Raw genomic sequence first — 55,289 nt, forward strand, 5'->3', positions numbered from 1 at the left:
AAGTCAAAGGGTTATATCGCTCGTGCCGAAGGAGCCGCGCAGAACCAGGTTTCGGCCCCGCAGGATAATTTCAAGCTGGAGTCGGTGTGAGCGACACTTCCGATCAGACGATCGCCGCCGCCCGCGCCGCTTATGAGCGCATCACGGGCGCGCGCTACGACGCCACCTATCTCACCCGTCGTCGCCGCAGCGCTGGCGCGAAGCGGCTCGGCAAGCGGTTGACCCGGATCGCGATCGCCGACGCAGCGATCCTGAGCGGCGCGTTCGTGATCGGCCTTATCGTTCCGCTCGGCATCATGGGCGCGACAGCGGTGATGGCGCTGTTGCTCGCGGTGACGGCGATGCTGGCGGTATGGCCGGCCGATGCACCGATCGCACCTGAACGGCTACGCCAGACGGATATCCGCGCGCTCCCGACGCAAACTGCGCGTTGGCTGGATTCTCAAAGGCCCGGCCTTCCCGCGCCCGCGGTATTGGTTACGGACAGGATCGGCGTGCGGCTGGATACGCTGGGCGCGCAGCTGGCCGCGCTCCATGAAGAGACACCAGCGACCGCCGAAATCCGCCGGCTGGTAGGCGAACAATTGCCCGAATTCGTTCGCGACTACCAGCGCGTTCCCCGTGCGCTTCGTGCTACACCGCGCAACGGGAAGACGCCCGATCGCCAGTTAATTGACGGATTGGAGTTGATCGAGCGCGAGATCGGGCAAATGTCGGAGGAGCTGGCGCAGGGCGATCTCGATACGCTCGCGACCCGCGGCCGTTATCTGGAAATCAAGTATCGCGGAGAGGAATCCTAAGCCGACTCGCTTAACATCGTCACATATTTTCGTTAGCTAGCGCGCATGAACGAGCGTGTGCTGAGCTTCCAGGGTATCCACAACTTCCGCGATTATGGTGGCTATCACACGCCGTCCGGAAAGATTCGGGCCGGCTTATTGTGGCGATCGGGCCAGCATGGCGATGCGACCGCGGACGATCTCGATGGTGTGGCGTCGCTTCGGATCGCCACTATCATCGATCTGCGTGGGGATAGCGAGCGTCGCGTCGCGCCATGCCGCCGACATGGCGCGTTCGACGGTACTGTCCTGTTCGCGCCTGGCGAGACCGCTGGAAGCAAGCTTGCTCCTCATCAGCAGGCCGCGAAGGGGGTCGCAACAGCAGAAGAGGCTCGTGCAGCGATGCAGGAGCTTTACGTCTCGATGCCATATCGCGACGTACTGATCCGCACGCTGACCCTTTATTTTAAGGCGCTGGCCACGCGAGATGGCGCGAGCCTGCTCCACTGCCTGGCCGGAAAGGATCGCACGGGACTGGCGGCTGCATTGCTCCACAGCCTGCTCGGCGTGGGTGAGGACGATATCATGGCGGATTATCTGCTCACGAACACCGCCGGCAATCCCGAGCGCCGCATTGCCAGCGCCGCAGCGTCTATGCGCGCAAACTATGGTCAACAGATGACTGACGAGGCGATCATCGCGCTAATGTCGGTAGAGGCCGATTATCTCCACACCGCATTCGCCTCGATTCGGGAGCGGCACGGAAACATCCAAAACTATGCGGAGCAAGTGCTGGAGGTGGATGGCGCCCGGCGCGAAGCTATCGCGGCGCGCCTGATCGGCTGACGTCAGCCGAAAGCTATACCCCACAGCAGGACCGCGTTCAGCAGCACGATCAGGCCCGCCACTGACCAGGCAAGGGCGGCAAGCCAGCGCGGTGCGATATGTGCGCCCATGACAGTCGCGCTGCCGGTGAAGGCAACCAGCGGCACCACCGCGAACGGCAATTGCATGCTTAGAACCACCTGGCTCAATAGCAGCAACCGCGTCGCGCCTTCATCGCCCATCGTCATCACGACCGCGATCGCCGGCAAGAGCGCCAGTCCGCGTGTCACCAGCCGCCGCGCCCATGCCGGCAGCCGCAGGTGAAGAAACCCTTCCATTACAATCTGGCCCGCCAGCGTTCCGGTGACAGTGGAATTCTGCCCGCTCGCCAACAGCGCGATGGCGAATACCGTGCTCGCTGCCCCCACGCCAAGCATCGGCGCGAGCAACCGGTGCGCGTCTGCGATTTCCGCTACGTCGGTGCGCCCGGCGACATGAAAGGTGGCCGCCGCCAGGATCAGGATGGCGGCATTTATGAAGAAGGCTAGCCCTAGCGAAACCGTCGAGTCCACCGTCGCCAAGCGGATCGCCTCGCGCCTGTCGCGCTCGCTCTGCCCGAACGCCCGCGTCTGCACGATGGCGGAATGGAGGTACAGGTTGTGGGGCATCACTGTCGCGCCCAGGATGCCGATCGCAATATACAGCATCGCGGGATTGCGGACGATTTCCGCAGTTGGCACCACGCCCCCCGCAGCCGCGCGCCAGTCCGGCCCCGCCCAGATAAGTTCCAGGGTGAAACAGCCGGCGATGATGATGAGCAATGCGGCGATAACCGCTTCCAACCGCCGGAATCCAAAACGCTGCAGCGCCAGGATTAGGAAAACGTCGAGCGCGGTCACGCACACGCCGGCGACCAGCGGCAGGCCAAACAGCAATTGCAGTGCGATCGCCGTACCCAGCACCTCGGCGAGATCGCACGCGATGATCGCGATCTCGCATAGCAGCCACAGCGCCAGCGCAACACCGCGAGGGTAATGCGCGCGGCAGGCCTGGGCGAGATCCATTCCCGCCCCGATACCCAACCGAGCGGCCAGCGCCTGAAGCACAATCGCCATCAGGTTCGACAGAAGCACGACGGAGAGCAGCGCGTAGCCAAAAGCAGAGCCACCCGCGATATCGGTCGCCCAGTTGCCCGGGTCCATGTAGCCGACCGCCACCAGCCAGCCCGGGCCAGTGAAGGCAAGCAGCTTACGCACGAAGCCTGCACCATGCGGCACGGTGATCGTGCCATGGCTTTCCGGCAGCGAGCGCCTGACGTCGATAGGGAGCCGGTTCATCCGCGCATCCATGCGGGAGGGTACGATGTGGTTCAACCGCGATTTGGCTATCGGAGGAGCGCACTTAAAAGCGGCCAGCCCGCGCGCTGCCCAAAGGCAGGTTTCCCTGATAGCGCGCCGTCTTCTCCCTTATTGTCGCTACGCAGCATACGGCGGACGGATCGGGCATCATCGCGCGCGCGCCACGTGTCGCACCGATGTGCGGCAAGCTCGCCACGATCGTCAGGCCGAGTACGCAAAGCCACGAGCGGGATATCAAGTATCCCGATCCTGCTCTGCGGTCGCGTCCGATGCGCAGCATCCAGATTCTTTACCGGCTTACAGATAACGGCAAGGAGTGGCGTGGCCAGATTTGTGATCCGCGTCGGGGCAAGACATTCAAGTCGACCGGCAGCCGCAACCCGATGGCTCGCTCAACGTGCAGGGTTGCGTCGCAATGTTCTGCCAGACGCAGGTTTGGAAACCCGCGCCCTCACCGGTCAGACGGGAGCGGCGTCCTTCCCAGCGCCGTAATGATGCCAGGTGAAGATTGCAGCCGCACCGCGATACGGTCGCCAAGCCTCCGCCAACTCTCGCGTCAATTTCTCGCTAGGCCGAGTCTCATGGCCAAGGATCCGCCCTACTTCGATCTGCACGGCGAGATCGCCTGCCGGCCAGATATCGGGTCGCCCTTCAGCGAACAGCAGATAGATTTCGGCGGACCAGCGCCCGATCCCTTTCACACGAATGAGGTCTGCAATCGCCTCTTCATCGTCCGCCGGAAGGTTGGCGAGATCGAGACGGCAACTCAGCACCTCTTCCGCCAGGCTGCGGGCATAGCCCGATTTCTGTCGCGAGAAACCACAGGCGCGCAAATCCTCATCGCTGGCACGCGCGATGATTTTCGGATCTGTCGGATCACCGATCTGCGCCTCGAGCTTGCGCCACACCGCGTCCGCTGCCTTCACGCTCACCTGCTGCCCCACGATCGTCCGCAGCAAGGTGGCGTAACCGGGTGCGCGAATCCGCGGCTCCGGGTAGCCGACGCGGGCAAGAGCAGCGGCAAATCTCGGCTCGATCGAGCCAAGCGCGTCGATCGCTGAATGCAGCGCTTCCTTGTTCAGCCCCATTGCAGGCGCGCGCGAACGAAGGCATGGGTCGGGGAGAAATTCACGGAGAGCATGATGCCGAAGCTTATCGTCGTTACGCGGAATGGGGAAGAACGCGAGTTGGACGGCGATGCAGGCCTGTCTGTGATGGAAGTTATCCGCGACGGCGGCATCGATGAGATCCTAGCGCTGTGCGGCGGTTGCTGTAGCTGCGCCACCTGCCACGTACATGTCGACCCGGAATTTGCGGCCAAACTGCCGCCTATGAGTGAGGATGAGAACGACCTGCTCGATTCTTCCAGTGACCGGAACGAAACCTCGCGCCTGTCATGTCAGATCCCGTTCACCGATGCACTTGATGGACTGAAGATCCGCATCGCCGAAGAAGACTAAGCGGCGAAGCCGCGATAGTGCAGAAGCTTCAAAGGCGCGACTTCGCCGTATCGCGCCTTTGAAATTATCCCCGCACCGTCACCGCATAAAGCGCGATCGCGGCGGCATTGGACACGTTCAAGCTTTCCACTTTGGGGGAGATCGGCAGCTTTGCAAGCTGGTCGCAATGCGCCTCGGTATTCTGGCGCATCCCCTCGCCCTCCGCACCAAGTACGATCGCGATGCGCGCCTCGCCCATAGCTTGAGCCAGCGTCTGCGGGGCACGGCCGGTCAAGCCGATACGCCAAAAACCTGCTTCGGCAATCTCATCCAGTGCGCGAGCAAGGTTGACCACCCTCACCCATGGTACGGTTTCCAATGCCCCTGAGGCGGAGCGAGCCAGAACGCCGGATTCGGGCGGCGCGTGACGATCCTGCGTGATGATTCCAAGCGCATCGAACGCTGCGGCCGAGCGCATGATGGCACCAACATTGTGCGGATCAGTGACCTGATCGAGCACCACCAAAGGTCGGCGATCATCCTTCCCCCGCTCTAAGAGATCGCCCAGCCATATTTCCTCCAGCGGGTCGACCTCGGCTACCAGCCCTTGATGCGGTGCATCATTGGGCACCATCCGCCCGAGATCGGCGACATCAGCATAGACGACCGGCAACACCGGCGGCAGATCAAGCGCCGCAAGCGCTTCACGCGTTCCCCAGATCTTGCGCACCACGCGCTCCGGGTTCGCCAATGCAGCTATCACGGCGTGCCTGCCCCAGAATCGCGGGCGACCGCCGGAGGGCTGGGAAGGGCGGTGTCCGCGACGGGTCATCAATTGTTGTCCGGGTAAGCAAATGGATCGGTAACGACCGGCTTGGTCGGCAACGGTGAGCGCGGCAAGGGCTTTTCGGCATTGGCCGCGTTCAGCAGAAACGAGGCGAGGATCGTCGCCCCTTGTCGCATGTCGTCCGCCTTCAGATGGTCGTAGGTGTCGGCAGATGAATGGTGGGTGCGCGTCTCATAGTCCAGTGGATCCTGGATGAACTGAAAACCGGGCGCACCAACAGCCTGCATGAAGACGTGATCTGTGCCGTCGGTCGGCGCGACCGCCACCTGCGTCATCCCCATCGAGCGGAAGGGCGCCATCCAGTCGGCGAAGATTCGCGCCGCCGCTGGGTTGTTCTCGGCATAGATGCCGCGCAACTTTCCGGAACCGTTGTCGATATTGAAATAGCCGGCGAGCGCGTCGTAGCCCGGCTGCTTGTTGATCGGCCAGCGCTTCGGCCATTCATAGTAACGGCGTTCTCCCGTCAGCGGCGGATCGTTCGGCCCGCCGCGCGTGGCGAGGTTCTTTTCCACCCACGCCAGGCTGCCAAGCAGCGCCTGCTCTTCCCCGCTCCACAGCGCGAAGCGGATAGTGCGCTTTGGGCGCACGCCAATGGTGGAGAGTATTCGCGCAGCCTCCATTATCATCGCGGAGCCCGCGCCATTGTCTGTCGCTCCGTCCCCGGCGACCCAGCTGTCGAGATGCGCCCCGGCCATAACATAACCAGCCTTGGGATCGGTGCCGGGAATCTCTGCGAAAATGTTGTACGCTTTGACGTCGCTGTCGTCATAGTGCGTCACGCTGTCGATTTCGAGCGTCGGCGCGGCCGCGATCTTCGCAAGTCGCGCGAGTCGTCGATAATCCTCGGCAGCGATCTGCACGCCCGGCAGCGACGGCGATTTACCCGCCTCGAACATATAGCCCTCGCCGTGCAACAGCAGGCCATCGCGATACGAGATGGTGGCATATGCGAGAGCACCCTCTTCTTTCAGAAAGGCGTCGCGCTGCTTCTCGAAGTCGGAACGCTCCAGCGTCCGCTTGTCGGCTTCCGGGTCGTATTTAGCCTGCTCGAATTCGTCGAGCTTCGCCAGCTCATCACCAGTATAGCGATGGAATGGCGCCGTCGTACTCTCCGATCCGGCGCCGGGCTGGGAAACCAGCACAATCTTGCCACTGAGCTTTCCCCTGTATTGCGCGAAATCGCGTGCGCGCTGCATTGGCGCGACGAAAATCGGGGCACTGATCGTGCCCTTCGTCGGTGGAGTCCAGGCAATCGGGATCGCTGTAAGCTGGATCGGACGAGGCGAAACCATCCGCACACTGGATTTCTCGATCCACCAACCGCGGCCGAAAAGATATCCTTCCTTGTGAACGTTCTTCAGACCCCATTCGCGATACTTCTTCTGTGTCCATTCCTCCGCCGTACGCATAGCGGGCGAGTTTGTGAGGCGCGGGCCGATCACGTCACTCAGATGTTGAGCCGTCAGCATCACCTGAGAATGGCTTATGCCTTCGTCAATGATCCTGGCGATGTCTGCGTTATCGTGGGCTTGGACTGGCGTAGCGATAATAGCGGTCGCGGCGAGCAACAGATGGCGCATGTGCGGTACCCCTTCCCTGCGGGAATTATTTTGTTGCGCGCCCTATGCCGCGCGTCGGTCATGAAAACCAGTGCGTTGACAGCGACCGCCGGCTTCGGCATTGGGCGCCCTCGCTTTGATGAAGCGGCCCCATTGGAAGGGTGGCCGAGTGGTTAAAGGCAGCAGACTGTAAATCTGCCCGCGTGAGCGTACACTGGTTCGAATCCAGTCCCTTCCACCAAGGCCGCAACCGGCGGCCTTTCGCAAACGGCAGATCGGCACAAACCCGGCACGATCGAGGCCCGCAGCCTTCTGCGACGGTTCGAGAGGGGCTTTGCCGTTCCCGGACGGCGCCTTGGGTTTCAAGACATCCGAAACGCCCGACGCGCAATATCTACAGCGTTTGCGTTAGATGTTCATCGGCCACTGCCGACCATCAAAGCAAAAGCCCCGCCACCCGGATCGGGCAGCGGGGCTTTCGATGGTGGGCGTGGCAAGGATTGAACTTGCGACCCCTGCGATGTCAACACAGTGCTCTACCACTGAGCTACACGCCCACGGGAGTGGGGCCTTTAGCGAGGAGATTCCGACCACGCAAGCGGCGCAGCGCGATTTAGTTCAGGCCGCTCACATTATCGGCTTCGAACATGCGATCGACTTCGAGCACGAGATCTCGCAGGTGAAACGGCTTCGACAAAACACGCGCCTGCGGCATCGCCCTGCCGGCCTTCAGCGTCACCGCCGCGAAGCCGGTGATGAACATGACGCGCATGTCCGGCGCGATATCGGCCGCTTTCTGCGCCAGCTCGATCCCATCCATTTCCGGCATCACGATATCCGTGAGCAGCAGATCGAATCGCTCCGCCTCGATCAGCGGAATCGCCGCCGTGCCACGATCGACCGCCGATACCGCATAGCCCGAACGCTCAAGCGCGCGGGTAAGATATTCGCGCATCACCTGATCGTCCTCGGCCAGTAGTATCCTGATCATGGTGGGTTGTCGGTCCTCGTATCTGGCCGTGCCTCGTCGGGGCTGCCAATATGCCGCAACACATTAAGAAAATCCATCCGCCCGCGCCCCGTTGCGACCAGTCGCGCTGTGCCATAGGCTGATGCAAGAATGACGCGATCCTTCGATATTGTCGGCCCGGAAATACCGGAAAGCCCAGTGGTAATCTCGGTGCCCCACGCGGGGCGCGATTATCCGCTCTCCCTGCGTGCGAACCTGCGCGTGCCGAGCGAACTCCTGGCCACTTTGGAGGACCGCCATGTCGATGCGATCGCGCTGGCGGCGAGCGCGGGCGAAACGCTGCTGATCCAGCGGCTGGGACGAGCCTGGATCGATCTCAACCGCGCAGAGCATGAGCGTGATCCGGGCGTCGATGAGGGTGCGCCGCCGGGAGCACCCAGCACGAAGGTGCGTGGCGGGCTTGGAATCGTACCGCGGCGCACGGCGCGGGCAGGCGAATTGTGGCGACGACGTTTTCCAGGCGAGGAGATTGCAGCGCGCATTCTCGCCGATCACCGGCCGTATCACGCGGCGCTGCGCGAGACGCTGAGACTGGCACGGGACCGGTTCGGCTGCGCAGTATTGCTCGATCTTCATTCGATGCCGCCGATCCTGCAAGGCAACGCGCGGATCGTCACGGGCGATCGCTTCGGTCGCTCCAGCAGCGTGCGCTTCGTCCGCCGCGTGGAATCGGTCGTGAGCACGGAAGGTCTGCGGTACAGTCGCAATGTCCCCTACGCCGGTGGCCACATCCTGGAACGGCATGGCAACCCGGCCACGCATATTCATGCCATTCAGCTCGAACTCGATCGGTCGCTGTATCTTGACAGCACGTTCGACAAGCCTGGCGCCAATTTCGACGCGATCGTCCGACTGGTGCGCGGAATTATAGACGCACTGACCGACGAAGCATGCGATTCCGCGCCGGCACTCGCCGCCGAGTAACCCACAAAAAAAACCACCTCGCGAATACACGCGAGGTGGCCAAGGTTCAGGGAGGAGACACGCCTGAGCGTGTCATACAGCGCCGTGAAAGGGGGGAACACTGCGCTGTACGGCTACAACATATGATGGGTGGATTTGGTTTCAAGAGCAATTAGCTCAACCGATCGCTTTTATCATCCAGACCGTGGCAGCATCCGCGCGACGAGGTTGTCGCGAAGGAGAAACTGATGGCGCAGCGCGGCGGCGATATGCACCACCACCAGCCCGAGCATCAGCCATCCCAGCACCCCATGCGCGTCGCCGCCGAGATTGGCGGTGACACGCGAAACCGGGAGAAACGGGATGTCGAACGCGCCGAACCAGTCCAGCGGCCGCCTGTGCTCCGGCGAGGAAACCATCGCCCAGCCGGATAGCGGCAGGAGCAACAGCACCGCATAGAAAAGGCCGTGCACAAGTTGCGCGGCGGCTCGTTCCCATCCCGCCAGTTCAGGCGGCAGCGGCGGCGCGCGATGCGCCAGCCGCCAGCCGAGCCGCAGCAGCGTGAGCACAAGCACGGTGATGCCGATCGACTTGTGACCGGGCATCCACGCGCGCAGCATCGGCACGGAATCATGCCCGATGCCGATGAGCAGATTGACGATGACGAAAAACGCGATGAGCCAGTGAAGCGCGATCGCCACACCGGAATAGCGAGCGCCAACAAACGGTCTGGTCATCGCGTCGTCATCTCCATTCAGACAATCAGATTGGGCTGCGGCACGAGACCGAGATTGACCTGACGGACGAAGATATCCCGCATCAGGGCCAGCGAGAAGAGGTGGGCGTAGATAAGCGGCAGCATGCCCGATTTGGACATCTTGCGAAGCTGGTCACCGCGCAGATCCGCAAGCTTCTCTTCGTTGACCATCTGGAAGCCGCGATAGACGAACGGCTGCTCGTAGCCGTCATGCTGGATGGAAACCTCGCCCTCCATCAGCAGGTCCATCTCGCGAAGTTCCTGCACGAAGCCGCCGGTGCGCGCGCCCGCCTGCTCGAAAGATTCGTTGAACGACAGGATGTTGCGGGTGAATTCGCTCGGCTGCGTGCCATCGAACAGCGCCTCGCCTTCATCGAATGCGCCGATCGTATCAGCGGTCGGATCGAAGCAGAGCGACAATTCGTCCGCGTCGGGGCGCAGACGCGCGAGCATGAAGGGATAGCGGCGGATATAGGCCGGGACGTAGAAATTGTCCTCGGTCAGCTTCCCTTCCGCATCGATGAAGACGTTCACGCCCTCGTTCAGGCCCATCAGCGCGATCGGCACGGCATCGTCGCCCGCGGTGAAGACGATCGGCATGAAGCGCTGGACCAGCGGAAACTCCTCGACCGTTACCGGGATCGCATGCTGATGCTGCAGGAACGGCGCGGCATTGGCGGGCCGGAGGCGATAATTGGCGTGCAGATCGCTCGAAAGCGGCTCCAGGCCGTTGTAGAAAAGCGGAAGCTGCTGCGGCGCACTGGCCATCATTCTCTCCAGTATCGAAATCAGTATCAGGCCGACACGGCCCGGATCGAGCGGCCCTATTCGCCCTGCCCGCGCGGCGCAAGCGCGACGAGCTTGCCGGGGTTCATGATCCCGTACGGGTCGATCGCGTGCTTGATCGCCCGCAACGCGGCCATGCGCGCGGGCGAGGACAGCCGCTCAAGCTCGGCAAGCTTCATTTGCCCGATGCCGTGCTCAGCCGAGATCGAGCCGCCCGCCGCCACGACCAGATCGCCGACGAAGCGCGTCACCACCGGCGCCTCTTCGGCAAACCAGCGCGCGGCATCGGCACCGGCCGGCGCGCGCACGTGGAAATGAACGTTGCCGTCACCCAGATGCCCGAAACCCGAGGCGTGGGTGCCGGGGAAGCGCGCCTCGCATGCCGCCGCCGCCTCGATCATGAAGCGCGGCATCGCCTCCACCGGCACCGAGATATCGTGCTGCGCGGCAGGGCCGGTTGCGCGCTCCGCGTCGGAAATCGATTCGCGGATGCGCCAGAAGGCGTCGGCCTGCGCTTCGCTCGCCGCGATCGACGCATCGGCGATGACGCCATCGGCAAGCGCGGCCGCCAGCACGCGCTCAACGATCGCGGCGGGCGGCTCCGCCTGCGAATCGGCCGCCGTCACCTCGACCAGCGCGTGCCACGGATGCGCGCTTTCCAGCGGCGAGCGCGTGCCGGGGATATGGCGCAGCACCGCGCCAAGCAATTCACCGGGCAACAGTTCAAAGCTTTCCACATCGTTGCTCGCGCGCTGGAAACGACGCAGCAGCGCCAGCGCGGCGGCCGGGTCCGCCAGCCCCACCCAGGCGACCGCGCGCGCCGCGACCGCCGGCACCAGCCGCAGCGTCGCCGCGGTCACGACACCCAGCGTCCCCTCGCCCCCGATCAGCAACTGCGTGAGATCATAGCCGCGATTGTCCTTCTTGAGCGCGTCCAGCCCGTCATGGATCTGACCATCGGGGAGCACCACCTCGATCCCTGCGACCAGCCCGCGCATCGTGCCGAAACGGAGCACCTGCGTGCCGCCCGCATTGGTCGAAACCAGTCCGCCGACCGTTGCCGACCCCTTCGCGCCGAGCGACAGCGGGAAACGCTGCCCGCGCTCCAGCGCCGCAGCGTGAAGATCGGACAGGATCACCCCCGCCTCCGCGACGACCAGCCCCGCGGCCGCATCGAGCCGGCGGAGCGCGTTCATCCGCCGCGTCGAGAGGATCGCCGCGCTGCCGTCTGCCGGCGGCGTCGCGCCCCCGACCATCGAGGTATTCCCTCCCTGCGGCACGAGGGGAACCCGCAGCGCGGCGGCAGCCGCGACGATCGTCGAGACCTCCAGCGTGCTGGCGGGCTGGAACATCACCGGCGCATGGCCATGCCAGCGCCCGCGCCAATCCGTCTCCAGCGGCGCGATGGCGGCAGCATCGGTGATGATCGCGCGGGCCGGGATTTGCCCCGCCAGCGTTTCGAGCAGAGCGGTCTGGGCTGGTGTCATGTCGCATTTATCGCACGCAATTCATGTATCGTTCAAATCCCATCGCTCACGTCCAGCCTGTTTGCCCATGTCAAAGCGCGCCCTGCCCCTGCTCCCGATCCTCGCCGCGATGCCGCTGCTCGTATCCGCGCGCGCGCCGGACGCGGATGACATGGCGGGAACGCAATGGGCGCAGGTCATCATCCGCGAACGGATGATCATCCGCATTCCGCGCGTGGATTCATCGCCCGAGCCCCCCCGTCCGCTATACCGTCCAGCGCCGCCGCCGCCCGCCAGATGGCGCGAGCAATCCGCGCCCAAATGTGTTCCGGCGGACTCGATTGTCGCTGCGAGGATGAACGAGGGCGACGTCGATCTCGAAACGATCGACGGGCGGAGACTGCGCGCCAAGCTCGACGACGCCTGCCCGACGCTGAAGTTCTATACCGGCTTCTATCTGAAGCGGACGGGAGACGGAATGATCTGTGCGAAACGCGATGCCTTGCGCTCGCGATCGGGGGCGCGTTGCGAAATCGCGTACTTCAGGGCGCTCGTGCCCCGTCGCTAGCCCGGCGCATTGCCCGCTGCGTTGCACAAAAACTTGACTTTTCCGGCGCAATCGCGTTCCGCCAGCATCAGGGTGACCCATGGGTGCACCCATTGCTCTTTCTCGGAATTGCCATGAGCTTCGCCGATCTCGGCCTGTCAGATGAACTGCTCCGCGCCGTAGCCGATACCGGCTACAACGAACCGACTCCGATCCAGGCGTCGGCGATACCGTCCGTACTGATGATGCGCGATATCATCGGCATCGCGCAGACGGGAACGGGCAAGACAGCCTCGTTCGTGCTTCCGATGATCGACATCCTCGCCCAGGGACGGAGCCGCGCGCGGATGCCGCGCAGCCTGATCCTGGAACCAACGCGCGAACTTGCCGCGCAGGTCGCGGAGAATTTCGAGACCTACGGCAAATATCACAAGCTCTCGATGGCGCTTCTGATCGGCGGCGTGCAGATGGGCGATCAGGTGAAGGCGCTGGAAAAAGGCGTCGACGTGCTGATCGCAACGCCGGGCCGCCTGATGGACCTGTTCGAGCGCGGCAAAATCCTGCTCACCGGGTGCAGCATGCTCGTCATCGACGAGGCGGACCGGATGCTCGACATGGGCTTCATTCCCGATATCGAGACGATCTGCACAAAGCTTCCCGCCACGCGCCAGACGCTGCTCTTTTCCGCGACGATGCCGCCACCGATCAAGAAGCTGGCGGATCGCTTCCTGACCAACCCGAAAACGATCGAGGTCGCGCGGCCCGCATCGACCAACATCAACATCGCCCAATGGGTGGTGCCGGTGAAAGGCTCCGCCTTCGACAAGCGGGATACGCTGCGCCGCCTGCTGCGGACCGAGGAAGTGCGCACCGCGATCATCTTCTGCAACCGCAAGACGACCGTGCGGGAGCTCAACAAGAGCCTTCAGAAGCACGGCTTCGCCTCCAGCGAGATCCACGGTGACATGGAGCAGTCGGCGCGGATCGCGGAGCTGGAGCGTTTCAAGCTGGGCGACGTGAACATCCTCGTCGCCTCCGACGTCGCCGCGCGCGGGCTGGATATCAAGGGCGTGAGCCACGTCTTCAATTTCGATGCGCCGTGGCACCCCGACGATTACGTCCATCGCATCGGGCGCACCGGCCGGGCGGGCGCAACAGGCATCGCCTACACCTTCGTCGGCGCGGACGATGCCGAGAATATCGAGAATATCGAAAAGCTCACCGGTCAGAAGATCCCCCGCGTCGCCGCCCCTGCAAAAGATGCGGAAGAGCAGCATATCGCCACTGCCGACGACAAGCCGCGCGCACGCCGCCGCAATCGCGGCCAGCGCGCCGGCGAGCAGACGGCGCAGCGCACGGCCGGCAGCGTGGGAGCGCGCGCGCAGGAGGCAGAAGCCCCGCGCAGCGACAGCCGCGACGCCGAACATGCGTCACAACCGCCGCGTCGTCGGCACGAGCAGCGCGATCATGCGACTGACGAGGGATGGAACGGGCCGGTTCCCAGCTTCCTCAGCATATCGATAACCAGCTGATCGGGGTCGCGCCGGGCAACCATGCCAATCGAGGCGCATGACGTGACGACCGGCGCGCCGCAATCGCCGTGCACGCTGGTGTGCACGATGGACCGGAAAACCGGGCAGTGCCTCGGCTGCTTCCGCACGATCGACGAGATCGCGCGCTGGTCCACGATGGGTGACGCGGAAAAGCGCGCGGTTCTGGCGCTTGTAGCGCAACGTGGGGCGGCTGCCGCACTAGCATCCGGCGGAACCTCGCCCTAAGTCATCGGCGATGCTTACTTCAGACCAGGCGCGCGATCGCGCACAGGATATCGTGGCCCGGGCGATGCGCGCCGGCGCCGATGCAGCCGATGCGGTGTTCGCCGCCGACGCCTCCAGCGATGTTTCGGTTCGTCTCGGCGAACTGGAGGACGTCGGCCGTTCGGAAAGCGAGGATCTGGGATTGCGGGTGTTCGTCGGGCAACGCTCGGCGAGCGTTTCCACCTCCGATCTTTCCTCCGCGGCAATGGACGCGCTGGTCGAACGCGCGGTGGCGATGGCGCGTGAGGCGCCGGAGGATCGCTGGTCCGGCCTCGCCCCGGAAGCGCGGCTGATGCGCGGCACGCCGCCCGCGCTCGATCTGGAGGACAAGAGCGAGGTTTCGCCAGCGGAGCTGCGCGAGATCGCCGCCGCCGCCGAAGACGCCGCCCGCGCCGTTCCCGGTGTCACCAACAGCGAGGGCGGCGGGGCCAGCGCCTCGCGGAGCGTGATCGCGCTTGCCACCAGCCACGGATTTTCGGGCGGATACGGCACGACCGGCTTCAGCACCTCCGCCAGCGTGATCGCGGGCGAAGGCGGCGGAATGCAGCGCGATTACGCCTTCCACTCCACGCGCCATCGCAATCGGCTGGATTCGCCGGAAACGATCGGCCGCGAAGCGGGCGAACGCGCCGTCGCGCGGCTCGATCCCGGCAAGGTGGAAAGCGGCGCCATGCCGGTGGTGTTCGCTCCGCGCGTGGGGATGAGCCTGCTCGGCCATCTGACCGGCGCGATATCGGGCCAGTCGATCGCCCGGCGGACGAGCTTCCTGCTCGACGCGCTGGGCACCAAAGTGTTCGCCGATGGAATCCGCATCTGCGACGATCCGCATCGTCCGCACGGTTTGCGCTCGCGCCCCTTCGACGGAGAAGGTCTGCCGGTATCGCCGGTGGCGCTGGTCGAGGACGGGGTGCTGGAAACGTGGCTGCTCGAAACCGCTTCCGCCCGTCAGCTCGGGCTGGAGCCGACCGGGCATGCCGCCCGCGGTGTCAGCGGCGCCCCGGGCGTTTCGACCAGCAACCTCTATATGGAAAACGGCCACATCCCGGTCGAAACCCTGATCGGCGATATCGCGCGCGGCGTGTACGTCATCGAACTGATCGGCCAGGGCGTGAACGGCGTAACCGGCGATTACAGCCGTGGCGCGGCGGGTTTCCTGATCGAGGATGGCGCGATCACGCGGCCGGTGGCCGAATTCACGGTGGCGGGCAACCTGCGGGAGATGTTCCGCCAGCTGACCCCGGCCAACGACCTGGAATTTCGTTACGGCACGAACGCGCCAACACTACGCATTGACGGGATGACCGTCGCCGGTGGCTGACCCGCGCCTTGCCGACGCGGTCGCGGGCATCGCCCGGGAGGCCGGCGCGATGGCGCTTGCCCGTTGGCGCACCGATTTCGCGCGGTGGGAGAAAGTGCCGGGCAGCCCGGTATGCGAGGTGGATCTCGATATCGACGCCATGCTCCGCGCCCGCCTGATGGCATTGCTGCCCGATGCGGGGTGGCTGTCGGAAGAAACCGCCGACAATCCCGAACGGCTCTCGCGCAGCCGCGTATGGGTGGTCGATCCGATCGACGGCACCCGAGACTATATCCGCGGAAGGCCCGGCTGGGCCGTGTCGATCGCGCTGGTGGAGATGGGGGAAGCGACGCTTGCCGTGCTCGATGCGCCGGCGCGGGGCGAAGTGTGGCGCGCAGCCACCGGAGCGGGCGCCACGCTGAACGGCGCGGGCGTTCGCGCCGGAAATCGCATGATCTTCCCCGGCGCGCGCGTTCCCACCGATGTGCTGCCCAACGTAGACAGCGATCTGGTGACGGTGGAAAAACCCAATTCGATCGCGCTGCGCATGGCAATGGTTGCGGATGATCGCGCGGATCTGGTGGTGACGCTGCGCTGGGGCAACGAATGGGATATCGCCGCAGCCGCGCTGATCGCGTCGGAGGCCGGGGCCACCACCAGTGACGCATTCGGCGCGCCGCTCACCTTCAACAAGCCCGATCCGCGCGCCTTCGGCATGGTGGTTTCAACCCCGGGCATACACGCCGCCGCCGTGGCGCGGCTGGGCGATCGCGCCCGGGCGATCGCGGCGGAGGGGCACTGACCCCCCTCCCCGCTTCACTTCTGGCAGGCGACCACCGTGGCGATCACACCCAGCGTTTCTTTCGGATCGCGCACGCGCACCGTATCCAGCCCGAGTTCCTTCGCCGGATAGTCGTTGCCGCCCGGGAAGATCGCATCGCCGACGAACATCATCGCATCCAGCGGGATGCCGCTCTCGTCGCGCAGTTTCTTGAGGCCATAAGCCTTGTCCACGCCCTCGCGCGTGATGTCGATCGAGGTGGCGCCGCCCATGTTGATCGCCAGCCCTGGCAGGCGCTGGCGCAGATCAGCCTGGATCACCTTGCGCTTGGCGAAATCGGGATCCCATTTCTCCTTCGCCTCGAGCGGCGCCTGCTGGCCTAGCGCGGAAAAGGTGATCTGGCTGCCACGATCCTCGATCCGCTCGCCCCACGTCTGCTCCGGCACGAAGCCGGTCGCTTCCAGGCTGGCGGTGAACGCATCGACAATCTTCTTCTTCTCCTCATCGGAGAAAAGCTCGGCATAGACGACGCCCCACTGGCCGTCGCGAAACGTGTAGAGCTTTGTGCCGGTGGTCGGCATCAACCACAGCCTGGCACGGTCGGCATGCGCGGGCAGGCGCGAGGCGACCTGCTTGTCGAACTGCGGCCAATCCCCGCCGGAAATCACCGCGACGTTCGCCACGCCGAGCAGCTCCGCCAGCGCCTCCGCCATATCCGGCTGGATCGCCTGTTTGCTTTCTGCGAGCGTGCCATCAAGATCGAACGCCACGAGTTGCTTCACATCATTCTCCCAAGGATGAATTTGTCGATCGCATGCGCGACGCCATCGGCGTCGTTCGCGGTTGTCACATCGTCCGCCTGCGCCTTCACCGCATCGGTGGCATTGCCCATCGCGATCGAGCGGCCAGCGCGCGCGAACATCGCGAGGTCGTTGGCCTGATCGCCGATCGCCACCGTGTGGGAAAGCGACACCCCGATCGCCTGCGTCAGCGCGGTGATGCCGTTGCCCTTGTTGCCGGCCCCGGCGGTGATATCGAGATAATAGGTCTGCGACTGGACGATCGTGGCGGCGGCGGCCAACGGCTCCACCTTGTTGGCCAGATCCTTCAGCAGCGCCGCGTCGTCACTGACGAAGGTGATCTTGTCCGCGCGGTCGAGCAAGTCGCTGAAGTCTGCACGAACAATCGGCTGCTGGTTCGACGCCAGCCGCTCGTGCTCGACGTGAAGGCCCTGATCGGTGGAAGCATACCAACGGTTGTCCGCGAACACCCAGCGATCGACAGCGGCTTCGGCGGCAGCAGCGAAAGCACCGCGCGCGACCTCGATCGGCACCATATGATGTTCGCTGATCGTGCCATCGCGCCGGAAAACGATTCCGCCGTTGAAAGCACCCATCGGGACGTCAAGTTCCAGTCGCTCGGCGATCGGCATCATGCCGGACATCGGGCGCGCGCTGATGATCGTGAATTCAACCCCCGCCGCACGCAGGCGCTTCACCGCCGCAGCCGTGGCGTCGGTCAACTTCTTCTGCTTGTCGACCAGGGTTCCATCGACATCGCAGACCACCAGCATCATTGCGGAATCTCGACGTGGCCGCCGAAGCCGTAGCGCATCGCGGAAAGCAGCTTGTCGCCATACATCGCGTCGATCCGGCTGCGATAGCGCGCAAACAGCGCCGTCGTCAGCACCGCGACCGGGGTGGATTGCTCCATCGCCGCATCGATCGTCCACCGTCCCTCGCCGGAATCCGCGACATGCCCGGAGAATTGCGAGAGCTTGGGGTCTTTCGCCAGCGCCGCAGCGGTGAGATCGAGAAGCCAAGACGACACGACCGAACCACGCCGCCACACCTCGGCGATGTCCGCCATGTTGAAATCGAACTTCTCGTCGTCGGGCAGCTTCGGCGCGTTCCGGCCGTAGAGCACGTCGAAGCCCTCGGCATAAGCCTGCATCAGGCCATATTCGATGCCGTTGTGGACCATCTTCACGAAATGGCCCGCGCCAACCGGGCCGGCGTGAATATAACCCTTTTCGGCGCGGGGATCCTCATCCGGATGAGCCTCGCGATCAGGTGTACGCGGAACTGTGCCGAGTCCCGGCGCGAGCGTATCGAAAATCGGATCAAGCGTATCGACGGCATCCTTGTCGCCGCCGATCATCATGCAGAAGCCGCGCTCCAGCCCCCAGACCCCGCCGGAGGTGCCGACATCGACATAGTGCACGCCCTTGTCGGACAGCGACTTGGCACGGCGGATATCATCCTTCCAGAATGTGTTGCCGCCGTCGATGATGATCGTGCCCGACGCCGCCTTCGCGCCGATCGCGGCGATGGTCTGCTCGGTCGGATCGCCGGCCGGCAGCATAACCCACCAGATCGCCGGATCGGCAAGCTTGCCGCTCATGTCATCGAGCGACTCAGCCGCGATCGCGCCCTCGCCGGCCAGCTCCTTGACCGCATCGGCGCTGCGATCCCACACGACGCATTCGTGCCCGCCGCGCATCAGTCGCCGCGCGATGTTGCCGCCCATCCGGCCGAGGCCGACGATGCCGATTTTCATAGGTGATCCTTCTTCCCACTCCGCCCCGGCTCAATCGCCGGGCGCGGATATCGTTCCGACAGGAAAACCCCTTCAGGCGGCGGCTGGATGCTTTGCCGCGATCGCGCCGAGGAGATCGTCGAACGAGTGGACGAAGGCATGAACGCCCTCCTCCACCAGCGTCGAGGTCACTCCGGCAAGATCAAGCCCGAGCCGCTCCGCATCAGCGAGCACCTTGCGCGCGCCATCCACGTCCTGCGTCAGCGTCTCGGCAACGTTGCCGTGATCGCGGAAGGCGTCGAGCGTCTTCGGCGGCACGGTGTTTACCGTATCTGCGCCGATCAGCGTATCGATATAGAGCGTATCGGGGTAATCCGGGTTCTTGGTGCCAGTTGATGCCCACAGCAGCCGCTGCGGCATCGCGCCCTTGGCGGCCAGCTTCTGCCAGCGGTCCGACGCGATGAACTCCCGATACCATGCATAGGCCGCCTTGGCATTGGCAATGGCAACCTTGCCCTTCAGCGCCTTGGCCTCATCGGCGCCGACCCCGGCATCGATCTTGTCATCGATTCTGCTGTCGATCCGGCTCACGAAGAAGCTCGCGACGCTCGCGATGCGGTCAATCGGATGGCCGTTCGCGACGCGCAGCTCCAGCCCCTCGACGAACGCGAGCGCGACCGACTTGTACGCTTCGATCGAAAACAGCAGTGTGACGTTGACGTTGATTCCCGCCGAAATCGTCGCTGCGATCGCGGGCACTCCTTCCGGCGTTCCGGGAATCTTTATCATCAGGTTCGGCCGATCGACGGCTTTCCACAGCCGCGCCGCCTCCGCGATCGTGCCATCGGTGTCCTCCGCCAGCTTGGGCGACACTTCAAGGCTGACGTAGCCATCCTTGGCGTTGAGACGATCGTAGACCGGGCGCAGCGTATCGGCTGCGTTCCGGATATCCTCGATCGCGAGGTGCTCGTAACGCGCCATCGCGGAGGCGTCCGGGTTTGCCTCGTCGAAAGCCGCGAGGCTGGCGTCATATGCGGTGCCGTGACCCATCGCCTTCTCGAAGATCGACGGATTGGAGGTGACGCCGGTGATGCCGTCCTCCGCAACCAGCTTCTTCAGCCCGCCCTCGTCGAGGAACTTGCGATCGACGAAGTCCAGCCACACCGCCTGACCATGGCTCTCAAGCTCGTTAAGGCGTCCCATCGCTTCACACTCCATCCGCAAATATACGACCGATATCTGTTTCCGCCCGCTACGGCACAAGGCCGCGGCGGTACGATCAGCCCCGCAACACTTCCTTCGCCACCTTCGCCACATTGGCGATGGTGAACCCGAACTTGTCCTGGAGCTGGGCCGCCGGCGCCGATGCGCCATAGCCGTGCATGGTGACGGTGCGGCCCCGCGCGCCGACATAGCGATCCCAGCCCATTTCCGCGCCCATCTCGACCGCGACACGCGCGGTCACCGCCGCCGGCAGCACGCTTTCCTTATAGGCGGCATCCTGCCGCTCGAAACGGAACCACGACGGCATGGAAACGACGCGGGCGGATATTCCTTCCGCCTTCAGCTGTTCGTACGCACCGATCGCAAGCGAGACTTCGGACCCGCTGGCAATCAGGATAACCTGCGGATCGGCGCTGTCGGCGAGAACATATGCGCCTTTATCCACGCCAGCGGCGCTGGCGTATTTGCCGCGGTCCAGCGTCGGCAGCGCCTGGCGGGAAAGGATCAGCGCTGCGGGATGCTGGCCGTCGCGCACGATTGCGCGCCATGCCTCGGCCACCTCGTTCGCGTCGGCCGGGCGAATCGTGTCGATCCCCGGCGTGGCGCGCATGATCGCGAGCTGCTCGATCGGCTGGTGCGTCGGCCCATCCTCGCCCACGCCGATCGAATCGTGCGTGTAAATCCACGTGCTGCCGATTTCCATCAGCGCGGACAGCCGCACCGGCGGCCGCATGTAATCGAGGAATACGAAAAACGTGCTGCCGTAACCGCGCAGGCCCGACAACGTCATGCCATTCACCACGGCGCCCATGCCGTGTTCACGTACGCCGAAGTGAAAGTTCGCGCCGCCGTAGTTGCTCCCCTCGAACGAGGGCGCGCCCTTGATATCGGTCTTGGTTGAGGGGGCGAGATCGGCCGAGCCGCCGATCAGCCACGGCACGCGCTTCGCGATCGCGTTGAGCACCTTGCCGCCGGCGTCGCGGCTGGCGATCCCCTTCTCGTCGGCGTCGAAGGTCGGGATATCTGCGTCCCAGCCATCGGGCAGCTTGCCCGCGAAGATCAGTTCCAGTTCGCGATAAAGATCCGGCTCGACCTCCTCATATTTCGCGAGCGTCGCCTGCCATTCCTCACGCAAGGGCCGGCCGCGCGCCGTCATCGCCTGCTCGAACGCTTCCTGCACCCCATCGGGGACGTAGAAATCCCTGGCCGGCCAGCCATACGCCTGCTTGGTCTTGGCGACATTCTCCGCGCCCAGCGGCTCGCCATGCGCCTTCTCGCTGCCCGCGCGGGGCGATCCCCAGCCGATCACCGAATGGACGACGATGAAGGTCGGGCGATCGTTGGTGGCGCGGAATGTTTCGAATGCCGCGGTCAGCGCCGGGATGTCGTTGGCGTCGTCCACATGAATGACGTTCCAGCCATATGCCTGGAAACGTTTGCCAACATCCTCGTCAAACGCGAGATCAGTGCCGCCCTCGATCGAGATGTGATTGGAATCGTAGATCCAGCACAGGTTGGACAGCTTCAGATGACCGGCAAGGCTAGCCGCCTCGGCGGAAACGCCCTCCATCATGTCGCCGTCGCCGCACAGCGCGTAAACGTCATGGTCGAAAAGCGTGAAGCCGGGCTTGTTGTAGCGCGCCGCCAGCCAGCGCTCCGCGATCGCCATGCCTACCGAGTTGCCGCATCCCTGGCCCAGCGGACCGGTCGTCGTTTCGACACCGGTGGTGTGACGATATTCGGGGTGGCCGGGCGTTTTTGACCCAAGCTGCCGGAACGCCTCGATATCGGCGAGACTGACGGCGGGCTGGCCGGTCGGCTTGCCGTTCCGATCCAGTTCCCTGACCCCCGCGAGGTGAAGCAACGAATAGAGCAGCATCGATGCATGGCCCACCGACAGCACGAAGCGGTCGCGGTTCGGCCAGTCGGGCGTGGCTGGATCGTAACGCAGGAATTTCGTCCACAGCGCCCAGCCGACCGGCGCCAGCGCCATCGGGGTGCCGGGATGGCCCGAATTGGCCTTCTGCACCGCATCCATCGACAGGGTGCGGATCGTATCGATCGCAAGACGGTCAGGGCTGCCGTCCTCGTGAATGCCGGTGGGTGCGGTGGCGGTGTCGGTCATCAGGAAGCCTCGTTCGGGATCATGGTGGCGAACGCACCGGAGGGGCACGCGGTTGCCGATTCCCCGCCCCCTTAATCGCTCGGCCGGTCGCGTTCCAGCCGCGTAACGATGCCGGCGGCGGCAATATAGGCCGCATCAACCTCATCGAGGAACAATCCGTGCCCCAGAGCGCCCGGTATCGCGGCGATCATCGCGGCAAGCGCGCGCGGATCGGGTATCGCGGGAAAGCGGCAATCGGCGACGATATTGCCGTTATCGGTCTGATACGACGGCCGCACCGCCACGCGCGCGTCCAGTCGCTCGAGCGCGGCTGTCACCGATGCGCGCGCGAACGGCAGCACCTCCACCGGCACCTTGGCCGCGCCGATCGCCGTAACCCGCTTCGATCCGTCCGCGATCACGACCATTCGACGCGAAGCCGCGGCAACCGCCTTTTCGCGCAGCATCGCCCCGCCGGCCCCCTTGATCGCGAACAACCGCGAATCGATTTCATCGGCACCGTCGATCGTGAGATCGAGCGCGGCGATCCGCGCGAAATCGAGCATCGTGATGCCCGCGGCGGCGGCAGCGGCGGCTGTGGCCTGGCTGGTGGCGACCGCCTCCACCCTCAGCCCCATCGCCACGCGCCGCCCCAATGCCGCGATAGCAAAGGCCGCCGTGCTCCCGGTGCCGAGGCCGACGAGCATGCCGTCATCCACCTCCAGCACCGCCGCTTCGGCCGCAAGCCGCTTGTCGTCATCCCTGCTCATGCGGGGATGATAACCGCTCAGCTATATTTCTGCTCCTCCCACCACGGAACGAAGTCCGGCATGTTCGCCGAAACGCGATCGGGATAAACGGGCGAGCGTTTTTCCAGGAAAGAAGCGACGCCCTCCTGCGCATCGCCGGAGCGCCCGCGCGACAGAATCGCGCGGCTATCCACCTTGTGCGCGTCCATCGGGTGCGAAAAGCCAAGCCCTCGCCACAACATCTGCCGCGTCAGGGCGATGGAGACGGGCGCCGTATTGTCGGCGATCTCGCGCGCCAGTTCGGTCGCACGCGCGATCAGCCGATCGCCGGGGATCACTTCCTTGACCAGACCACCCTTCAACGCCTCCGCCGCGTCAAAAACCCGGCCCGAATAACACCATTCTAGCGCCTGGCTGATACCCACCACGCGCGGCAGGAAAAAGCTGGACGCCGCTTCCGGCACGATGCCGCGCCGCGCGAAGACGAAGCCCATCCGCGCACTGTCACTGGCGAGGCGGATGTCCATCGGCAACGTCATCGTCGAACCGACGCCCACCGCCGGGCCGTTGATCGCCGCGATCACCGGCTTCAGGCACTCGAAGATGCGGAGCGTCAGCCGACCGCCGCCATCGCGGGCGCTGTCGCTCGAATAGCGCAGTTCGCCGTTCGGCCCGACCGGCGATTCATCGCCGCGGCTTTCATAATCGAACGTCTTGGCGCCGCCCGACAGGTCCGCCCCGGCGCAGAATGCCCGCCCCTCACCCGTCACGATCAGCGCCCGCACATCGTCGTCCGCATCGACCCGGTCGAACGCGTGGATCATCTCCTGCATCATGCGGCCGGTGAATGCGTTGAGCTTTTCCGGGCGGTTCAGCGTGATCGTCGCGATCCCGTCCTGCGCCGCATAGCGAATCTGTTCGTAATCCAAGCCGCCTCTCCTTTTTCCTGTTTGGCGGCACCATAACATTATTTATGGTGATCGGCGCAAGGGCGCGTCCATCCATGGCCAAAAGGACCGGCGGGGAAGATCACGCCCCGACGAGCAGATGCTCCTTCGCGATCTTCTCTTTCCACACCAGCGGCGCGAGCTGGTGGACGTTGTTGCCCTCCGCATCGACCGCGACGGTGACGGGAAAGTCCTTCACCTCGAATTCGTAGATCGCTTCCATGCCGAGATCCTCGAACCCGACGACCTTCGATCCCTTGATCGCGCGCGCCACCAGATAGGCCGCGCCGCCGACCGCCATCAGATAGGCGCTCTCGTGATCTCGAATTGCCTCGGTCGCCGCCGGGCCGCGCTCCGCCTTGCCGACCATCGCCAGCAACCCCTGCTCCAGCATCATGCGCGTGAACTTGTCCATCCGCGTCGCCGTGGTCGGGCCGGCCGGGCCGACCACTTCCTCGCCGACCGGATCGACCGGCCCGACATAATAAATGACGCGCCCCCTGAACTCGACGGGCAGTTGCTCGCCCTTGTCGAGCATATCCTTGATCCGCTTGTGCGCGGCATCGCGGCCAGTGAGCATCTTGCCGTTCAGCAGCAGCCGGTCGCCCTGCTTCCAGCTCTGAACCACTTCCGGCGTCAGCGTGTCGAGATCGACGCGGATCGCGGCCTTGTCCGGCGTCCAGTTCACGTCCGGCCATTCGTCCAGCTTCGGCGCCTCGAGATAGGCCGGGCCGGAGCCGTCCAGCGTGAAATGCGCGTGGCGGGTCGCGGCGCAATTCGGGATCATCGCCACCGGCTTGCCCGCCGCATGGCACGGCGCGTCCATGATCTTCACGTCGAGGATGGTCGCCAGGCCGCCCAGCCCCTGCGCGCCGATGCCCAGCGCGTTCACCTTGTCGAAAATCTCGATGCGCAACGCCTCGATATCGTTCTTCGGCCCACGCTCCTTCAGCGTCGCCATGTCGATCTGTTCCATCAGCGATTTCTTGGCCAGCAGCACGCAATGTTCCGCCGTGCCGCCGATGCCGATGCCCAGCATCCCCGGCGGGCACCAGCCGGCGCCCATCTGCGGCAGCATCTCGAGCACCCAGTCGACAATCGAATCGCTGGGGTTCATCATCTTGAACTTGGACTTGTTCTCGCTGCCGCCCCCCTTGGCCGCGACGTCGATGTGGACGAGCGAGCCCGGCACCAGTTCGACGTGCAGCACGCTGGGCGTATTGTCCTTCGTGTTGCGGCGCGTGAAGGCCGGATCGGCGAGCACCGAGGCGCGCAACTTGTTCTGCGGGTTAAGATAGGCGAGCCGCACGCCTTCATCGACGACTTCCTGCAGGCTGCGCGAGATGTCGTCCAGCCGACAGTCCATGCCCCATTTCACGAACACGTTGACGATGCCGGTATCCTGGCAGATCGGACGATGCCCCTCGGCGCACATCCGGCTGTTCGTCAGGATCTGCGCAATCGCATCCTTTGCCGCCGGGGATTGCTCCGCCTCATAGGCGGTGCCCAGCGCGCGGATATAGTCCATCGGATGATAGTAGCTGATGAACTGAAGCGCATCGGCGACGCTTTCGATGAGATCGGCGGTGCGGATCGTCGTGGTCATGGCTGATATCCTGTGATTACTGGCGGTCGATCACCGCGGCTGTCATGCGGGAAAGGCAGATGAGCTTGCCGGCATCATCCTCGATGCGGATCGTCCACACCTGGGTCGAGCGACCGAGCATTTCCGCGGTGGCGGTGGCGTGGACATGACCCGACATGGCCGGGCGCAGGTGATTGGCGTTGATCTCCAGCCCGACCGTCACCTTTTCCGGTGGCACCGCCATCGACCCGGCGACCGACGCCAGCGTTTCAGCGAGCACCACCGACGCGCCGCCATGGAGCCGGCCGAACGGCTGATGCGTGCGCGCATCGACCGGCATCCGCGCCCGCATCCAGTCCTCGCCATAATCGGTGAACTCGATCCCGACGAGGCCGGGCAGCGCCTTCGCGCCCAACTCGGTGAGTTGCGCCAGATCGATCGGGTGTGTCCAGATCGCCATCAATATGATCTCCCGATCAGCACCCGCTCGACAGCTGGCTGTCCGCTGAAGATACAGCTCGCGCCATCCGCATCCTGGCCCGTCGGCGCGTTGCGGATCGTCAGTTTCAGCGCCTTCAGACGCTCCACCACCTGATCGAGCGCAGCCCCGGTCGGGCGCGACCAGGCGACGTTCGCCCAGCCGGGCTTGCGCGCGGATTCGGCGAACATCGCCTCAACCCCGGCCCAGTCCTCGACGCGCGCGATATTATCGTGCAGCCGCGCCCTGGCTTCGGCGTGAAGCGCGGCCTGGATTTCCTCCAGCATGCCGGCCGCGTCGCGGGCGAACGCATCGCGGGGGGTGATCCGGCTGTCGAGCTTGCCATCCTCGCGATACAGCGCGTCGCGGCGCAGGACCGAGACATTCCCGCCCGCCACGTCGCGACCGCCGACCTCGATCACCAGGGGCGCACCCTTCTTCACCCAGCCCCAGCGCTTGTTCGCCGCCTTCGCGGGCTTGAGATCGAGCAGCGCGCGCACCGGCTCGCCCAGCGCCGAAAGCTTCGCCAGTTCGCCCTGCAGCGCACGACAATAATCGACAATCGCGGCATCCTCGGGCTGATCGCGCAGCATCGGCACGATCACGACCTGCCACGGCGCGATCTTCGGCGGCACGCGCAGGCCATCATCGTCGCCATGCACCATGATGATGCCGCCGATCATCCGCGTGGAGACGCCCCAGCTCGTCGTATTGGCGAATTCCAGCTCGCCCTCCGCATTCTGGAAGCGGATATTCTGCGCATGCGCGAAATTGGTGCCGAGGAAGTGCGAGGTGCCGGCCTGCAGCGCCTTGCCGTCCTGCATCATCGCTTCGATCGAATACGTCGCCACAGCGCCGGGAAACCGCTCGTTCTCCGGCTTCTCGCCCGCGATCACCGGCAGCGCCAGATCGTCCTCCGCGAAGCTGCGATAGACCTCCAGCATCTTCAGCGTTTCCTCGCGCGCCTCATCGGCGCTGGCATGGGCGGTATGCCCTTCCTGCCAGAGGAACTCGGCGGTGCGCAAAAACATGCGCGTGCGCATTTCCCAGCGCACCACGTTCGCCCACTGGTTGATGAGCACCGGCAAGTCGCGCCACGACTGCACCCAGCGTGCGAATGCGGTGCCGATCACCGTTTCGCTGGTCGGGCGCACGACCAGCGGCTCCTCCAGCTTCGCCTCCGGGTCGGGCATCAACCCGCCCTTTCCGTCCGCGATCAGTCGGTGATGCGTGACGACCGCCATCTCCTTGGCGAAGCCATCGACATGCTCGGCCTCCTTCTCGAAATAGGAAAGCGGGATGAAGAGCGGGAAATAGCAATTCTCGTGGCCGGTCGCCTTGATGCGATCGTCGAGCAGGCGCTGGATGCGTTCCCAGATCCCATATCCCCACGGCCGGATCACCATGCAGCCCCGCACGCCCGATTCCTCGGCCATGTCGGCTTCGGCGATGACGGTTTGATACCATTGCGCGAAATCGGCGTCGCGCGTGACGGAAAGGGCGTGCTTTATCATATCGCGCGCGCTTACCGCGCGAACGGTGCTTCGTCACCTGCGGACTTGCAGGCCGGGTCACCGCTTGAAGGGCGATCGCGCTTCGGCCACGATAGTGGCCATGCACCACGCCTTCATTCCCGCAGCCCTGCTGCTCATCGCCGCCGCGCCCGCCCCCAATGCGACCGACCGGCAGTTCGACCGTATCTGGCAAGACGAGTGGGCATGGCGCGAGAAGGAGGGGATCGCGGAGCGCGCGCCCGGCACGATCGATGCGCATATCGCCGACGATTCGGCCGCCGCCCACGCGCGCCGCCTGAGCCACTGGCAGGCAGTGCTCAAACAGCTCGATGCGGTCGAATCCGGGAAGCTCTCGCCCGACACGCTGACCGACTGGCAGGTCTATCGCGCGCAGATCGCCAGCCAGATCGACGACGAAACCTTCCGCGAATTCGAAAAACCGGTGAACGGCGACAGCGCCTTCTGGTCGGACCTTCCCTCCGCCGCGCGCGCCGATTTCGCCAACGGCGAGCGTGATTACCGCGCCTACCTCTCCTGGCTGGGCGATATCCCGCGCTTCTTCACTCAGGAAACGGACAATATGAAAGCCGGGCTTGCACGCGGCTTCACCCCGCCCGCGATCGTGATGCAGGGCCGCGACAAGGGCGTCGCCGACATCGCCGGCGCGACGGACCCGACCAAGGTCGCCTATTACGAACCGTTCGCCAAGCTGCCCGCGACGATCCCGCAGGCGACGCAGGCCGAACTGCGCGCCGCTGCGCGCAAAGTGATCGCCGAGCAGGTGATTCCGGCGCACCAGAAGCTGCTCGCGTTCCTGCGGACCAGCTATTTTCCCGGGCTTACCAAAGAGCTTGGCGCTGACAAATATCCGAACGGCAAGGCTTACTACCAAAGCCGCATCCGCGTTTACACCACCACGAACATGAGCCCGGAAGAGATTCACAGGTTCGGCCTGGCGGAAGTGGCGAAGATCCGCGCGGAGATGGAGAAGGCGCGGACCGATGCCGGCTTCAGGGGCGATCTGCCCGCTTTCCTGAAATTCGTGCGTGACGATCCGCAATTCCACCCGACCACCGGCGATCAGTTGCTTAAGGAAGCGGCCTGGCATGCCAAGCGCTTCGACGGCATGGCCGCGAAATGGTTTGGCCGGCTGCCGCGCCAGCGCTTCGCGATCGTCGAAGTGCCGCCGGAGGTGGCGCCATATTATACGGCGGGACGCGGCGGACCGGGCGTGTACCTCGTCAACACCTATGACCCGCAATCGCGCTCGCTGCCGCAGCTTCCCGCACTGACGCTGCATGAAAGCGCGCCGGGCCACGCCTTCCAGATGCCACTGGCGGCTGAAAACAAGGCACTCAAGCCATTCCGCCGCAACAGCTACATCTCCGCTTATGGTGAAGGCTGGGCGCTGTACACCGAGCGGCTGGGCGACGAGATGGGCTTCTATCGCACGCCATACGAGCGGTTCGGGATGCTTTCCTACCAGATGTGGCGTGCGGCGCGGCTGGTGGTCGATACCGGCATTCACACCCGGGGATGGACGCGCGAACAGGCGCAGCAATTCCTGCGCGACAATACCGCGCTGCCGGAGCGCGAGATCGTTTCCGAGGTCGATCGCTATATCGGCTGGCCGGGGCAGGCGCTGTCTTACTATCTTGGCGAGCAGGCGATCCTGAAGGCGCGGGCCAAGGCGCAACACGCGCTGGGCGCGAAATTCGATATCCGCAATTTCCACGATACGGTGCTGTCGCTCGGCTCCGTGCCATTGCCGGTGCTGGAAGCACGGATCGATCGCTTCATCGCGGAGGGCGGCCACTCCCCCTATCCGAAGGACTGAGCGCGGCCAGGTCTTCGGGCCGGTTGATATTGGCGATCGGCGGCGCGTCGATCGCGCGCGCGCCGATAATCATGCACCATCTGCGCATGGATCGATTGGGGTCGATGCGCAGATGGCGCTCCAGCGGATCGGCCAGTTCCACGGGCCAGCACCCGATGATAGGCGTCTCCGCGACAAAGCTTGCACCCGCCGACGCGGCAAGCGTCGCCAGCGTTTCCGCCGGCACGAACGGCGTGTCGCACCCGATCGTCACAATTGCCTTGTGCCCGCGCGCAACGGCAAAATGCAGCGCCCCGCAGATCCCGCCCAGCGGCCCCAGCCCGGCCGCCGGGCGATCGGGAACATCTTCCGCGCCGCTCACCACCACCTCCCCCACGAACGGCGCCAGCGTTGCCCGTGCATGATCGGTGAGCGTCATGCCATCCAGCAGCGCGCGCGCCTTGTCGCTGCCGAACCGACGCGATCCGCCCCCTGCGAGCACCACGCCGAGCAATGTCATGGCACCAGTTCCAGCAGCGCATCGGCGCGCGCGAGCACCGTTAGCCGCAAGCCACACGCCCGTGCCCGCTCGACCGCAAGGCTCGTCGGGGCAGAGATGGTGACGAGGTGCGGGCACCCCGCCAGCGCCGCCTTCTCCACAAGTTCGTACGAACAACGCGAGGTGAGCAAGGCGAACCCCCCATCCCAATCGACGTCCGCACGCAGCATGGCACCGATCAGCTTGTCGAACGCGTTGTGCCGGCCGACATCCTCGCGCACCGCGATCAAGCGTCCTGCGGCCGTGCAGCACGCGGCGGCGTGGACCGCCCCGGTCACGCGGTTGAGCGGCTGATGCGCCGACAGATCGGACAGCGCCTGAAATATCGCCTCTGTCGACGCGCGCGAATTTCCAGCCGCCTGCGGCAGGGGGCGGATCGCCTGCTCCAGATTCTCGATGCCGCAGATGCCGCAAGAGGATTCGCCAATGCGATGCCGCGCCCGCTCCGCCACCGCCGCGACGCGATCCGCCACCAGGGTGACGCGCACCAGTTCTCCCTCGCTATGCTCGACATGATCGACATCGAGTATTTGCCCGGCGTGCGTCACCAGCCGTTCGGCAAAGGCAAAGCCCGTCACGAAATCGTCGAGATCCGCAGGGGTCGCCATCATCACGGCATAGCCAATCCCGTTGAACTCGATCGCCACCGGCCGCTCCACCGCGACGGCCCGCGTTGTCGGCTCCGCTACGCCTGAGATCGCGATGCGCGCGAAATCGATACCGATGTGTTCCGCCATTGACCTCATCCTATCCATGCAAGCCCGCGAACGGAAACATTGCGTTCCCCAACCCGGCTATCGACGACGGCGCGCAGCCGACGCTATAGCGATTCGCGATGACAAAACCTCTCGACGATGCTGCGCTCGACCAGCTTTTCCGAACCGCCCGAACATACAATGGCTACACCGACGAGCCCGTATCCGAAGCCGAGCTTCACGCGATCTGGGATCTGATGAAGATGGGGCCGACCTCCGCGAACCAGCTTCCCGCCCGGCTCGTGTGGTGCGTCAGCGACGAGGCGAAGGCAAAGCTGGCCGCCGCCAGCTCGGGGACTAATGGCAAGAAGATACTGCAGGCGCCGGTCAGCGTCGTGATCGGGATGGATCTGGACTTCCACCTGCATCTGCCGGAGCTTTTCCCGCATACTGACGCAAAAGCGTGGTTCGAGGGCAATCTGCCGCTGCGCGAGGCACACGCATTCCGCAATTCATCGCTTCAGGGCGCGTATTTCATCATGGCCGCCCGTGCACTCGGCCTGGATACCGGCCCGATGTCCGGCTTCGACGCCGCGCAGGTGGACGCGGCATTCTTTGCCGACCAGCCGAACGTGCGGACCAACTTCATTTCGACGCTCGGCCATGGCGATCCCGCGACGATCTTCGATCGTCTGCCGCGCCCGGCGTTCGAAAAGTTCAACCGCATCGCCTGAACCTCGGGAATAGCGTGCGCACACTGGTAATCGACACGGCAACCGCCGCCTGCTCGGTCGCGCTGATCGAGGGCGGGCGTGTGCTCGATCGACGCCACGAAACGGTCGGGCGCGGCCATGCCGAGCGGCTGGTGCCGATGATCGCCGAACTCACCGATGGTGGCCGCGCCGGGCACATCCTGGTCGATGTCGGGCCAGGCAGCTTCACGGGAATTCGCGTGGGCATCGCCGCGGCGCGCGGCCTGGCGCTCGGCTGGGGTGCAAGCGTCGCCGGCTATAGCTCGACCGCGCTGATCGCCGCTGCCGCGATCGCTGATGGCATTGCCGCCCCGCTTGCGGTCGTGCTGGAAGGCGGGCACGGTGAGTTGTTCATGCAGGGCTATCTCGCTCCCTTGGCTGCCGATGGCGCGTTGCGGTCTTTACCGCCGATGGAGGCGCTTCACGCGCTGGCCGGTCGCCCTGCGGTCGGTAGCGGAGTGCGCTGGCTCACGCCGCTCGATGCCGGGCTGGCGGCGCACGAGGCGCTCCCCGACGCCGCCCGCGCGATACTCCTCCCCGAGGCATTGACGTCGCTGCCCGCGCGCCCGCTTTACGGACGCGCGCCGGATGCCAAGCTGCCGTCATGAGCACGTCGCTGCGCATGATCGAGCTTTCTGCCGGCGGCGCGCCCGATATCGAGGCGGTCGATACGGTTATGACAGAAGCGTTCGATCCGCGCTTCGGCGAAGCGTGGACACGCAGCCAGTGCCTCGGCATCCTGGCGATGCCCGGGGTCTGGTTGTCGCTGGCGCGCGTCGAAGGAGAAATAGCGGCCTTCGCTTTGTCGCGCGCGATCGTGGACGAAGCGGAGTTGCTGCTGATCGCGGTGCGCCCCTCCTTTCGTCGGCGCGGGATCGGTGCGGCATTGTTGCGCGGCGTGATCGCCGATGCGCGCGAACGCGGCGTCACGCGCCTGCATCTGGAGGTGCGCGCCGGCAACGAGGCCGTCCATCTTTACACCGCGCACGGTTTCGCGAAGGTGGGGGAGCGGCGCGACTATTATCGCGGACGATCCGGCAGCGCATTCGACGCGCACAGCTACGCCCTTTCGCTGTGACGCCGTTGTTTCGCGCGGCGGGTGCAGATAGGCCGGCTGGGAAACAAGAGGGAGCTAATCGTTGATCGCCATCCGGCCCGCCCGATCCGAAGACGCCGCCGCCATCGCGGCGATCTATGCGCCATATGTGCTATCGGGCACGGTTTCGTTCGAAACCGAAGCGCCCGATGCGCGCGCGATCCGCACACGGATGGCCTCATCCGGCGGTCTCTATCCCTGGCTCGTCGCGACCTCAGGAAACGGCGAGGACTCCGGGGTAGTCGCTTATGCCTATGCGACGCGCTTCCGTGATCGCCCCGCCTATCGCTACGTCGTTGAAACCTCGATCTACGTATCCGGTTCATTGTCTGGCCAAGGCGTCGGGCGGCTGCTGTACGAGGCACTGATCGATACGCTTCGCGCACAAGGCTTCACCCAGGCTATCGGGGTGCTTTCGCTGCCCAACGACGCCTCGATATCGCTTCACGAAGCGGTAGGTTTCCGCCGCGCCGGGGTGTATCGCGAGATCGGCTACAAGCAGGGCCGCTGGATCGACGTCGGTTTCTGGCAGTGCGAACTGAACGACAGCACCGTCCCGCCGGTAGAGCCGCGCCCGTTCTCCGAAACCGGCGTCGTGCGCGCGTGACGTTCGCTCAGCGCCTGCCGCGATAGGCGGGAAGCGCGAGGCGGAACCGCATCGCGGCGGCGCGCAGGGCGAAGCCGGCCAGCACCGCGATCAGCGCCGCGCCGATCATCGGCAAGCCCAGCAGCGTGAGGACAACGAACAGCGCCGCCGCCAGCGCGGCCGCCGTCACGTAAAGCTCCGGCCGCATGATGATCGACGGTTCGCCCGCCAGAACATCGCGGATCACGCCGCCGACGCACGCCGTCACCACCCCCATCAGCGCAGCAGGGAGCGGCGGCACGCCGAAACGTAGCGCCTTGGCCGCGCCATAGACCGCATAAGCCGCCAGCCCCACCGCATCGAACCAGTCGAGCGCGGCGCCACGCCACCATTTCTCCGGTGTCGCCCAGATCACCAGCGCCACCGTGAGGCAGACGGCCGGGGCGCGGCTGTCATGCACCCAGAATACCGGGGCGCCGATCAGCAGATCGCGCACCGTTCCCCCGCCGACGCCGGTAATCAGCGCGAAGAAGGCGAGCGTCACCATCGTCTGCGCGCGCCGTGCCGCCGCCAGCGCACCCGAGGCCGCGAACACCGCCAGCCCGGCAAGATCGAACCATGGTGCGAACGTGGGAAGAAGATCGGGCGTCATCAGCGCTAGCTAACGCCGGCGTGAACGCCGGTCAGCCGAAATCTCGCGATCCAGCGCAACAGCCAGCACGAGGACTGCGTCGTGACGACACCGGGCGGCGCGGCATTCGAACAGCGCCCGCAAAGCAAGCGGGAAGACCGCACCCGCCTTTATCTTCGCTAATCGGCCCTCATCGCCGGGCCTGTGGACAAGTTATTCATCCGCCAGCCCAGCCGGGGGACTCGCCATGGGTCACGCGCTGCGCTTTTCCGCGCGTTCAAGCTGCTGATCCGCCACGGGATATTCTTCCGCTCCGCCTCATCGTTCGTCTTGCACGATGCCGGCACAAAACCTGGCCAGCCCAAGATCGGGCTGCGCCGCCTGCCCTGTGCGTAACGTGGATATCGTGGATTATTCCTAACCCTGAACAGCCGGTTGCCGCAGGTTAAGACGATGCATTCCATGATCTGAACATTGTCTTTTCGTGACCATCAAACAACGGGAGTAACGATGTGCGTAAACTGATGCTGGCGGTGGGTGCCACCGCGATGGTCGTTCCGACGCTGATCGCGACGACGCATGAAGCCGAGGCGCGCGGTCGCCATGAATATCGCGAATGGCGCGGACATGACGGCCGCATGCGCTGTCGCAGGCCGGACGGCACGACCGGGCTCGTCGTAGGTGGCGTCGCCGGTGCGCTCGTCGGTCGCACGATCGACACGCGTGGCGACCGCACGCTCGGCACGCTGGGCGGCGCTGCGCTGGGCGCACTGGCTGGTCGGGCGATAGAGCGCGGATCGGGCAGCCGCGGCTGTCGCTGATAAATTTACGCGGGCGCGGCGCTTTTTCGCGTCGCGCCCGTTGTAGCGGCGAAACAGGCACGAGGAATATGCAATGCCCACTCACAGCGGTTCCGCACGGTACGAAGGCTTCGGGAAGGACGGAGAGGGCTTCGTCTCGACCCAGTCCGGCGCGCTGGCCGACAATCCTTATGGTTTCGCCACCCGGTTCGAGGACGAGCCCGGCACGAACCCGGAAGAGCTGATCGCCGCCGCCCATGCAAGCTGCTTCACGATGGCGCTTAGCTTTGCGCTCGCCCGCGCGGGCCATACGCGCGGCACGCTCGACACCACGGCAAAGGTGACGCTCGACAAGGACGGCGACGGCTTCAAGATCAGCAAATCGGCGCTCGAGCTGCGCGCGAACGTGCCCGGCATATCATCGGACGAGTTTACGCGGATCGCCAACGAAGCGAAGGCGGGCTGCCCGGTTTCAAAGCTGATGAACGCGGAGATTTCGCTGACGCACAGCCTGGCGGAATGATGGGCGCCTGCCCATAAACTGATTTCATCTGTTACTATCTTGGCAGCCGGTCGCGCCGTGCTATGGTGATTGCATGGCCGACGCGACCCTCCAGAGCCCTCTCCCCGGTGCCGCCGACGATTGGACGGTGCCGCAGAACTGGGCGCATTACACGCCCGAGGACCATGCGACCTGGGACATATTGTTCGCGCGGCAGGCGAAGCTGTTGCCGGGGCGCGCATCCACCGCATATCTGCGTGGGCTGGACATACTCAGGCTGTCCCGCCCCGGCATCCCGGATTTTGAGGAACTGTCCGAGCGGCTGATGAAGCTGACCGGGTGGCAGGTCGTGGCGGTGCCGGGGCTGGTGCCGGATGATGTGTTCTTCGATCATATGGCCAATCGCCGGTTCGTCGCGGGTAATTTCATCCGTCGGCCGGATCAGCTTGACTATCTTCAGGAGCCGGACGTTTTTCATGACGTGTTCGGCCATGTGCCGATGCTCGCCGATCCGGTATTTGCCGATTACCTGGTCGCTTACGGCAAGGGCGGCCAGCGCGCGCTCGGGCTGCATTCGCTGCAATATCTCGCGCGCCTCTATTGGTATACGGTCGAGTTCGGGCTGATCGCGGAGCCGGAGGGGCTGCGTATCTATGGCGCGGGGATCGTCTCAAGCTCCGCCGAAAGCAGGTTCGCGCTCGATGATCCCTCCCCAAACCGGATCGCCTTCGATCTCACCCGCGTGATGCGCACCGACTATCGGATCGACGATTTTCAGCAGAACTACTTCGTCATTCCGAGTTTCGACGAGCTGCTGAAGGTGACGGTCGAAACCGATTTCGCGCCGCTCTACGAAGCGATCAGGGGGCAGCCGGACATTCCTGTCGCGACGCTCGTGCCGCAGGACGAGGTGCTCACCCGCGGCACCCAGGCCTATGCGCAGGGCAAGGCCCGTCATTGACAATGAGGTAAACGACGACAGACTGGCGCCATGCGGAGCGACGCGGATCTGATGCAGCGCAGCCTTGCCGCCGCCGCATCGCATGAACCGGCGATGCGCGCGGCGCTGTTCGAACGTTTCTTCGCGCGTTATCCCGATCGGCGCCAAATCTTCCTGCACGTCGAGGCGACATCCGTGCGGATGACCAGCGAAACACTGGCGTGGATGCTTGGCCTGGCCCAGGGCGAAGGCTGGGTCTGGGGGCAAATCGCGGAGCTTGTTTTCCAGCACCGCAACTACGGGCATCTGCCGGCGCAGGAATATGCCGATTTCGTCACCATGACGATCGACGCGCTTGGCGATGCCGCCCGCCCGGAATGGAGCGAGGCGACGGCAACTGCATGGCGTCGCCACGCCGCATCGCTCAACGCACTGATCGAGAAGGCGATCGGCGAATGGACCGAATCCCCTCTCTCCTACCCCTAGCCGAAGCGGCCGTCGGTCTTCCACGCCTCGCGATCACCGCTCGTAGCGGCGGCGCGCCGCTCGGTCGGTGCGCGAAGCCGGAGGATCGTCCAGTCGCCACGCACATCGCTCGCTGCCAAAGTGCAGCCCTGCGCTTCATAAGCGCGGACAACCATGTCCGCCTGTTCGTTCAGCAGCCCCGCGAGCACGATCGTGGCGCGCGGGCCCGCCACAGCCGCGACTTCCGGCGCCATCGCCACGAGCGGCCCGGCAAGGATATTGGCGATCAGCAGGTCATAAGGCGCGCGCGCCTCGATTTCCGCCGCTCGTGCGCCATCCGCGACCACAAGATCAATCGCCGGCACCGTATTCACCGCCATGTTCCCGGCGGTCACCTCGATCGCGATGGGATCGATATCGGTCGCCATCACCCGCGCCTGCGGCCACAGATCCCGCGCGGCGAAGGCGAGGAGGCCGGTGCCGGTGCCGAAATCGACCACATTGGCAAAGCGCTCGCCCGCCAGCTCGCTCAGCATCGCCAGGCAACCCGCCGTGGTGTTGTGATGCCCGGTCCCGAAAGCCTGCCCCGCATCGATCAGGAAGGCGCGCTGCCCCGCCGCAATCGCAACCGGATGCGCCGAGGTATGAACGACGAACCGCCCCTCACGGATCGGTTCCAGCCCGGACTGGCTCATCGCCACCCAATCCTGTTCGCCCAGCGCCTCCACCGCCGGTGTAGTGCCCGCCGCACTCGGCACCAGTGATGCCAGCGCCGCAAGGACGGCAGCATCGGGTTCACGCTCCAGATAGGCGTCGAGCCGCCAGCGCTCAACGTCATCCTCCACCTCTTCGGTGGTCATCAGCACCGCATCGATCGCCAGATCGGCGGCGGCGTCGATCGCCTCGGCCTCCGCACGGGTGCAGGGCAGCGTCACCTTCCAGCTTTCAGCGGACATAGCTTGCTCCGTTCACGTCGAGCACCGCACCGGTCATCGATGCCGGTGCCTCCAGCGCCAGCCAGCGCGCCATTTCGGCCACTTCCTCAGGCATCGCCACCCGGCCGAGCGGAATATCGGCGAGCAGCTTTTCACCACCCCGGCTGGCGAGATATTCGTCGGCCATGCCAGTCATCGTGAAGCCGGGGCAGATCGCGAAGGCGAGGATACCCTCCGCCGCATAGCCGCGCGCGATCGTCTTGGTCATGGCGACCATCCCCGCCTTGGCGGCGGCATAATGCCAGTGCGCAGGGCTGTCACCGCGATGCGCCGCGCGGCTGGCGATGTTGACGATGCGCCCGCCCGTGCCGCGCGCCTGCCAGTGGCGCACCGCGCGCCTTGAAAGCTCGGCGGCCGCGGTCAGGTTGATGCGCATCGTGCGTTCCCACGCCGCGCTCCACTCGATATCCTCGCGATCGATCGGGTTCGCCTCGAACACGCCGGCATTGTTGATAAGCACGTCTATCGCGCCAAGCTTGGCGAGCGCCGCGTCCCACAATTGCCCGGGTGCGGCGGGATCGGCGAAGTCAGCCGGAATGCCGCTTGACGTGCCCTGCCCCGCGATGCGGACATCCGGCCTGTCAAGCGCATCGATTATCGCGGCGCCGATGCCGCGCGAGGTGCCGGTAGCGAGAATATGGATCATGCCGCCGGCCATAGCGACGGCCGGCGGATCAGGCCACGGCCGAGATCAGGATCGTCAGATGGCCACCTTCCGCGCGAAATCGCCCGCGCTGGCCTTCAGCACGGCGAGCCGACTGGAAAGCGAATCGAATCCGGCGCCGAATGCGTCAATCTCGCCGGCCACCGCCTCGGTATCCTCGCGAATCGCAGCGATCGTGTTCGACATCGAATCGGCCGCGAGCGCGGTTTCATCGACTGCGGCGGTGATCGCGGTCACCGTTTGCGCCTGCACCTCCATCGCGCCGCGAATGCGGCTGGCCGAATCCTCCACCTCGGCGACGGTCGCCTTGATGCTGGCATTCGTTTCCACCGTGCTGCGCGTGGCGGACTGGATCGCGGCGATTTTCGCGGCGATGTCGTCGGTGGCGCGCGCCGTCTGATTGGCGAGGCTCTTCACCTCCTGCGCCACCACCGCGAAGCCACGCCCCGCATCGCCGGCGCGCGCCGCCTCGATCGTGGCGTTGAGCGCAAGCAGATTGGTCTGCCCCGCAATATCTCGAATAAGGCCGAGGATCGATTCGATCGACTGTGCATGATCGGACAGCATCTGCGACACGCCAACGGCGGCCCCCGCCTGCGCGCTGGCGCGATTGGCAACCTCGGCGGCGACTTCCACCTCGCCGCGCGCATCCTCGATCGCACGGATCAGGCCGGCGGCAGTCAGCGCCGCTTCGCGCATCGCGACGGCCGACTGCTCGGCGGCAGCCGCCACCTCGCTCGCCTTGCCCAATACGCCCCGCGTCGAAGAGGACGCACCCGACGCGAGCAGGCGTAGCGCCCCGCCCTCGGACGTGGCGCTTTCGACGGTGGCCGTAATGCCTTCGTGGAACTCGCTTGCCAGCCGGTCCCGCAACACCTTTTCACTGAATTCCAGATAAGCGGAGTAGATCGCGACGGTGATCTCACCTTCCAGCGCCGATAGCCGCATCAGCGTATCCACCATGCTGACGAGTCGGGGATCGCTGTGCTCCAGCCGCCGCATCAGCACATCGAGCGCCGCACGATCGCTGGCGCTTATCATCGAGAGCAGCGCCGTCTTGGATACGTCCGCCGCATAGGCCGCCGCGACCGAGCGTTCTATCGACTCGATCCACGACCGCCCCGCCGTGTCCAGAAAGCGGCTCCGCAGAAATGCACAGCCGACATCGATCATCTTCTCGGTTTCGTCCGGCGCCCAGGAGCGCTGATCGGCGAAGCATCGCACCCATTGGTGCCAATAGGCCGCGGAAATCTGCCGGATTTCAGGCTCGATCGCCGTCCAGACATCGCGGCTGGTGCTGAGCAACGTGCCGTCGACATCGAAAACCTTGAGGCGACCGGCGATATCCACCGTCGCGGCGATCGATCCGGCTGCGGGCAGTTCCGTAAGCAAAGGTAACGCTCCATCCAATAGGCAGGGCGGAGGGTTAATGGCCATTGGTTAACCGCTGGTTAGGCCGGTGACGAAACAGTAACGATTGGCCCTTCCCCGCTTGCATCCCCGCGCTCGCCGTCTCATAGACCCGCGCGAACAGTCGGCTCATCGCAGGAAACACGCCCTTGGCCTCGAAACCCGCGCGCCCGCGCAGCCCGCACCTCTTCAGCGGCCCGCTCCAGCTTCACTATCGCTGGAGCCCGGCGATGCTGGCCTCCATTCTCCATCGCGTCACGGGCGACGGCATGGCGACCGTCGGCGCCGCGCTTCTCGTCTGGTGGTTGGCGGCGATCGCAGCCGGGGGACAGGCCTATGCGACGTTTCTCAGCGTGTTCACGACATCGGCCGGGCACCTCAATCCGATCGGCTGGGTTGCAGGCGTCGGCCTGACCTTTTCGCTGTTCCAGCATATGATGAGCGGCATCCGCCACCTGGTGCTGGATACCGGCGCCGCCTTCGAACTCAAGACGAACCGGCTGCTCGCGCTGCTCACGTTCGTTTTCTCGACGCTGCTGACCGTGCTGTTCTGGCTCTACCTGGGGATCAAGTGATGGGATCGGGAACCGAGATCGGGCGCGTCCGCGGCCTTGGCAGTGCGCATCACGGCCCGCTGCACTGGTGGCATCAGAAGATCACCGCCGGCACGAACCTGTTGTTCATGGCGTGGTTGATGATATCGATCGCGCGCCTGCCAGGCTATGACTATGCCAGCGTCCGTACCTGGCTTTCCTCGGCGTGGGTCGCGGTGCCGATGCTGCTGTTGATCGCGTCGGTTTTCTATCATTTCCGGCTGGGGCTTCAGGTGGTGATCGAGGATTATGCGCATGCGGAAAGCCGCGTGGTGCTGATGATCCTGCTCAACCTGTTTGTCGCGGTCACCGCCGGGATCGCGATCTTCTCGATCCTCAAGGTCGCTTTTGGAGCTGCTGCGTAATGCCTGCCGCCTATCAGATCATCGATCACACCTATGACGCAGTCGTCGTCGGCGCTGGCGGTTCGGGGCTGCGCGCCACGATGGGTATCGCGGAGAGCGGCCTCAAGACCGCCTGCATCACCAAGGTATTTCCGACGCGCAGCCACACGGTCGCCGCGCAGGGCGGAATCGCTGCAAGCCTCGGCAATAACTCGCCGGATCACTGGTCCTGGCACATGTTCGATACGGTGAAGGGTTCCGACTGGCTCGGAGACCAGGACGCCATCGAATATATGGTGCGCGAGGCGCCGGCCGCTGTTTACGAGCTGGAGCACGCCGGTGTGCCGTTCAGCCGCAACGACAACGGCACCATCTATCAGCGCCCGTTCGGCGGCCATATGCAGAACATGGGCGAAGGCCCGCCGGTGCAGCGCACCTGCGCCGCCGCAGACCGCACCGGCCACGCCATGCTTCACGCGCTCTACCAGCAGAGCCTGAAGTATGACGCGGACTTCTACGTCGAATATTTCGCGCTCGATCTCATCATGGAAAACGGCGCATGCCGCGGCGTGATCGCGATGTGCATGGAAACCGGCGCGATCCACCGTTTCCGCAGCCACGCCGTCGTGCTGGCGACCGGCGGCGGCGGCCGCGTGTATCAGTCCGCGACCTCGGCGCATACCTGCACGGGTGACGGCAACGGCATGGCGTTGCGCGCTGGCCTTGCACTGCAGGATATGGAATTTGTCCAGTTCCACCCGACCGGCATCTACGGCGCGGGCGTGCTGATTACCGAGGGCGCACGCGGCGAAGGTGGTTACCTCACCAATTCGGAGGGCGAGCGTTTCATGGAGCGCTATGCTCCGTCCGCCAAGGATCTGGCAAGCCGCGATGTCGTGGCGCGCTCGATGGCGATGGAGATGCGCGAGGGGCGTGGCGTTGGCCCCGACGGCGAATATATCTACCTCCACCTCGATCATATCGATCCGAAGGTGCTGCACGAGCGGCTGCCGGGCATCACCGAGACGGGCAAGATCTTCGCCGGCGTCGACCTGACACGCCAGCCGCTGCCGGTGACGCCGACCGTGCATTACAACATGGGCGGCATCCCGACGAATTATCACGGCGAAGTCGTGCAGCTTCGGGATGGCGATCCCGATGCGGTGGTTGCCGGCCTGTTTGCGGTCGGCGAGGCGGCGTGCGTTTCGGTGCATGGTGCCAACCGGCTCGGCTCCAATTCGCTGATCGATCTGGTGGTGTTCGGTCGTGCGACCGGCCTGCGCCTCAAGGATACGCTGAAGCCGAACACCTCGCATAATCCGCTGCCGAAGGGCTCGGAGGAGCAGGCGCTTACCCGTCTCGATCATTTCCGCAACGCCAGCGGCGGCTCGGCCACCGCGAAGATTCGCGCTGAAATGCAGCGGACGATGCAGCGCCATTGCGCGGTGTTCCGCGATTCCGCGCTGCTTTCGGAAGGCGTCCAGAAGATTGACGCGATCTATAAGGGGATGGCGGATATCGGCATCACGGATCGCTCGCTGATCTGGAATACCGATCTCATCGAAACGATGGAGCTCGACAATCTCATCGGCCAGGCGGTCGTGACGATCAAGGGTGCGGAGAATCGCAAGGAAAGCCGGGGTGCACACATGCACGAGGATTTCCCGGATCGCGACGATGCGAACTGGATGAAGCACACCACCGCCACGTTCGAGGGCTGGGGCGGCAAGGGCGGCACGACCACGATCGATTACCGTCCGGTGCACGATTACACGCTCACGGACGACGCGGAATATATCAAGCCGAAGAAGCGCGTCTACTGAGGGCTGCGTCGCAGATTGGCGCCAAGATCCCGCGCAAGGCCAAACCCTGGCGCGGGATTTAATTTGCTAGCGCTCGATCTTCATGCCCAGCATCACCGTGGCCGGGCGCAGCGGCGTGCTTTGCGCCCGCGCGGCCAGCGAGAAGGCATTGCCATAAGCGAAACGGTTGCCGCTGCTATTGGTGATATTGTCCGCCGACAGCCATAAGGTCAGATCGCGACGCGACCATTCGGTCCGCGCCGCGAGCACCGCATAGCGCCCCTGCGCGAAATCCAGATAACGGCCCGTGCCAAGCACCGAGCGCCCGATATAATCAAGCGCGGCCGACGACCGCATCGTTCCTCCGAAAGCATCCCAGCGATAGCTTATGCCTGCGTGAGCGCTGAATGGCGGGGTGTTCGGCAATCGTTGATTGCTGGCCGGCGAGGTTGAGGCGAGCGGACCCGTGACACGGTTGACCGTGTACAGCGCCGATAAATCGAACCGCAGCGGCGTGATCGGCACCCAATCCGCGCTCAGCTCCGCCGTCAGGATGCGGGCGTCGCCAATGTTGCTCGTGTAAGGCTGGCCGCGTCGATCAATCAGATCGGCCTGGATATTCCTCCAGCGCGCATAGGAAAGAGCTGCGTTGAAGCCGACACCGGCAGCCCCCTGACGCAACCGGCGCACGCCTATCTCGCCCATCCCGATGGAATCGGACTTGAACTCCGCGACACGCCCGATACCCCGCGCCACGGCGAGGCCGCCGGTGCGGAACCCGGATTGATAGCGGCCGTAGATCGATAATGACGGCGCCAGACGCCACGACAAGGCAAGCGTCGGATCGACACGTCGGGTCAGCCGCCCGCGCACCATATCGCCCGCTCGCGGTCGCAACGAGGGATAGCCATCGACACGCGCCTCGGTAGCGCGAAAGCCAAGCGTGGCGGAAAGCGTGCGCGTGAGCGGTTCGGTCAGTTCGCTGAACAACGATACGTTCTGCGAAACGTTCGTCACGCCGATAATCTCGGTCGGATTCCCCGCCGGCCCAAGCGTGCGGTTCTCGGCGTCACGGTTGCGCAGTACGGCAAGCCCGACGACCCATGACTCCCCCGCCGCCGTCGATCGAGACAGTCGCGCCTCGTATGTCCACAACAGATCGGAGCGCGATGTGGTGTAATCGATGATTCCGTTGCGCGGTGAGCTGGCCGGCGTCGCGTCGAAATGATCTTCCGCATCATATTGGCTGATGCCGCTCACGGACACGAATTCGAGGCCGCTGGCCCAGCGCCGGCGGATACTGATCCGGCCGAGCAGGATGCTGTTCCAATACGGCTGCGCGATCCGTGCGGCGCGCACAAGCCTTCTGCCGCCCTCATCGATATATTGGGCGTCACCGGCGGAAATGCGCTGTCCCAGCCCGCTGACATCCACCTCCCAACCATCGCCGGCATCAACGAGAAGCGCGGCACGCCCCCCGACACGATCGGTTGTGTTGATATCCCGCCGCCCTAGAGCGGGATCGGCGATATAGCCGCCATCGCGCGAGCGATACGCGACCAGCCGCATAGCAGCGGCATCGTGGGCAAACGGAACGTTGACGAACCCGGACAGGTCCGCGCCCGGCTGCCCCGCCACCGTAAGCGCGCCACTGACGGCAGCCGCACCGTGCAGAACGCGGAGTTGCGGCGCATTCGGGACGATGCGGATTATCCCTCCGATCGCGCCCGCGCCATACAATGTGCCCTGAGGCCCCTCCATCACTTCCACGGAGCCGACATCGACGAGCGCCAACCCCGGCTCCGGCGTGGAATAATTTATTTGGACGTCGTCGAGGTAATAGCCGGTGGTGGCCTGCGTCGCGCCGTTGAAACTGCTGTCCGCGATGCCGCGGATGAAGATCTTGTCGCGCCCCTGCCCCAGCGCGGTGGTCTGCAGCACCGGCGTCGACCGCACGGTATCCGTCAAGCTGGAGGTGGGGCCGTTTCCCGGCAACGCCTGCGGCACGATCGCCGTTATCGATGCGGGAAAGCGCTGCAACGGCACGCGTTGCTTGCTGGCGGTGACGATGATGTCGTCGACCGCGTCAGGCTCTGGCCCGACCACGCGCGGCGAACGCGGCATCGTCCGCCGCTGAGACGCGCGCACGACGCGAAAGCTGCGCGGCCCGACCCGCTCGGCGCGATACCCCGTGCCTCGCAGCAACCGGCGCAGGCCGGCCTCGACCGACAAACCCGCTGGCGGCGGCGTCACGCGGATCGAGCGCAATCCAGGTTCGAGGCTGACGATTTCCGTGCCGCTGCGCGCCGCCAGTTGCAGAAGCGCGGCTTCGAGCGCCATGGAGGGAACAACGACGGTTTCGGCGGCGGAAACGACCGGGGCGAGCATCGCCGCGCTCGCCAGCGCAATGGCAAGCCTAGTGCATCGGCGCCCTTTGCGGCGCGATGATCCACCCATTCCCGTCATGAGAAACGCGCATTCCCGTTAACTCCGCGAAATGCGCCATGTAGCGCTGCGGATCCCCCGTCAACCGGACGATCCCGGTGAACGGAGATTGCGCGATGCCCTCGTCGACGCCAATGTCCCGTCCTAGGACAAGGCTGATCGTTTCGGCGACGAACTGGATCGATTGCCCGGAGAAAACCACCGTCCGCGCCTGATCCGAATCGATCCGCGAGCGCACCACCCGTTGCCCCGACAATATCGTCAGCGCCTCTCCCGCATGCAGCGCGATGCGATTGTTGCCCGGATCGAATAGCACCGAACCCTCGCTGACGCTGAGATCCACGCCGCGCGCACCCTTCGCGACCGAAAAGACCGTGCCGATATCCTGAATCTCCCAGTCGCCGACGCGCACCGTGAACGGATGATCGGCATCGTGGGTCACGCGAAACGAAACACGCCCGCTCTGCACCGACGCTGAACGCTGGCCGCTGCCGACCGTCATCCGCGCGCCGGCCGCCATCGCGACCTGCGTTCCATCGGGCAACGCCAGCGAGCGCGGTTGCGCCGCAGCGACCTCCACCGGCGTGGCGCCGGTGCGGCGCAGCTCCGTGACACCGACCAAGCCAGCAACAACCGCCGCAAGCGATGCCGCCGCCAGCGCGAAGCCGCGCCAGCGGCCGTGCGCCGCACGATCGCCAGAACGCTCGTCATCATTGGCCGCGATCGGCACTTCGTCGACCACGGAGTGACGCGCGGCATCGGCCACGCTCACGATGTCATAGGCGCGGGCGTGCGCCGGATCGGCTTCGAGCCAGGAAACGAAATCGCTCCACTCGCGCTCGTTCATCGTGGTTTGCCGGATATGCCACGCGATTGCGGCATCAAGGATCGTGTCGTCGATGTCAGTCATCGCCGTCTCCGTCCGTCAAAGCATGCAACCGGCGATAGGCCCGTTGCAGCAATTTTTCGACCGCGCTGAGCGAAACGCCCAGCCGCCCGGCGATCTCGCGCTGCGGCACGTGATCGATACGGAACAGTCGATACGCGGTGCGCATCCGCTCCGGCATCGCCGCGATCACCTCGTCCGCCCGAAGCAGTTGGTCGCGTGCAAGTGCTTCGCGCTCCGGTGTCGGCCGATCGTGCGCCGCATCCCCCGCGTCCACCCAATGCGCTTCCAGCAGCCGGCGCCGCCGCGCCGCGATCCGCCGATCGGTAGCCAGATTGCCGGCCATCCGCATCAGATAGGCCACGGGATTGTCCACCTGCCCGGCCGGAAGCGACGCGATGCGGACCCAAAGATCCTGCAGCGCATCTTCCGCATCGGCAGCATTGCCGAGCCGCGCGGCGAGCATCCGCAAGAGCAACGCGCGCTGCGCCCCGAAGGCCGAAACCAGGCTCGGTTCCGCCATCAGGCGCCCTCGAAAGGCGAGGGAGCGCGCGCGGCATCATGCGTCGAATTCCAGGCCATGCGCGCGAGCCATGTCCGCGATCGGCATCCGGTGCAAGGCCGCCGCCTCGCGCGGGCGCGCATCGGCGATGTCGTCCCCCGCCAGCGCACCGGCGCCGGGGTGGCACATGATGAGATGCATCTTGCCCGGCCGGCGCAGGAAGCTGGGAAAGAGATTTTCGTAGTCGCTGCGGAAATCGTAATGCCCCGCGAAGCTCGTGTTGCACGCGATGCCGCGCCGCGCCGCCGCGCGCCGCAAGCCACGGGCGTGATACGCGCTGCCGATCGCCTTCCCGCGATACGGGCGCGCGGCGATCGCGCTCACCCGATCGCCGCAATCGCGTATCCACGCCGCCGGCGCATGCTCCTTGACCGCATCCAGGAACAGCGGGCGAATACCCGGCAGCACGTGCGAATGCTGGTGCGCATCGACGAAATCGGGCGCGCGGCCGATGGCCTTGATGAACGCGTGAAACTGCACGTCGATCTCGCTCGCGATCTCCTCGAGCGGCAGATTGCCCTGCGCCGCAGCGGCGGTCAGCTCGTCGATGCCCGGCATCCGCCCCCCTTCGGGCACATACTCAGGCATGTCCGTCAGCGGGTGCTCCCCGGTCAGCGTGAGATGCAGGCCGATCTGGACATGGCGCGGCAGATCTTTCAGCAGTTCGACATCGCGCGTCCAGCCGGGGCACACCGCCATGCAGCTGATGGCATTCAGCCGCCCGTTCCGCGCGAGCTCGGCGATCGTCTCGCTGATCTGGCGGGACAAGGCGAAATCGTCCGCACAGAGAATGAGCCGCGCCGTCACGACACAGCCCTCACCGGGGCAAGCGTCGCGGGCGCGCCTGACGGGGACAAGCCGACGGCCGCAGGCTGGAACCGCCGCTCGCGCAGCCGGTCACTCGACAATTGCCGGGCCGCGAGGCGGCGGGCGAGATATTCGTAGAAGAACCAGTCGCCATCCCGCGCGCCCAGCGCAAGGTAACAGAGCCGCTCCGCGACCGTCCACCGCACCGACGCGCGATCCCGCTTGCGCGGCGCCGGCGCGCACCACATCGCGGCACCATATCCGATCGATCCCTCGGGCAGCAGCCGGTGCATCACCTCATGATCCTCCAGCACCAGATTCCAGCGCTGCGGATCGAAGCCGCCTGCCCGCCGCAGGGCGGCCGTGCGAAACACCTGTCCCGCCCCGCCCGCATGGCATTGACCGGGAAATAGCCGCGCGACCAGCTTGATCTGCAACGCGCCGGCAATGCGCTCCGCCAGGCGTGCTTTGCGCGACACGAAATAGGCCCCCGCCGCCGCGTGCCCATCCTGTTCGAGCAATGCCTGCCCGGCGGCGAGGTAGTGCGACGGATACCAGGTATCGGCGTCGCAGGTCGCGACATAGGGCGTCGCCACGAACGGCAGCCCAGCGGCCAGCGCCGCCACTTTGCCCGGACGACGTTCATGCACCAGCAGATAGGGCAGTTCGTGCTGACGGGCGGCGGCGACGGCCACCTCCGCACTGCCGTCGGTGCTGCCATTATCGATCAGGATCAGGAACGGCGGTTCCGATTGCTGCGCCAGGCTGGCAACCGTTCCCGGCAGGTGATCCCGCTCGTTGAAGAACGGCAGCAGCACAGACCAGCCGCGCGACCGAAAGCCCCCCTCGACATTCGTCGCACCGAACTCGTCCGGGTGCATGAAATCCTGAAACACGTCGCGCCCTCCCCGGCCAGCGCAGCAGGCTCCCCATTGCCCGCTGCATTGGTCTTGACGACGCCCACCCCGCAGACCCGCACGGGGCAGTGAATAATTTTTTAACCTTTCGGCGGCGCGGCGGTGCGCAATGCGAGCGCGCGTTCGAATATTGCGGCAAACATCCCGGGCGTGAGCCGCCCGGTATTCTGGTTGTAGCGTGAGCAGTGATAGCTATCGATCAGGATACGCCCATCTGGCATGCGATGCTCCGCCAGATGCGCGAAGCGCGCCTTTGGCAGCTTGCCGCCAAGCAGCTTCACGCCGGATTGATGCGCGATCTGCCCCAGCGCGACGAACACGCGCGCGCCGGGCAGCCCCTGCACCGCGGCTTTCAGAAAATCGCGGCAAGCGCGCACCTCTTCCGGCGTCGGCCTGTTTTCCGGCGGGAGGCAGCGCACCGCATTCACCACCGCGACGCCGTTGAGGCGCAGGCCGTCATCCGCGCTTCCGGCATATTCTCCCTCGCTCAGCCCGAATTTCGCAAGAGTCGCGTAAAACAGGTCGCCCGCGAAATCGCCGGTGAACGGCCGGCCGGTGCGATTGGCGCCCTGCCTGCCGGGCGCGAGACCGATCACGACGAGCCACGCGGCGGGATCACCGAACACCGGCACCGGCGCGTTCCACCAGTCCGGATGCGCCACGCGCAACTCTCCACGCAGGGCAGCAAGACGCGGGCAGCGCGGGCAATCGCTGGGTGGTTCGGCGATCGGCCCCGGAGATAGTGCGTAGTCCATGCCTTTTCGGGTAGAGCCTCGCGCGACATGACGCAAAGCTACCTGATCGCGCTCGGCTCGAATCGTCGCGGTCGTCACGGCGACCCGCGCGTGGAAGTGCGTGCGGCACTCGCGGCGATCGGCGCGCGGCGCGCTTCGTCGATCGTCACCAGCGCGCCGCTGGGTCCGTCGAATCGCGCCTATGCGAATGCCGTGGCGCTGATCGAGGATGACGCAGCGCCGCCCGCGCTGCTGATGCGCCTGAAGAATATCGAGCGCGAATTCGGCCGGCGCGGCGGCAGGCGCTGGGGCGCGCGCGTGCTCGATCTGGATATTGTCGCCTGGTCGGGCGGCGCCTGGGCTTCGCCCGGTCTCGTCATACCCCACCAGTCGATGCGCGAACGCGCTTTCGTGCTCGGCCCGATGGTTGGCCTGACCCCCGGCTGGCGCGACCCGATCACGGGACTTTCAGCACGACAGCTACACGCACGGTTGACCCGGCGGCGCGCGCTCCCTAACCGGCGTGGCGCTGGTGAGGGTCCGTAGCTCAGTCGGTAGAGCAAGCGACTTTTAATCGAGAGGTCCCGGGTTCGAGCCCCGGCGGACCCACCAGACACCCGTTTGAGGCGCTGTGGCACGCTGTCACTGTCACAACGGCAACCTTGCTGTGACATTTCTCGAATGCGACTGGTGCTATATAGCCGTCCCCCGAGGGCAATCATTATGCGCCGTCGCCCAATAGTTTCACTGACGCGAGTGCGTTAGAAAAGTTCAGGGTTGCCGCACGGAATGGCGGCTACGCGCCCCAATCACGGTCGTCTGTCTTCAAGGGCTGGCCGTCCGGAAGCTGCCATTCGCGGTGAAGGCGAGCGCACTCAGGGCCGCAGGTTCCAGGGGCCGAGATCGCTGCTCGAATATTCCGGAGCCTTCAACCGGGGCCGAAGCGAAACTCCGTTCGTTCAGGGTGCGGATCCATCGGAGTGTCATTGAATGAACGAAGTCCAACGCGGCACTGGCCGGAAGATCCTACTTGTCCATGGTCTTGGCGGGAGCTGGCAGTCGTGGAGTACCGTGATGGACGCGCTCACCGCCGAACGGACGGTGATTGCGATTGACCTTCCGGGTCACGGAGCCACCCCGGCAGAACACGATAGCGGCACCTTTGACGGCCTCGTCGGCAGCGTGGAGCGGTATATCGCGGATCGTGGATTTGACGACATCGACGTCGTCGGTAGTTCAATGGGAGCGCGGATCGTGCTCGAACTGGCACGCCGTGGTCGCGTAGGCTCCGTCGTCGCGCTTGATCCCGGTGGTTTCTGGCGCGGGTGGGAACGCACATTCTTCAGGACGACCATAGGCGTCTCCGGGCGGCTGCTGCGCGCAATCCGACCGGCTTTACCAACGCTGAGTAAAAATGCCGCGACACGTACAGCGTTGCTGGCGCAGCTGTCTGCGCGGCCGTGGGCACTTGATCCGACAATCGTGGCAACGGAACTGCAAACACTGAGCACCACGAAGACTTTCGGCGATCTGGTGGGCGATCTGTCGACCGGGCCCGAGCAGCTTGGGCCGGCCGCCGACCCGTCGCGCCGGATCGTCATCGGTTGGGGTCGCCATGATCGCCTGTGTCTGCCGAGGCAGGCGGCCCGGGCGAAGGCTGCCTTTCCCTCTGCCCAAATGCATTGGTTCGAGCACAGCGGTCATTTTCCGATGTGGGACCAGCCGGAGGAAACGGTCGCCGTCATCCTCGACGCGACACAGTGACACGCGTGCCTTCGCACCGCAGCCGCGGCAAGGCCGCTTCGCGCCCTAAACCCGGTCATTCACCCATCGAGACGGGGTTCCCGAGAGCCGACATTTGAAGCATCAACCTCGGATACGGATCATGTTTATCTAAGACTTTACCAGTGCCCCACCGCGAAGCTTCTCTGCCCTTCCAATAGTCGCGATCAAGCACATCGTATGCTAGCTGGATGCGAGGAGTGGAAATGGCAAAGATAAAGGACTGGTGTGGGCGCACCGATACCAAGGTGAAGTCCCATAATTTGATCTACCTTGAGGCCGATCCGGCCAAGCTGCACGTCGGCACCGCACACTTGGCGGCTGTCGTGCCGGGGCATTATGCCGCAGCAAGCCGCGTCGCCCACATCCTCGGCCGGCTCGGCAAGGTGGAGGCGGCGGAATACGTTTTGAAAAAGCTCCCTACCGGCCCACGCAGCAGGTCGGGGGACATCGGGGAGATTCTCGCCTCCAGCTTCGTCAGCGAATTTACCGGCTACAAGATGGGCGTCCTCAAGCTCCGCTGGAAAGATCACCGCGAAATGGCGATGCGGGGCGATGATATCCTGGCCGTCCGAACGGATCCAACGGTCACAGTGCGCTTTCTGAAGGGCGAGGTGAAAAGCCGCGCATCACTGGGGAAGAAGACGGTCGAAGAGGCGAGGAAGGCGCTTCTGTCGAGCGACAACCGACCAACCCCGCATGCTCTCTCCTTCGTAGCGGATCGCCTCTACGAGACCGGCGATGTGGCGACGGCGGATCTGATCGACGAATATCAACTCCGCAAGCGTATCAAGCTCGAGCAGGTCTCTCACATGATGTTCATGTTCACCGGCAGCGACCCATCGAAGCTGCTGACCGATGACCTCCAGGCCTACAAGGGCAAGGTGAAGCAGGTGGCGGTCGGGCTTCGCGTGAAGCCGCATCAGTCCTTCATCAAGGGCATTTTCGGAAAAGTGATCGCCGATGGCAAGAAGTCCTGAGGCGGTCGCGGAGCTTATCCGCGAGTCCACCGCATCCGGTTTCCGGAATGATCTTCTCGCAAAGGGGCAGGCACGGTCGATGATCTGGCGGGAAGGAGCGCTGCCCGACGACGCGCCGCCGTTCTCGCCGCTCCTCACCTACGATCTGCTCTCATACGCCTACGCGCTGATGACCCAAGGGCTGCGGCTGCTCGACGGAGAGGCTGAGCACGACTCGGCGCGAGTTGCCTTCGAGAGCGCGGCATCGGCGATCGAGGCGGCGATCACGCGAGGCCCGACCGGCGTGGAGCACGACTTCCATCGGCTCGTGGCGGGCGCCTGCTACCATCTCGCGCGGTATTCGGCGCGCGCCTTCTCACTGCTGCACGAGGGGCTGACGGAAGAGAACCTGACCCGGCCGGAGCGGGCGCTGGCGATGCTCATGCTGAGGGACCTCGATGGCCTCTTCACGATGCTCGCCGAACAGCGCCTCGGGCCGAACGGTAGCGAGAAGACACTGATCGAGATGCTCTCGGAGATCCGGGAGCCCGAGGACGGCGTCGAGTCGAAGGAAGACTCGCCAGAGCTGGAGGATAGTCTCGCTGAGGTCGTGGACGCAGCGTTGTCCGACCACTTCCTGGGCGCGGTCGCCATGGCCATGCTTGCGTTCGAGCGCGGCGAGCGCGGCGTGCTCGAGGCCGCGATCGCCCGCTTGAGAATAGGGCTCGAGGCTGCCGGGGAGCTCGGTTTCGTTCCGCAATGGTGGTGCCATCGTCTAGCGATCCACCTTCTGGGCGATCTGTGGTCGTCGAGCTTTCACGAGCGCCTGCCAACCAGTGGGGCCGGTGGCGTTGGCGGGGCGATAGATTGGGAGCGTCTGCGTGAGTTGTTCATCGCGACGCTGATGAAGCGGGACCGCGCCGAGATCGACCTGTGGCCATCGCAAATGGAGGCAGCCTCCCGAGCCCTCGACCTCACCGACAACATGGTCGTCTCGCTTCCCACGAGTGCTGGCAAGACGCGCATCGCCGAGCTTTGCATTCTGGCCTGCTTGGCTTCGGGCAGGCGAGTGGTGTTCGTCACGCCGCTGAGGGCCCTGTCGGCTCAGACGGAAGTCTCGCTCCAGCGAACGTTCCGGCCTCTGGGAAAGAGCGTCTCCAGCCTCTACGGCGCGATCGGAGCGAGCGAGGTCGACGAGGATTTCCTCCGTGAGAGCGATATCATCGTCGCTACGCCGGAGAAGCTCGATTTCGCCCTGCGGAATGACCCCGATCTCCTCAACGACGTCGGGCTCGTGGTTCTCGACGAAGGTCACATGATCGGCTTGACCGAGCGCGAGGTCCGCTACGAGGTCCAGATCCAGCGGCTGCTCCGTCGCGACGACGCTGCAGGTCGACGCATCGTTTGCCTGTCCGCGATCTTGCCCGACGGGGACCAGCTAGCGGACTTCACCGCCTGGCTCACGCGCGACCAAGCGGACGGGCTCGTGAAGAAAGATTGGCGGCCAACGCGACTGCGCTACGGCGAGGTCCTGTGGAAGGATGACCATGCCCGGCTCGACATCACAGTCGGTGCCGAGCAGCCCTGGATTGAAAAATTTCTTACGCCCGTCCTTCCGAAGGGGCGGCGGGTCAAGATGTATCCCGGTGATCAGCGCGAGCTCTGCATTGCTACCGCCTGGCAGCTCGTCTCGGAGGACCATTCGGTCCTGATATTCTGTCCGCTGAGAGTGTCGGTCGAGCCGTTCGCCGAGGCCATTGTGGATCTGGCGGAGCGCGGCGCGATCCAGTCGGTCCTTGAACATGACGCCGGGATACTCGACAACGCAGTCGCGATCGGTGCCGAGTGGCTCGGCGAGGACAGCCCTGTGCTGACATGTCTCAAGCTCGGGGTTGCGGTACATCACGGCGCCCTGCCGACAGCATTCCGCAAGGAGGTCGAGCGGCTTCTGCGGCTGGGTGTGCTGAAGGTTACGATATCCTCGCCGACGCTGGCGCAGGGACTGAACCTGTCGGCCTCTACGCTGATCTTTCACGGACTTAACAGGAACGGGGCGGAGATCGACATCGCCGAGTTCCGCAACGTCGTGGGTCGCGCCGGCCGTGCCTTCGTGGACGTCGAAGGACTCGTCCTATATCCGATGTTCGACAAGGTGACCAAGCGTAGCGCCGCATGGAAGGCGATGATCGCGAACGAGAAGGGCAAGGAGATGGAGAGCGGGCTTCTCCGCTTGGTCCAGACCCTTCTCGCCCGGATCGTACGTAAGCATGGCCTGCGGGATGGGGAGAGGCTGATCGAATACGTCGCTGGCAATGCGGCGTGGGAGTTTCCGGTGATCAAGAGCGAGTCCGCAGAGATCACGGCGATCGAGAGGAATCGCTGGGCGGGCTTCCTTACGACGCTCGACACCGCGATCCTGAGCATGCTGGGGGACCGCGAGGTGGTTGATGACGAGCTCGAGGCCACGCTCGACGATGTGCTTTCCTCGTCGCTCTGGCTGCGGCGGCTTGCGAGCCGGCGCATGATCATTCAGCGGGTGCTAAAGGCAGGTCTCGCGGCACGCGCGCGGTTCGTCTGGAAGAAGACCACGCAGGTCCAGCGAAGGGGATACTTTCTTGCCGGTATAGGGCTGGGGACCGGGCAGGAGCTCGACGCTCAGGCGGCCGAGCTGAACCAGTTTCTCGTCACCGCGAACGGCGCGATCCTGGAGGGACAGGAGGACGCGGCGATCGAGGCTATCACCGATTTCGCCGAGTTGGCGTTCGCGATTCCGCCGTTCGTTCCTCCCGAGCTGCCGGGAAACTGGCGTGACGTTCTGGCCGCGTGGCTGAAGGGTGAGACGATCGCCGACCTCGCCGCCGATGACGAGGCCACCGTGCTTCAGTTCGTCGAGCAGTCGCTCGTCTACCGCCTGCCGTGGGCGATGGAGGCAGTCCGTGTCCGCGCCATCGCAAACGGTGACGAGCTCGAGAGCGGCATCGCGATGGAGGACGTCGAACTGGGCGTGGCCGTCGCTGCTGTCGAGACGGGCACGCTCAATCGGGCCGCGGCTGTATTAATGCGGGCTGGGTTTGGCTCTCGCGTCGCTGCCATCCGGGCGGTCGAGCAGACCGGTGGCGACTTCACCGACATGCGGGGCCTCAAGCGGTGGCTGCGGAGCGAGAAGGTGTTCGAGGGGCGGCTCGATCCGGAGTGGCCCACGACGACGTCCCACGGACTGTGGCTCCAGTTCCTTGCGAGCCTAATGCCTGCCGACGACGAGACTTGGTCCCGTCAGATATCGTCTGCGAAGGTGAGTTGGGATGGGGACGCACCAAAGCACGGCACGCCGGTGCAGCTGTTTAATCAGCACGATATGACCGTGGTTCTAGGGGCCGACCTCTCGCGACTTGGCCAGCTTGAGGTCGGATTAAACCATGCGAGGGTAGGATTGACGGTTGCCACCGTGGAAAAGGTCGATGCTCGTCTCCACATCAGGTATGTCGGCCCGCGCGACCTTTTGGCGTCCTGAGAAGATGAGCTCGATAGAGGGTCGCCTGGTCCACACTGCGGTGGTTGATCGCGAGCTTCTAGTCGACGCGGCCCAGTGAAGATGCGCGCTCTTCGAACGTCGAAAATAGCCTGCAAGCAAGCAGTTATGGCGCGGCCCGCTCTCGCCACGCCACTACGCTGACACGGTAGGGATGTCCTATCTCCACCCTGAGACTTGGCGCATGTTTTCCGACGAGGAGCGCCTGGCGTTCATCGAGGATCGAAGGGTTCGCGGAAAGAAGAAATCCCGAGGCAAGCGGAAGTCGTCCCTCGTTCTCCAAGAGACGATCTCTCCATTCGATGCCTACACCTACCTGCACGCGAGGTTCGGGGAGCCCAACGGCCTTCAGACGATCTTGGTGGAAGCAGACTCGGCGAACCTGTTCCACTGGGACTTCTTCCTTAAGGCTGGCGAAAAGGATCTCATGTTCGTCGGCGCTTCGGAGGAGGTGCACGTCTGGTTCGACGGCAAGCTTAGCGACGCGAAGTGCCTCGCGTTCATTGCAAAGCTGAAACAGGACTTCGCCCGCGTCGCGCGCGAGAAGGGTCGGTTCGCATCGAGCCTAGAGAAGTGGAGCATCTTCCCGAACCAGTTCCAAGCGATCGCGTCGCGATGCGCCGACCTTTACGACGAGATCGACACCGCGCTGCCCAGAATCGAGCGCAAGATCCTCTCCGATAAGCTC

At 64.9% G+C, this 55,289-nt stretch carries 57 protein-coding genes, 3 tRNA genes and 1 pseudogene (2 of these 61 only partly in view); 30 read left to right on the forward strand and 31 right to left on the reverse strand.

Going from position 1 to position 55,289, the window contains the following annotated elements; translation table 11 throughout:
- The 3 genes in view from ACM61V_RS13455 to ACM61V_RS13465 are tightly spaced (at most 45 nt apart) and all read left to right on the forward strand, a layout consistent with a single transcriptional unit that may run on beyond the window.
- Positions 1–90, forward strand: the 3' portion of a protein-coding gene (locus tag ACM61V_RS13455) for a toxic anion resistance protein (RefSeq protein WP_137787626.1). Its footprint begins 1,119 nt before the window's first position; 90 of the gene's 1,209 nt are visible here — the last part of the coding sequence; its start codon lies beyond the left edge, outside the window; it ends in the stop codon at positions 88–90.
- A complete protein-coding gene (locus ACM61V_RS13460) occupies positions 87–800 on the forward strand; it encodes a hypothetical protein (protein WP_137787627.1) in 714 nt (237 codons plus the stop codon). The genes ACM61V_RS13455 and ACM61V_RS13460 overlap by 4 nt, the downstream gene beginning before the upstream one ends.
- Positions 801–845: 45 nt before the next feature.
- Positions 846–1,625, forward strand: coding sequence for a tyrosine-protein phosphatase (locus ACM61V_RS13465; RefSeq protein ID WP_137787628.1), 780 nt, complete (start codon positions 846–848; stop codon positions 1,623–1,625).
- 2 nt (positions 1,626–1,627) lie between these two features.
- On the opposite strand, the gene ACM61V_RS13470 is transcribed toward ACM61V_RS13465, so the two are convergent.
- Positions 1,628–2,941 carry an Nramp family divalent metal transporter gene (locus ACM61V_RS13470; protein ID WP_419714064.1) on the reverse strand — a complete coding sequence of 438 codons (1,314 nt, stop codon included), beginning with the start codon at positions 2,939–2,941 and terminating at the stop codon, positions 1,628–1,630.
- Between the two features lie 167 nt (positions 2,942–3,108).
- Here ACM61V_RS13470 and ACM61V_RS13475 point away from each other — a divergent pair.
- Positions 3,109–3,324, forward strand: a pseudogene (locus ACM61V_RS13475) (DUF2147 domain-containing protein); the annotation flags it as partial.
- A gap of 96 nt (positions 3,325–3,420) precedes the next feature.
- On the opposite strand, the gene ACM61V_RS13480 reads toward ACM61V_RS13475, so the two are convergent.
- Entirely contained in the window at positions 3,421–4,050 is a 630-nt protein-coding gene (locus ACM61V_RS13480; RefSeq protein WP_419714065.1) for a DNA-3-methyladenine glycosylase family protein, read from the reverse strand.
- A 54-nt stretch (positions 4,051–4,104) separates the two neighbouring features.
- On the opposite strand from ACM61V_RS13480, the gene ACM61V_RS13485 reads away from it, so the two are divergent.
- Positions 4,105–4,422, forward strand: coding sequence for a 2Fe-2S iron-sulfur cluster-binding protein (locus tag ACM61V_RS13485; protein WP_137787631.1), 318 nt, complete (start codon positions 4,105–4,107; stop codon positions 4,420–4,422).
- A gap of 64 nt (positions 4,423–4,486) precedes the next feature.
- Here ACM61V_RS13485 and rlmB read toward each other — a convergent pair whose 3' ends face one another.
- Both rlmB and ACM61V_RS13495 read right to left on the reverse strand, forming a co-directional pair.
- Positions 4,487–5,233: a 23S rRNA (guanosine(2251)-2'-O)-methyltransferase RlmB gene (gene rlmB, locus ACM61V_RS13490; protein WP_137787632.1), complete on the reverse strand. Its 747-nt coding sequence runs from the start codon at positions 5,231–5,233 to the stop codon at positions 4,487–4,489.
- Positions 5,233–6,828, reverse strand: coding sequence for a M20/M25/M40 family metallo-hydrolase (locus ACM61V_RS13495; protein ID WP_419714066.1), 1,596 nt, complete (start codon positions 6,826–6,828; stop codon positions 5,233–5,235). Before ACM61V_RS13495 ends, rlmB begins: the two co-directional genes overlap by 1 nt.
- Before the next feature lie 134 nt (positions 6,829–6,962).
- Between ACM61V_RS13495 and ACM61V_RS13500 the strand changes: the two genes are divergently transcribed.
- A tRNA-Tyr gene (locus tag ACM61V_RS13500) sits at positions 6,963–7,048 on the forward strand.
- Between the two features lie 241 nt (positions 7,049–7,289).
- On the opposite strand, the gene ACM61V_RS13505 is transcribed toward ACM61V_RS13500, so the two are convergent.
- Positions 7,290–7,364, reverse strand: a tRNA-Val gene (locus tag ACM61V_RS13505).
- Between the two features lie 56 nt (positions 7,365–7,420).
- Positions 7,421–7,798 carry a cell cycle two-component system response regulator CpdR gene (gene cpdR, locus ACM61V_RS13510; RefSeq protein ID WP_137787634.1) on the reverse strand — a complete coding sequence of 126 codons (378 nt, stop codon included), beginning with the start codon at positions 7,796–7,798 and terminating at the stop codon, positions 7,421–7,423.
- A gap of 129 nt (positions 7,799–7,927) precedes the next feature.
- Between cpdR and ACM61V_RS13515 the strand changes: the two genes are divergently transcribed.
- Positions 7,928–8,761, forward strand: coding sequence for an N-formylglutamate amidohydrolase (locus ACM61V_RS13515; RefSeq protein ID WP_137787635.1), 834 nt, complete (start codon positions 7,928–7,930; stop codon positions 8,759–8,761).
- A gap of 173 nt (positions 8,762–8,934) precedes the next feature.
- On the opposite strand, the gene ACM61V_RS13520 is transcribed toward ACM61V_RS13515, so the two are convergent.
- Genes ACM61V_RS13520 through ACM61V_RS13530 form a run of 3 tightly spaced genes read right to left on the reverse strand, consistent with a single transcriptional unit; the run spans position 8,935 to position 11,770 of the window.
- Positions 8,935–9,477: a cytochrome b gene (locus tag ACM61V_RS13520; protein WP_137787636.1), complete on the reverse strand. Its 543-nt coding sequence runs from the start codon at positions 9,475–9,477 to the stop codon at positions 8,935–8,937.
- Positions 9,478–9,494: 17 nt separating this feature from the next.
- Positions 9,495–10,265, reverse strand: coding sequence for a SapC family protein (locus ACM61V_RS13525; protein WP_137787637.1), 771 nt, complete (start codon positions 10,263–10,265; stop codon positions 9,495–9,497).
- A 56-nt stretch (positions 10,266–10,321) separates the two neighbouring features.
- Positions 10,322–11,770 carry an FAD-binding oxidoreductase gene (locus ACM61V_RS13530; RefSeq protein ID WP_419714067.1) on the reverse strand — a complete coding sequence of 483 codons (1,449 nt, stop codon included), beginning with the start codon at positions 11,768–11,770 and terminating at the stop codon, positions 10,322–10,324.
- A gap of 67 nt (positions 11,771–11,837) precedes the next feature.
- Here ACM61V_RS13530 and ACM61V_RS13535 point away from each other — a divergent pair, with 67 nt between their 5' ends.
- The 5 genes from ACM61V_RS13535 (at position 11,838) to ACM61V_RS13555 (ending at position 16,212) form a co-directional block, all read left to right on the forward strand.
- Positions 11,838–12,317 (forward strand): hypothetical protein, encoded by a 480-nt coding sequence (locus ACM61V_RS13535; RefSeq protein ID WP_137787639.1) that lies wholly within the window; start codon positions 11,838–11,840, stop codon positions 12,315–12,317.
- A 113-nt stretch (positions 12,318–12,430) separates the two neighbouring features.
- Positions 12,431–13,828, forward strand: a complete 1,398-nt coding sequence (locus tag ACM61V_RS13540) for a DEAD/DEAH box helicase (RefSeq protein ID WP_137787640.1) — start codon at positions 12,431–12,433, stop codon at positions 13,826–13,828.
- Positions 13,829–13,849: 21 nt separating this feature from the next.
- Positions 13,850–14,074, forward strand: coding sequence for a DUF1289 domain-containing protein (locus ACM61V_RS13545; protein WP_137787641.1), 225 nt, complete (start codon positions 13,850–13,852; stop codon positions 14,072–14,074).
- A 10-nt stretch (positions 14,075–14,084) separates the two neighbouring features.
- Entirely contained in the window at positions 14,085–15,431 is a 1,347-nt protein-coding gene (locus ACM61V_RS13550; protein ID WP_137787642.1) for a TldD/PmbA family protein, read from the forward strand.
- Positions 15,424–16,212 (forward strand): 3'(2'),5'-bisphosphate nucleotidase CysQ, encoded by a 789-nt coding sequence (locus ACM61V_RS13555; RefSeq protein ID WP_137787643.1) that lies wholly within the window; start codon positions 15,424–15,426, stop codon positions 16,210–16,212. The genes ACM61V_RS13550 and ACM61V_RS13555 overlap by 8 nt, the downstream gene beginning before the upstream one ends.
- Before the next feature lie 14 nt (positions 16,213–16,226).
- Here the strand turns inward: ACM61V_RS13555 and ACM61V_RS13560 are convergent, their stop codons facing one another.
- The 10 genes from ACM61V_RS13560 to proS all read right to left on the reverse strand — a co-directional run bounded on the left by ACM61V_RS13560 (position 16,227) and on the right by proS (position 27,330).
- Positions 16,227–16,973, reverse strand: coding sequence for an HAD-IIB family hydrolase (locus tag ACM61V_RS13560; RefSeq protein ID WP_137787644.1), 747 nt, complete (start codon positions 16,971–16,973; stop codon positions 16,227–16,229).
- A complete protein-coding gene (locus ACM61V_RS13565) occupies positions 16,970–17,767 on the reverse strand; it encodes a Cof-type HAD-IIB family hydrolase (RefSeq protein ID WP_137787645.1) in 798 nt (265 codons plus the stop codon). Before ACM61V_RS13565 ends, ACM61V_RS13560 begins: the two co-directional genes overlap by 4 nt.
- A complete protein-coding gene (gene gnd / locus ACM61V_RS13570; protein ID WP_137787646.1) occupies positions 17,764–18,750 on the reverse strand; it encodes a phosphogluconate dehydrogenase (NAD(+)-dependent, decarboxylating) in 987 nt (328 codons plus the stop codon). Before gnd ends, ACM61V_RS13565 begins: the two co-directional genes overlap by 4 nt.
- A gap of 72 nt (positions 18,751–18,822) precedes the next feature.
- Positions 18,823–19,932, reverse strand: a complete 1,110-nt coding sequence (gene tal / locus ACM61V_RS13575; protein ID WP_137787647.1) for a transaldolase — start codon at positions 19,930–19,932, stop codon at positions 18,823–18,825.
- Between the two features lie 76 nt (positions 19,933–20,008).
- A complete protein-coding gene (gene tkt, locus ACM61V_RS13580; RefSeq protein WP_137787648.1) occupies positions 20,009–22,078 on the reverse strand; it encodes a transketolase in 2,070 nt (689 codons plus the stop codon).
- Between the two features lie 71 nt (positions 22,079–22,149).
- Positions 22,150–22,827 carry a ribose-5-phosphate isomerase RpiA gene (rpiA, locus tag ACM61V_RS13585; protein ID WP_137787649.1) on the reverse strand — a complete coding sequence of 226 codons (678 nt, stop codon included), beginning with the start codon at positions 22,825–22,827 and terminating at the stop codon, positions 22,150–22,152.
- A gap of 17 nt (positions 22,828–22,844) precedes the next feature.
- The gene (locus ACM61V_RS13590) at positions 22,845–23,735 is read right to left on the reverse strand and encodes a crotonase/enoyl-CoA hydratase family protein (protein ID WP_249341640.1); all 891 of its coding nucleotides are present in this window, start codon (positions 23,733–23,735) and stop codon (positions 22,845–22,847) included.
- A gap of 100 nt (positions 23,736–23,835) precedes the next feature.
- Positions 23,836–25,359, reverse strand: a complete 1,524-nt coding sequence (locus ACM61V_RS13595; protein WP_137787651.1) for a fumarate hydratase — start codon at positions 25,357–25,359, stop codon at positions 23,836–23,838.
- A gap of 16 nt (positions 25,360–25,375) precedes the next feature.
- The gene (locus ACM61V_RS13600; RefSeq protein WP_137787652.1) at positions 25,376–25,798 is read right to left on the reverse strand and encodes a hotdog fold thioesterase; all 423 of its coding nucleotides are present in this window, start codon (positions 25,796–25,798) and stop codon (positions 25,376–25,378) included.
- Positions 25,798–27,330, reverse strand: a complete 1,533-nt coding sequence (gene proS, locus ACM61V_RS13605; RefSeq protein ID WP_137787653.1) for a proline--tRNA ligase — start codon at positions 27,328–27,330, stop codon at positions 25,798–25,800. The genes ACM61V_RS13600 and proS overlap by 1 nt, the downstream gene beginning before the upstream one ends.
- 100 nt (positions 27,331–27,430) lie before the next feature.
- Between proS and ACM61V_RS13610 the strand changes: the two genes are divergently transcribed.
- The gene (locus ACM61V_RS13610; protein WP_137787654.1) at positions 27,431–29,167 is read left to right on the forward strand and encodes a DUF885 domain-containing protein; all 1,737 of its coding nucleotides are present in this window, start codon (positions 27,431–27,433) and stop codon (positions 29,165–29,167) included.
- Here the strand turns inward: ACM61V_RS13610 and mobA are convergent.
- Together mobA and fdhD are read right to left on the reverse strand one after the other, a co-directional pair.
- Positions 29,127–29,666: a molybdenum cofactor guanylyltransferase gene (gene mobA / locus ACM61V_RS13615; protein ID WP_137787655.1), complete on the reverse strand. Its 540-nt coding sequence runs from the start codon at positions 29,664–29,666 to the stop codon at positions 29,127–29,129. The two genes, ACM61V_RS13610 and mobA, sit on opposite strands and share 41 nt — an antisense overlap.
- Positions 29,663–30,451 (reverse strand): formate dehydrogenase accessory sulfurtransferase FdhD, encoded by a 789-nt coding sequence (fdhD, locus tag ACM61V_RS13620; RefSeq protein ID WP_419714068.1) that lies wholly within the window; start codon positions 30,449–30,451, stop codon positions 29,663–29,665. The genes mobA and fdhD overlap by 4 nt, the downstream gene beginning before the upstream one ends.
- A gap of 89 nt (positions 30,452–30,540) precedes the next feature.
- Between fdhD and ACM61V_RS13625 the strand changes: the two genes are divergently transcribed.
- The 4 genes from ACM61V_RS13625 (at position 30,541) to ACM61V_RS13640 (ending at position 32,855) form a co-directional block, all read left to right on the forward strand.
- Positions 30,541–31,134, forward strand: a complete 594-nt coding sequence (locus tag ACM61V_RS13625) for a malonic semialdehyde reductase (protein ID WP_137787657.1) — start codon at positions 30,541–30,543, stop codon at positions 31,132–31,134.
- A gap of 14 nt (positions 31,135–31,148) precedes the next feature.
- Positions 31,149–31,760 carry a tRNA (adenosine(37)-N6)-threonylcarbamoyltransferase complex dimerization subunit type 1 TsaB gene (tsaB, locus tag ACM61V_RS13630; protein ID WP_137787658.1) on the forward strand — a complete coding sequence of 204 codons (612 nt, stop codon included), beginning with the start codon at positions 31,149–31,151 and terminating at the stop codon, positions 31,758–31,760.
- On the forward strand, positions 31,757–32,230 hold the full coding sequence (rimI, locus tag ACM61V_RS13635) for a ribosomal protein S18-alanine N-acetyltransferase (RefSeq protein WP_137787659.1): 474 nt from the start codon (positions 31,757–31,759) through the stop codon (positions 32,228–32,230). The genes tsaB and rimI overlap by 4 nt, the downstream gene beginning before the upstream one ends.
- Positions 32,231–32,291: 61 nt before the next feature.
- Complete coding sequence (locus ACM61V_RS13640) at positions 32,292–32,855, forward strand: GNAT family N-acetyltransferase (RefSeq protein ID WP_137787660.1); 564 nt, start codon at positions 32,292–32,294, stop codon at positions 32,853–32,855.
- 7 nt (positions 32,856–32,862) lie between these two features.
- On the opposite strand, the gene ACM61V_RS13645 is transcribed toward ACM61V_RS13640, so the two are convergent.
- Complete coding sequence (locus tag ACM61V_RS13645; RefSeq protein ID WP_137787661.1) at positions 32,863–33,486, reverse strand: trimeric intracellular cation channel family protein; 624 nt, start codon at positions 33,484–33,486, stop codon at positions 32,863–32,865.
- Between the two features lie 491 nt (positions 33,487–33,977).
- Here ACM61V_RS13645 and ACM61V_RS13650 point away from each other — a divergent pair, with 491 nt between their 5' ends.
- The 4 genes from ACM61V_RS13650 (at position 33,978) to ACM61V_RS13665 (ending at position 36,193) form a co-directional block, all read left to right on the forward strand.
- Entirely contained in the window at positions 33,978–34,286 is a 309-nt protein-coding gene (locus ACM61V_RS13650) for a glycine zipper 2TM domain-containing protein (protein ID WP_419714069.1), read from the forward strand.
- A 73-nt stretch (positions 34,287–34,359) separates the two neighbouring features.
- A complete protein-coding gene (locus tag ACM61V_RS13655; RefSeq protein WP_137787662.1) occupies positions 34,360–34,788 on the forward strand; it encodes an OsmC family protein in 429 nt (142 codons plus the stop codon).
- Between the two features lie 73 nt (positions 34,789–34,861).
- The gene (gene phhA, locus ACM61V_RS13660) at positions 34,862–35,728 is read left to right on the forward strand and encodes a phenylalanine 4-monooxygenase (RefSeq protein ID WP_419714070.1); all 867 of its coding nucleotides are present in this window, start codon (positions 34,862–34,864) and stop codon (positions 35,726–35,728) included.
- 30 nt (positions 35,729–35,758) lie between these two features.
- A complete protein-coding gene (locus ACM61V_RS13665; RefSeq protein WP_137787664.1) occupies positions 35,759–36,193 on the forward strand; it encodes a globin in 435 nt (144 codons plus the stop codon).
- On the opposite strand, the gene ACM61V_RS13670 is transcribed toward ACM61V_RS13665, so the two are convergent.
- Genes ACM61V_RS13670 through ACM61V_RS13680 form a run of 3 tightly spaced genes read right to left on the reverse strand, consistent with a single transcriptional unit; the run spans position 36,190 to position 39,223 of the window.
- Positions 36,190–37,128: a 50S ribosomal protein L11 methyltransferase gene (locus tag ACM61V_RS13670; RefSeq protein ID WP_137787665.1), complete on the reverse strand. Its 939-nt coding sequence runs from the start codon at positions 37,126–37,128 to the stop codon at positions 36,190–36,192. The two genes, ACM61V_RS13665 and ACM61V_RS13670, sit on opposite strands and share 4 nt — an antisense overlap.
- Positions 37,118–37,813, reverse strand: a complete 696-nt coding sequence (locus ACM61V_RS13675) for an SDR family NAD(P)-dependent oxidoreductase (protein WP_137787666.1) — start codon at positions 37,811–37,813, stop codon at positions 37,118–37,120. Before ACM61V_RS13675 ends, ACM61V_RS13670 begins: the two co-directional genes overlap by 11 nt.
- Positions 37,814–37,867: 54 nt before the next feature.
- Complete coding sequence (locus ACM61V_RS13680; RefSeq protein ID WP_249341644.1) at positions 37,868–39,223, reverse strand: methyl-accepting chemotaxis protein; 1,356 nt, start codon at positions 39,221–39,223, stop codon at positions 37,868–37,870.
- 167 nt (positions 39,224–39,390) lie between these two features.
- Here ACM61V_RS13680 and sdhC point away from each other — a divergent pair, with 167 nt between their 5' ends.
- Genes sdhC through sdhA form a run of 3 tightly spaced genes read left to right on the forward strand, consistent with a single transcriptional unit; the run spans position 39,391 to position 42,001 of the window.
- Positions 39,391–39,816 (forward strand): succinate dehydrogenase, cytochrome b556 subunit, encoded by a 426-nt coding sequence (sdhC, locus tag ACM61V_RS13685; protein WP_249341645.1) that lies wholly within the window; start codon positions 39,391–39,393, stop codon positions 39,814–39,816.
- Positions 39,816–40,199: a succinate dehydrogenase, hydrophobic membrane anchor protein gene (gene sdhD, locus ACM61V_RS13690; RefSeq protein WP_137787668.1), complete on the forward strand. Its 384-nt coding sequence runs from the start codon at positions 39,816–39,818 to the stop codon at positions 40,197–40,199. Before sdhC ends, sdhD begins: the two co-directional genes overlap by 1 nt.
- Complete coding sequence (gene sdhA, locus ACM61V_RS13695; protein WP_137787669.1) at positions 40,199–42,001, forward strand: succinate dehydrogenase flavoprotein subunit; 1,803 nt, start codon at positions 40,199–40,201, stop codon at positions 41,999–42,001. Before sdhD ends, sdhA begins: the two co-directional genes overlap by 1 nt.
- Before the next feature lie 66 nt (positions 42,002–42,067).
- Here the strand turns inward: sdhA and ACM61V_RS13700 are convergent, their stop codons facing one another.
- The 6 genes from ACM61V_RS13700 to ACM61V_RS13725 form a co-directional block, all read right to left on the reverse strand.
- Complete coding sequence (locus ACM61V_RS13700; protein ID WP_419714071.1) at positions 42,068–44,368, reverse strand: TonB-dependent receptor domain-containing protein; 2,301 nt, start codon at positions 44,366–44,368, stop codon at positions 42,068–42,070.
- 28 nt (positions 44,369–44,396) lie between these two features.
- Complete coding sequence (locus tag ACM61V_RS13705) at positions 44,397–45,335, reverse strand: FecR family protein (RefSeq protein ID WP_419714072.1); 939 nt, start codon at positions 45,333–45,335, stop codon at positions 44,397–44,399.
- A complete protein-coding gene (locus ACM61V_RS13710; protein ID WP_249341648.1) occupies positions 45,328–45,834 on the reverse strand; it encodes an RNA polymerase sigma factor in 507 nt (168 codons plus the stop codon). Before ACM61V_RS13710 ends, ACM61V_RS13705 begins: the two co-directional genes overlap by 8 nt.
- A 36-nt stretch (positions 45,835–45,870) precedes the next feature.
- Positions 45,871–46,680 carry a ChbG/HpnK family deacetylase gene (locus ACM61V_RS13715; RefSeq protein ID WP_137787671.1) on the reverse strand — a complete coding sequence of 270 codons (810 nt, stop codon included), beginning with the start codon at positions 46,678–46,680 and terminating at the stop codon, positions 45,871–45,873.
- Positions 46,677–47,576 (reverse strand): glycosyltransferase family 2 protein, encoded by a 900-nt coding sequence (locus ACM61V_RS13720; protein ID WP_249341650.1) that lies wholly within the window; start codon positions 47,574–47,576, stop codon positions 46,677–46,679. Before ACM61V_RS13720 ends, ACM61V_RS13715 begins: the two co-directional genes overlap by 4 nt.
- A gap of 101 nt (positions 47,577–47,677) precedes the next feature.
- On the reverse strand, positions 47,678–48,352 hold the full coding sequence (locus ACM61V_RS13725) for a uracil-DNA glycosylase (protein ID WP_137787672.1): 675 nt from the start codon (positions 48,350–48,352) through the stop codon (positions 47,678–47,680).
- A gap of 27 nt (positions 48,353–48,379) precedes the next feature.
- Between ACM61V_RS13725 and folK the strand changes: the two genes are divergently transcribed.
- From folK to ACM61V_RS13755, 6 genes are all read left to right on the forward strand, one after another.
- Positions 48,380–48,877: a 2-amino-4-hydroxy-6-hydroxymethyldihydropteridine diphosphokinase gene (gene folK, locus ACM61V_RS13730; protein WP_137787673.1), complete on the forward strand. Its 498-nt coding sequence runs from the start codon at positions 48,380–48,382 to the stop codon at positions 48,875–48,877.
- Positions 48,868–48,943 (forward strand) — tRNA-Lys (locus tag ACM61V_RS13735). Before folK ends, ACM61V_RS13735 begins: the two co-directional genes overlap by 10 nt.
- A 378-nt stretch (positions 48,944–49,321) precedes the next feature.
- Positions 49,322–50,095 carry an alpha/beta fold hydrolase gene (locus tag ACM61V_RS13740; RefSeq protein WP_137787674.1) on the forward strand — a complete coding sequence of 258 codons (774 nt, stop codon included), beginning with the start codon at positions 49,322–49,324 and terminating at the stop codon, positions 50,093–50,095.
- Positions 50,096–50,319: 224 nt separating this feature from the next.
- Positions 50,320–51,093, forward strand: coding sequence for a Hachiman antiphage defense system protein HamA (locus tag ACM61V_RS13745; protein WP_419714073.1), 774 nt, complete (start codon positions 50,320–50,322; stop codon positions 51,091–51,093).
- Positions 51,077–54,583, forward strand: a complete 3,507-nt coding sequence (locus tag ACM61V_RS13750) for a DEAD/DEAH box helicase (RefSeq protein ID WP_419714074.1) — start codon at positions 51,077–51,079, stop codon at positions 54,581–54,583. The genes ACM61V_RS13745 and ACM61V_RS13750 overlap by 17 nt, the downstream gene beginning before the upstream one ends.
- A 202-nt stretch (positions 54,584–54,785) precedes the next feature.
- Positions 54,786–55,289, forward strand: the start of a protein-coding gene (locus ACM61V_RS13755) for a hypothetical protein (protein ID WP_419714075.1). 669 nt of this gene lie beyond the right edge of the window; the window shows 504 of its 1,173 coding nt (coding positions 1–504); it begins with the start codon at positions 54,786–54,788; the stop codon falls past the right edge of the window.

This window comes from Sphingomonas sp. TX0543, assembly GCF_048565505.1.
Classification (GTDB): domain Bacteria; phylum Pseudomonadota; class Alphaproteobacteria; order Sphingomonadales; family Sphingomonadaceae; genus Sphingomonas.

What these genes read in the sequence shown, in the direction of transcription:
- ACM61V_RS13465 (WP_137787628.1), top strand. Translation starts at nt 846, where the DNA reads ATGAACGAGCGTGTGCTGAGCTTCCAGGGTATCCACAACTTCCGCGAT.
- ACM61V_RS13470 (WP_419714064.1), bottom strand. Translation starts at nt 2,941, where the DNA reads ATGAACCGGCTCCCTATCGACGTCAGGCGCTCGCTGCCGGAAAGCCAT.
- ACM61V_RS13480 (WP_419714065.1), bottom strand. Translation starts at nt 4,050, where the DNA reads ATGGGGCTGAACAAGGAAGCGCTGCATTCAGCGATCGACGCGCTTGGC.
- ACM61V_RS13485 (WP_137787631.1), top strand. Translation starts at nt 4,105, where the DNA reads ATGCCGAAGCTTATCGTCGTTACGCGGAATGGGGAAGAACGCGAGTTG.
- rlmB (WP_137787632.1), bottom strand. Translation starts at nt 5,233, where the DNA reads ATGACCCGTCGCGGACACCGCCCTTCCCAGCCCTCCGGCGGTCGCCCG.
- ACM61V_RS13495 (WP_419714066.1), bottom strand. Translation starts at nt 6,828, where the DNA reads ATGCGCCATCTGTTGCTCGCCGCGACCGCTATTATCGCTACGCCAGTC.
- cpdR (WP_137787634.1), bottom strand. Translation starts at nt 7,798, where the DNA reads ATGATCAGGATACTACTGGCCGAGGACGATCAGGTGATGCGCGAATAT.
- ACM61V_RS13515 (WP_137787635.1), top strand. Translation starts at nt 7,928, where the DNA reads ATGACGCGATCCTTCGATATTGTCGGCCCGGAAATACCGGAAAGCCCA.
- ACM61V_RS13520 (WP_137787636.1), bottom strand. Translation starts at nt 9,477, where the DNA reads ATGACCAGACCGTTTGTTGGCGCTCGCTATTCCGGTGTGGCGATCGCG.
- ACM61V_RS13525 (WP_137787637.1), bottom strand. Translation starts at nt 10,265, where the DNA reads ATGGCCAGTGCGCCGCAGCAGCTTCCGCTTTTCTACAACGGCCTGGAG.
- ACM61V_RS13530 (WP_419714067.1), bottom strand. Translation starts at nt 11,770, where the DNA reads ATGACACCAGCCCAGACCGCTCTGCTCGAAACGCTGGCGGGGCAAATC.
- ACM61V_RS13535 (WP_137787639.1), top strand. Translation starts at nt 11,838, where the DNA reads ATGTCAAAGCGCGCCCTGCCCCTGCTCCCGATCCTCGCCGCGATGCCG.
- ACM61V_RS13540 (WP_137787640.1), top strand. Translation starts at nt 12,431, where the DNA reads ATGAGCTTCGCCGATCTCGGCCTGTCAGATGAACTGCTCCGCGCCGTA.
- ACM61V_RS13545 (WP_137787641.1), top strand. Translation starts at nt 13,850, where the DNA reads ATGCCAATCGAGGCGCATGACGTGACGACCGGCGCGCCGCAATCGCCG.
- ACM61V_RS13550 (WP_137787642.1), top strand. Translation starts at nt 14,085, where the DNA reads ATGCTTACTTCAGACCAGGCGCGCGATCGCGCACAGGATATCGTGGCC.
- ACM61V_RS13565 (WP_137787645.1), bottom strand. Translation starts at nt 17,767, where the DNA reads ATGATGCTGGTGGTCTGCGATGTCGATGGAACCCTGGTCGACAAGCAG.
- gnd (WP_137787646.1), bottom strand. Translation starts at nt 18,750, where the DNA reads ATGAAAATCGGCATCGTCGGCCTCGGCCGGATGGGCGGCAACATCGCG.
- tal (WP_137787647.1), bottom strand. Translation starts at nt 19,932, where the DNA reads ATGGGACGCCTTAACGAGCTTGAGAGCCATGGTCAGGCGGTGTGGCTG.
- tkt (WP_137787648.1), bottom strand. Translation starts at nt 22,078, where the DNA reads ATGACCGACACCGCCACCGCACCCACCGGCATTCACGAGGACGGCAGC.
- rpiA (WP_137787649.1), bottom strand. Translation starts at nt 22,827, where the DNA reads ATGAGCAGGGATGACGACAAGCGGCTTGCGGCCGAAGCGGCGGTGCTG.
- ACM61V_RS13595 (WP_137787651.1), bottom strand. Translation starts at nt 25,359, where the DNA reads ATGACCACGACGATCCGCACCGCCGATCTCATCGAAAGCGTCGCCGAT.
- ACM61V_RS13600 (WP_137787652.1), bottom strand. Translation starts at nt 25,798, where the DNA reads ATGGCGATCTGGACACACCCGATCGATCTGGCGCAACTCACCGAGTTG.
- proS (WP_137787653.1), bottom strand. Translation starts at nt 27,330, where the DNA reads ATGATAAAGCACGCCCTTTCCGTCACGCGCGACGCCGATTTCGCGCAA.
- ACM61V_RS13610 (WP_137787654.1), top strand. Translation starts at nt 27,431, where the DNA reads ATGCACCACGCCTTCATTCCCGCAGCCCTGCTGCTCATCGCCGCCGCG.
- mobA (WP_137787655.1), bottom strand. Translation starts at nt 29,666, where the DNA reads ATGACATTGCTCGGCGTGGTGCTCGCAGGGGGCGGATCGCGTCGGTTC.
- fdhD (WP_419714068.1), bottom strand. Translation starts at nt 30,451, where the DNA reads ATGAGGTCAATGGCGGAACACATCGGTATCGATTTCGCGCGCATCGCG.
- ACM61V_RS13625 (WP_137787657.1), top strand. Translation starts at nt 30,541, where the DNA reads ATGACAAAACCTCTCGACGATGCTGCGCTCGACCAGCTTTTCCGAACC.
- rimI (WP_137787659.1), top strand. Translation starts at nt 31,757, where the DNA reads ATGAGCACGTCGCTGCGCATGATCGAGCTTTCTGCCGGCGGCGCGCCC.
- ACM61V_RS13645 (WP_137787661.1), bottom strand. Translation starts at nt 33,486, where the DNA reads ATGACGCCCGATCTTCTTCCCACGTTCGCACCATGGTTCGATCTTGCC.
- ACM61V_RS13655 (WP_137787662.1), top strand. Translation starts at nt 34,360, where the DNA reads ATGCCCACTCACAGCGGTTCCGCACGGTACGAAGGCTTCGGGAAGGAC.
- phhA (WP_419714070.1), top strand. Translation starts at nt 34,862, where the DNA reads ATGGCCGACGCGACCCTCCAGAGCCCTCTCCCCGGTGCCGCCGACGAT.
- ACM61V_RS13665 (WP_137787664.1), top strand. Translation starts at nt 35,759, where the DNA reads ATGCGGAGCGACGCGGATCTGATGCAGCGCAGCCTTGCCGCCGCCGCA.
- ACM61V_RS13670 (WP_137787665.1), bottom strand. Translation starts at nt 37,128, where the DNA reads ATGTCCGCTGAAAGCTGGAAGGTGACGCTGCCCTGCACCCGTGCGGAG.
- ACM61V_RS13675 (WP_137787666.1), bottom strand. Translation starts at nt 37,813, where the DNA reads ATGATCCATATTCTCGCTACCGGCACCTCGCGCGGCATCGGCGCCGCG.
- sdhD (WP_137787668.1), top strand. Translation starts at nt 39,816, where the DNA reads ATGGGATCGGGAACCGAGATCGGGCGCGTCCGCGGCCTTGGCAGTGCG.
- sdhA (WP_137787669.1), top strand. Translation starts at nt 40,199, where the DNA reads ATGCCTGCCGCCTATCAGATCATCGATCACACCTATGACGCAGTCGTC.
- ACM61V_RS13700 (WP_419714071.1), bottom strand. Translation starts at nt 44,368, where the DNA reads ATGCTCGCCCCGGTCGTTTCCGCCGCCGAAACCGTCGTTGTTCCCTCC.
- ACM61V_RS13705 (WP_419714072.1), bottom strand. Translation starts at nt 45,335, where the DNA reads ATGACTGACATCGACGACACGATCCTTGATGCCGCAATCGCGTGGCAT.
- ACM61V_RS13710 (WP_249341648.1), bottom strand. Translation starts at nt 45,834, where the DNA reads ATGGCGGAACCGAGCCTGGTTTCGGCCTTCGGGGCGCAGCGCGCGTTG.
- ACM61V_RS13725 (WP_137787672.1), bottom strand. Translation starts at nt 48,352, where the DNA reads ATGGACTACGCACTATCTCCGGGGCCGATCGCCGAACCACCCAGCGAT.
- folK (WP_137787673.1), top strand. Translation starts at nt 48,380, where the DNA reads ATGACGCAAAGCTACCTGATCGCGCTCGGCTCGAATCGTCGCGGTCGT.
- ACM61V_RS13740 (WP_137787674.1), top strand. Translation starts at nt 49,322, where the DNA reads ATGAACGAAGTCCAACGCGGCACTGGCCGGAAGATCCTACTTGTCCAT.
- ACM61V_RS13745 (WP_419714073.1), top strand. Translation starts at nt 50,320, where the DNA reads ATGGCAAAGATAAAGGACTGGTGTGGGCGCACCGATACCAAGGTGAAG.
- ACM61V_RS13750 (WP_419714074.1), top strand. Translation starts at nt 51,077, where the DNA reads ATGGCAAGAAGTCCTGAGGCGGTCGCGGAGCTTATCCGCGAGTCCACC.